We start from the raw sequence: 53,266 nt of genomic DNA, 5'->3' as shown, positions 1-53,266 counted from the left end.
CAGATCCCTTTTCCTGCGGAAAAGGGATCTGACCCCGGAAGCCGCCGGCTGTTGCTTTTGCTTCTGCTCCTTTCTTTTGATCTTCCGTGGCTGGCGCACACGGAAACTGTCAGAGGCCGGGCGGGATGGGCTGCGCAGGGGCGTGAGCCGCATGGATGCGGCGACCGAGCTTACATGGACGTACTTGCAGCGGCCCCTGCGCAGTTCATCCCGCCCGGCCAAGCACGGCTGTTGCTTTCACGCCCCCCAGCCAGCCACGAGGGGCTCCGCCGTTGGCCGTATCCGCGCCGAAGGCGCGATAATGACCGGATGGAAACTGTCCGCATCGCTACCCGCAAGAGCCCGCTCGCCCTCTGGCAGAGCGAACACGTCGCCGACCGCCTGCGCCAGGCCCACCCCGGCCTGCACGTGGAACTGGTGCCGATGAGCACCCGCGGTGACGAGGTGCTGGACCGCTCGCTGGCCGCCATCGGTGGCAAGGGCCTGTTCCTGAAGGAACTGGAGCTGGCCATGCTGCGGGGCGAGGCCGACTGCGCCGTGCACTCGCTGAAGGATGTGCCGATGGAACTGGACGCGCCCTTCGCGCTGCCGGCGATGCTGACCCGGCACGACCCGGCCGATGGTTTCGTCTCCAACCTGTACGCCTCGCTGGACGCGCTGCCGATCGGCGCGCGGGTCGGCACCTCGTCGCTGCGCCGCCAGGCCCAGCTGCGCGCGCTGCGCCCGGACCTGGAACTGCTGGACCTGCGCGGCAACGTCAATACTCGCCTGGCCAAGCTCGACAACGGTGGCTACGACGCCATCGTGCTGGCGGTGGCCGGCCTCGAGCGCCTGGGCCTGGGCGAGCGCATCGTCGCGCGCCTGCAACCGCCGCAGTGGCTGCCAGCGCCGGCGCAGGGCGCGGTGGCGGTAGAGTGCGACGGAGGCAACACGCGCCTGATGGCGCTGTTCGCCACGCTTGATGACGCCGCCACGCGCGCTTGCGTGGAAGCCGAGCGGGCCATGAACCGCGCGCTGCATGGCAGCTGCCACGTGCCGGTGGCGGCGATCGCGCAGTGGCAGGGCGACGACCTGCACCTGCAGGGCTTGGTCGGCAGCGCCAGTGATGGCCGCGCCGTGCGCGCCGAAGCGGTGGGCCCGGCCCGCGATCCGGAAGCGCTGGGCCAGCAGGTGGCGAAGCTGCTGCTGGACGATGGTGCTGGCGAACTGCTGAACGTCTGAGCCCCGATGTCTGTAGAGCCGAGCCATGCTCGGCTGCTCTTCGCCGGGAAAATCCCGGGCTTCGCGCTCAAGTCGAGCATGGCTAGACTCTACAAAAACGAAACGGGCGCCCTGGGCGCCCGTTCTGCTTATTTGAACTTGTAGACCACGTTCATCGTGGTCAGCGTATCGGTCTTGCGCTTGTCGACAGCGACGTCGCTGTTGTAACGCGCCTGCCAGCCGGCCTTCAGCGCCAGGTGCTCGTTCATGCTCACCGAGACACCGAAGTCATTCTGGCCGAAGGTGTTGTACGAACCGGACTCGACCAGCAGCGTGTTCACCAGGTCGGTGTTGTCGGTCAGCGAGTACTTCAGGTCGAACAGGCCACGGCCGATCATGCCGGTACGGGTGCGGTCATCCTCGGTGCTGTGGGTACGGCGCACGCCGGGGCCGATCTGCGCGTCGAACGAAAAGCGCTCGGTGTTCCACAGGCGGGTGCCGTAACCCAGACCGAACGAGCTCTGGCGGTCGTAGGTGGCGAAGTCGTCGCGCTCGGTACGCACCGTGGCCGTCAGCTGGCGGTGCTCGCCCAGCTGCAGCGCGCTGCCCGCACTGCCGGTGTAGCGGTTGGCGGTGGTGTTGCTGCGGCGGGTGGTGGTGCCGTCGTCATTGGTCTCGGTCACCTTGGAGCTGGAGCGCAGGCCGAACAGGTCCATGCTGTGCACCCAGTCGCCGTCGGTGTAGCGCAGGCGCAGGCGGCCGTTGAAGCTCTCGGTGCTGCTGTTGCCGCGTGCCGAGGCAAAGCCGAGCTCGCCGCCGCTGCCACTCCACGGCGAGGACATCGCCGCCAGTTCGGAGGCATCCTGCGCGTATGCGAGCGGCGCACACAGCAGCAGGGGGATCAGCAGGGACACGCGCAGGGACATCGAGGCTTCTCCGGAACGGTTAACAGCCGGTGATGATACTGGAAGCGTGATGGCGGTCCGAATCGATCCAAAGCGTGCTTCAGCGAACGTTGCCGCGATCGCCTATTCAGGGCAGATCGACACGCAATGCGGGGTCGTTGAAGCGCGAATAGCGCAGGCGCAGCTGGAAGCTGCGGCCATTGCTGCTGCCGCTGCGCACGATCTGGCGTGGCAGGCCCTGGGCATCCACCCAGTACTCCAGGCGTTCGCCGGGCTGGCTGCTGCGCAGCCGGTAGTGACGGGTCTCGACCCCGTCCAGCGCCTGGCTGCCGAGGTCTTCGGCCTTCAGGTCGGCGGGCAGGGCGTCGGCGGGCAGCGGGTTGCGCCACTGCTCGAGCAGGCCGGGCGGGGCCGGCACCTGGCGGATCGCACCGTCGGCCTGCAGGAACAGGGTGTCGCCGATGATGGTCTGCGGCCCGGCCGGGGTCTCCACCCGGAAACGGTCGGGTGCAACGAAGTCCATGGCGCTGCGTACCCGCTGCGGCGCGCCCAGCACCTCCAGTTCGGCGTGGAAGCTGCGCAGGGCGGCGAAACGCTGGCTGGCGCCCAGCACCGCCTGTGCCGGATCGGCGGCGGGTACCGGGGCCCCGGTGCCCGCCGGCGCCGGCGCGCGATCGCAGGCGGCCAGCAGCAGGCAGGCCAGCAGGGACAGGGCAGGCAACCGGCGCATCGGGCATTCCATGGGGTGGGGGCGATCACGATAGCCCAAACGTTCCACACAAGACCCGCGACTCGGACATAATCGGGGGTATGGACCGATACGAACGCATCACCGCCCTGCATCGTCTGCTCAAGTCCGCGCGCTATCCGGTGACGGTGGCGACCCTGCAGGACAAGCTCGGTTGTTCCCGTGCCACCGTCTATCGCGACCTGGCCTTCCTGCGCGATGCGCTGATGGCACCGATCGAGGGCGACGGCGAGGCCGGCTTCCGCTACCAGGCCGACGAGAGCGACCGCTTCGAGCTGCCCGGCCTGTGGCTCAGCTCGGAGGAGCTGCATGCCCTGCTGGCCTCGCAGCACCTGCTGGCGCGTACCGGCGGCGGCGTGCTGTCGTCGGTGCTGGCGCCGCTGCAGCAGCGCATCGAGAGCCTGCTGGCGGCGCAGGCCGGTGTTTCCAGTTGGCCGGTCGACCGCGTGCGGGTGATTCCGCACCGTGGCCGCAAGTTCGACGAAGGCAGCTTCCGCAGCGTGGCCTCGGCGGTGCTGGAGCGCCGCCAGCTGGCGTTCGAATACCGCGCCCGCTCCACCGACGAGCCGACCAAGCGCACCGTCTCGCCGCAGCGCCTGACCCATTATCGCGACAACTGGTACCTGGATGCCTGGGACCATGACCGCGAGGCGCTGCGCAGTTTCGCGGTGGACCGCATCCACAAGGCACGGGTAATCGACAATGCCGCCCGCGATGTCGCCGACAGCGAGCTGGACGAGCAGCTCGGCGCCAGCTATGGCATTTTTTCGGGTGCCCCGAAGGGCTGGGCGACCATCCTGTTCAGCGCCAAGGCTGCGCGCTGGGTGGCCGACGAGCACTGGCATTCCAAGCAGCAGGGTCGTTTCCTGGCCGATGGCCGCTACGAACTGAAGGTGCCGTACAGCGTCTCGCGAGAGTTGCTGATGGACGTGCTGCACTATGGTTCGGATGCCGAGATCATCGAGCCGATCATGCTGCGCGAGCAGGCCAAGGCGCTGCTTGAGCTGGCCCTGAGCAACTACGAAAAATCCTGACACTCCCCCCGAGAACCCCGTCCCCCATGAAGAAGACCCTGTTGCTGTCCCTGCTCGCCGCTGCGCTGGCCCTGACCGCCTGCGGCAAGTCCGGCGAGCCCTCGCAGAAGCTGGTGGTGGCCGCCACGGCCGTGCCGCATGCCGAGATCCTCGAGGTGGTCAAGCCGATCCTCAAGCAGGAAGGCGTGGACCTGGACGTGCGTGTATTCAACGACTACGTGCAGCCCAACGACCAGCTGGTGCAGAAGCAGGTGGACGCCAACTACTTCCAGACCGAGCCGTACCTGGATGCCTACAACCGCGACCGCAAGACCGACCTGGTGAAGGTGATCGGCGTGCACATCGAGCCGTTCGGTGCGTACTCGCGCAAGGTCAAGTCGCTGGCCGAGCTGCGCGACGGTGCCGACGTGGTGATCCCGAACGATCCGAGCAACAACAGCCGCGCGCTGATCCTGCTGCACAAGGCCGGCGTGATCGAACTGAAGGACCCGGCCAACGCGCTGTCGACCCAGCGTGACATCACCGCCAACCCGAAGAACCTGAAGTTCCGCGAGCTGGACTCGGCGATGCTGCCGCGCGTGCTGGACCAGGTCGATCTGGCCCTGATCAACACCAACTATGCGCTGGACGCCGGCCTCAACCCGACCAAGGATGCGCTGGCGATCGAGAGCCAGGATTCGCCGTACGTGAACTTCCTGGTCGCGCGCCCGGACAACAAGGACGACGCCCGTGTGCAGAAGCTGGCCAAGGCCCTGACCAGCCCGCAGGTGAAGGCCTTCATCGAGACCAAGTACAAGGGCGCGGTGCTGCCGGCGTTCTGATTGCGGCTGATCTGTTGATTTGAATGGTGGGTGTCGACCTTGGTCGACACTGCCTTCCCTGTAGAGCCGAGCCCATGCTCGGCTTTGCTTTTTTGCGGCGCCCCAACAACGGCAGCCGAGCATGGCTCGGCTCCACAGGGTCAACCCAGATGTCGCAGCAGGACGGGGGGGCGGTTTCAATCGACGTGGAAGGCGAGGGTAGCCGCCACGGCCTGCTGCCATCCCGCATACAGCTTCTCGCGCCGGGACACCTCCATCTGTGGCTCGAAGCGCCGGTCCAGGCCCCACTGTGCAGCGATCTGTTCGCGGCTGGACCAGAACCCGACGGCCAGGCCGGCCAGATAGGCCGCACCGAGCGCGGTGGTTTCGGTCAACCGCGGCCGCAGCAGCGGCACACCGAGGATGTCTGCCTGGAAGCCGGCCAGGAAGTCGTTGCCGATCGCACCGCCATCGGCGCGCAGCTCAGTCAGTGCGATAGCGGCATCGGACTGCATTGCATCGAGCACGTCGCGGGTCTGGTAGGCCATCGCTTCCAGCGCGGCGCGCACGAAGTGCGCCTTGCGCGTGCCACGGGTCAAGCCAAACATCGCACCGCGCACATCACTGCGCCAATAGGGCGCACCCAGGCCGACAAACGCCGGCACCAGATAGGCGCCGCCGCTGTCGGGCACCTGCGCGGCCAGTGCCTGGCTGTCGCTGGCGCGTTCGATCATGCGCAGTCCGTCGCGCAGCCACTGCACCACCGAGCCGGCGATGAAGATCGACCCTTCCAGCGCATACTCCACGCGCCCCTCCAGGCCCCAGGCAATGGTGGTCAGCAGGCCGTTGCGCGACCGCACCGCCTGCGCGCCGGTATGCATCAACATGAAGCAACCGGTGCCATAGGTGTTCTTGACCATGCCCGGCTGGAAACAGGCCTGGCCGAACAGTGCGGCCTGCTGGTCACCGGCGATGCCGGCGATCGGGATCGGGTGGTCGAAGAAGAACTGCGGCCGGGTGTGTGCGTACACCGCACTGGAGTCGCGCACCTGCGGCAGCATCGCACGCGGGATGTCGAGCAGGGCCAGCAGATCGTCATCCCAGTCCAGCGTGTGGATGTTGAACAACAGCGTGCGCGCCGCGTTGCTGTAGTCGGTCACATGCGCCTGGCCGCCGCTGAGGTTCCACACCAGCCAGCTGTCGATGGTGCCAAACAGCAGCTCGCCACGTTCGGCGCGCTGCTGCGCACCTTCCACGTGGTCAAGGATCCAGCGCACCTTGGTCGCAGAGAAATAGGCATCGATCAGCAGGCCGGTCCGCTCGCGGATCAGCGCTTCATGGCCTTCGGACTTCAGGCGTTCACAGATGGCGTGGCTCTGCCGCGATTGCCAGACGATGGCGTTGTGTATCGGCTGGCCGGTGGCACGGTCCCAGACCACGGTGGTTTCGCGCTGGTTGGTGATGCCCAGTGCGGCGATATGACGCGGGTCGATCTGCCCGCGGCTGAGCAGTTCGGTCAGCGTGGCATAGACGCTGGTGAGGATCTCGCGCGGGTCATGCTCGACCCAGCCGGGTTGCGGGAAGATCTGTGCAAACTCGCGCTGCGCGCTGCCGATGATGTCGCCGGCACGGTCGAACAGGATCGCGCGCGAACTGGTGGTGCCCTGGTCGATGGCCAGCACGTAGCGGGGCGTCATGCAGCGTCTCCGGTAGAACGGTCAGGGTAACTTACCTTTCTCTCTGTAGAGCCGAGCCATGCTCGGCTGCATTTGCACAACGCAGCCGAGCATGGCTCGGCTCTACAGAGTGGAGTGTTCGATCCACGCCTGCAGCCGTGTCACCTGCGCAGCGTCCAGCCGCAACCCCAGCTTGCTCCTTCGCCACAGCACGTCCTCGGCAGTGCGCGCCCACTCATGCTCGCGCAGAAAGGCCACTTCCCGGGCATGCAGACCGCCGCCAAACCCCTCGCCAAGATCGCGCAGGCCCCGTACCCCCTGCAGCAGTTCCGCACTGCGACTGCCATAGGCCCCGGCCCAGCGTCGCGCGATACCTGCGGGCAACCAGGGTGCCGATACCTGCAGATGCGCGCCCGCCTGCGCGGCGTCGCCCCAGTCGCTGCCTGGCAGCGGGTCTCCGTTTGCTGTCCACGCCGCTCCCATCTGCGGCAGGGCGGGCCGCAGCAGCTCCAGCGCTTCCTCGGCCAGCACCCGGTAGGTGGTCAGCTTGCCGCCCAGCACATGCAGTGCCGGTGCCGGGTCCACCTGCAGCTGCAGGCGGTAATCGCGGCTGAGTCTTGCCGCGCGCGGATCGGGATCAGCCAGCAGCGGACGGACGCCGGCGAACTGCCAGACCACATCTTCCGGCGCGATGGGTTCATGCAGGTAGCGATTGGCCGCTTCGCACAGGTACGCCACCTCTGAAGGCAGCACGCTGCAGCGCGCCGGGTCGCCGCGATAGTCGGTGTCGGTGGTGCCAACCAGCAGGTGGTCGTGGGCGAAGGGCAACAGGAACACCACGCGTCCATCGGGTTGCTGCAGCAGGCACGCGCTGTCATCGGGCCAGGGCCGGCGCAGGACGATGTGGCTGCCTTGTACCAGCCGCAGCGCGGGGCCGCCACTGCGTGCCTCCATCCGTTCCAGCAGGCCGCCGGCCCACGGCCCTGCCGCATTGGCGACGGCGCGCGCGGTCACCTGCTGCTGGCCATCGGCGGATTCCAGCACGGCCTGCCACCGGCCCTGCAAGGGCTGCAGGTCGATGCAGCGGCTGCGCACACGCACCTGTGCGCCCCGCTGCGCGGCATCCAGGGCGTTGAGCAGCACCAGTCGCGCGTCATCGACCTGCGCGTCGGCGTAGCTGAAGGCCTGCCGCAGATCCGGCGAGAGCCAGGGGCCGAGCGGATCGCGCTGAAGGTCCAGGGCGCGCGAGGCGGGAAATGCCGGGCTGCGACGGCCCAGGTGGTCATACAGCCACAGTCCCGCGCGTAGCATCCAGCGTGGGCGCAGATGGGGTTCCCACGGCAGCACAAAGCGCAATGGATGGACCAGATGGGGCGCCTGCCGGCGTACCACCTCGCGTTCGCCCAGCGCCTTGCGCACCAGCCCGAGCTCGCCCTGTTCCAGGTAGCGCAGGCCGCCGTGGATCAGCTTGCTGCTGGCGCTGGAAGTATGCGCGGCCAGGTCGTGCTGCTCGCACAGCAGCACGCGCAGGCCGCGGCCGCTGGCGTCACGGGCGATGCCGGCACCGTTGATGCCGCCACCGATCACCAGCAGGTCGACGTCGTCCATCGTGTCTCCGCGTCCTGTGTCTGTAGCCGAGCCCATGCTCGGCTGCTTTCCGGGTCAGCCGGGCAAGCTCGACTCTACAAAAAAGCAGTCGAGCATGGGCTCGACTCTACAGAACGCCGGTGACGGAAACGACGACGGGCCCCGAAGGGCCCGTCGCGTTGCATCAGTGAAGCAGGTGCAGCCCGGATCAGAAGCGGGCGCCGATGCCGAAGCCGACGGTCCACGGATCCATCTTGGCTTCGCCGATCTTCTCGCCGCCAACCTTGATGTCCGGGCGGGCGCGCATGTAGCGGGCGTCAGCACGGGCGAACCAGGTGGAGTTGATGTTCATGTCGACGCCGACGGTGCCGATCACGCCCTTGGCATCCTTGAAGCGGATGTCGGTGTCAGCGCCGTTGCCCAGCTTCTCGTTGCTGAAGCTCGACTGGTAGTAGCCGACGCCCACGAACGGACGGAACACGTTGTCAGCCTGGCCGAAGTGGTACTGGCCGCTCAGCGCGACCGGCTGCTGCTCGACCGAGCCCAGGCGCGCGTTGTTCGGGCCCTTGAACTTGTTGTCGAACTTGTCAGCGGCGCCCCACAGTTCAACGGCCCAGTTGTCGTTGATGTAGTAGCTGAAGCTGACGGTCGGCGCCGGGCCACCATCGGTCTTCTTCACGCCGGAGATCGGGTCGTTCTTCGGTTCCAGCAGCGAGATGCCGCCAACAACGGCAAAATGCTTGCCCGACGCGGTGTCGGTGCTGCTGCTGTCCTGGGCGAAAGCGGCCGGCGCGAAGGCGGCGGAGGTCAGCAGGGCGAGACTCAGGATACGGATGGAGCGCATGGGGGTATCTCCTAATGTTTCTTGTTTTGGGCCCCCGGTTGCGGGGCGAGCACACCGTAGTCGCCCCAACATGAATCGAATCCGACGCACGTTAAAAAATAGTTTTCCTTGTTCAGCGACGGGTACGGAACGCCTTTATTCATGGGGTTTCTGGCGCTCGGTGACATTCATGCAGTTGGAGAAGATGTGAGCACAGCAACGTTGTGCATCGGCCTGCAAGCGCAGGTGAACGTGGAGTGCAGGGTGCTGCTGCTGGGCTCGATGCCGGGCGTGGCGTCCCTGCAGGAGCAGCGCTATTACGCCCATCCGCGCAACCGCTTCTGGCCGCTGATGGCCGACATCTGTGGTTTCGAGGCGGATCTGGCCTACGCCGCGCGGCTGCAGGCATTGAATGCCGCGGGCATCGGTCTGTGGGATGTGATCGGTCGCTGCGAGCGTCGAGGCAGCCTGGATGCGGACATCGTGCGTGGCACGGAAGTGGCCAATGCACTGCCGGAACTGATCGCCACGTTGCCTGAGCTGACGCTGATCGGCTGCAATGGCGGTGCATCATGGCAGGCGTTCCAGCGCTGGGTGCTGCCGCAGCTGGAGGCCCCGCCACAGGTGGTTGCGTTGCCCTCGACCAGCCCGGCCAATGCGGCGTGGTCGTTGCCGCGCCTGCGCCAGGCCTGGCAGCCGGTTGCAGACGCACTGGCGACATGAAGCGGACATCGTCCGGACAATACGCTACCGACTGGTCGCGGCCGGGACCCGTGGGCAACAGCCTGTCCCGGCTGCGTGCGTACTGAAAACACCTGTAACGGTTGGCGCTGGACCCCGCTGGCCGCACAATAGACGTTTCCCTACACCAGATTGCCGGAGTTATCCCCATGGCCGAAATCAAGGAAGCACTTGTCCCCGATATCGGTGACTACAGCGATATCCCGGTAATCGAGGTGCTTGTCGCCGTCGGCGACACGGTCAAGAAGGACCAGGGCCTGGTGACGCTGGAAAGCGACAAGGCGACCATGGAAGTGCCGTCCTCGGTGGCAGGCGTGGTCAAGGAACTGAAGGTCAAGGTGGGCGACAGCCTGTCCGAAGGCAAGGTCGTGGCGCTGATCGAAGTGGCCGAAGGCGAAGCCGCCGCGCCGGCACCGGCCAAGTCCGCCGCCCCGGCTGCCGCCACCCAGAGCGCGCCGGCCCCGGCCGCTGCTGCGGCGGCCGCTCCGGCCACTCCGGCCACCAGCGGTGGCGCAGTGGAAGCGCTGGTGCCGGACATCGGCGACTACGCCGGCATCCCGGTCATCGAAGTGCTGGTCGCCGTCGGCGACACGGTCAAGAAGGACCAGGGCCTGGTCACGTTGGAAAGCGACAAGGCCACGATGGAGGTGCCGTCGTCTGTGGCCGGTGTGGTCAAGGAGATCAAGGTCAAGGTGGGCGACAACCTGTCGCAGGGCGACGTGGTTGCCATCATCGAGGCCGAAGGCGCTGCGGCGCCGGCCCCGAGCAAGGCCGCCGCTGCTGCTGCCCCGGCCGCCGCCGAAACCGCCACCAAGGTCGAGCCGGTCGCTGTGCCGGCACAGCCGGACAAGCTGGCGGCGCGCGAGATCGCCTCGGCCGGCACCCCGTCCAGCCCGCCGGTGCAGTTCAACGCCGATGGCGTGCTGCCGGCCAAGGTGCCGTACGCCACCCCGGCGGTGCGCGTGTTCGCCCGCGAGCTGGGCGTGGACCTGCTGCAGATCAACGGCACCGAGAAGGGCGGCCGCATCACCAAGGGTGACGTGCAGAAGTTCGTCAAGGCCGCGCTCAGCGGTGGTGTGCCGGCTGCCGGTGGTGCTGCCGTCGCTGCCGGCGGTGGCCTGAACCTGCTGCCGTGGCCGAAGGTCGACTTCAGCAAGTTCGGCGAGACCGAAGTCCAGCCGCTGTCGCGCATCAAGAAGATCTCCGGCGCGAACCTGGCCCGCAACTGGGCGATGATCCCGCACGTCACCCAGTTCGAACAGGCCGACATCACCGACCTGGAAGCCCTGCGCGTGGCGCTGAACAAGGAGAACGAGAAGGCCGGCATCAAGCTGACCATGCTCGCCTTCCTGATCAAGGCCAGCGCCGCGGCGCTGAAGAAGTTCCCGGAATTCAACGCCTCGCTCGATGCCAGCGGCGAAAACCTGACCCTGAAGAAGTACTTCCACATCGGCTTTGCCGCCGATACGCCGAACGGCCTGGTCGTGCCGGTCATCCGCGACGTGGACAAGAAGGGCGTGGTGCAGATCGCGCAGGAAACCGGCGAGCTGGCCAAGAAGGCGCGCGACGGCAAGCTGGGCCCGGCCGACATGAGCGGCGGCTGCTTCTCGATCAGCTCGCTGGGCGGCATTGGCGGCACCGCGTTCACTCCGATCGTCAATGCACCGGAAGTGGCCATCCTGGGCGTGTCCAAGTCCTCCATCCAGCCGGTCTGGAATGGCAAGGAGTTCGCGCCGAAGCTGATGCTGCCGCTGTCGCTGAGCTACGACCACCGCGTCATCGACGGCGCCCTGGCCGCACGCTTCACCACGTACCTGTCGCAGGTGCTGGCCGACATGCGCCGCGTGCTGCTGTAAGGCATCGCTTCGCCCCCACCGTGCGGCCGCTGCCCCTGGCGCGGCCGCGTGAACAGATGCAGTGACAGCCCGCCGGCCCTGCCGGCCGGGCACAAGGAAAACCACCATGGCCACGATTGAAGTCAAGGTTCCCGACATCGGCGATTACAGCGATGTTCCGGTGATCGAAGTGTTGGTCGCCGTCGGCGACACGGTGAAGAAGGACCAGGGCCTGGTGACCCTGGAGTCGGACAAGGCCACCCTGGAAGTGCCGTCCTCGGCGGCCGGCGTGGTCAAGGAGATCAAGGTCAAGCTGGGCGACACCTTGTCCGAAGGCGCCGTGGTCGTGGTGCTGGACGCTGAAGGCGCCGCCGATGCCCCGGCCAAGGCCGCTGCGCCGGCTCCGGCTGCGGCCGCTCCGGCCAGCAAGCCGCCGGTGACCCCCTCGCACCGCGCCCCGGCCGAGCCGGTGGCACCGAAGCCGGCGCTGTCCAGTGGCAAGCCGGCCGACATCGAATGCGAAATGGTCGTGCTGGGCTCCGGCCCGGGCGGCTACACCGCCGCCTTCCGCGCCGCCGACGTTGGCCTGGATACGGTGCTGGTCGAGCGCTACGCCAGCCTCGGCGGCGTCTGCCTCAACGTCGGTTGCATTCCGTCCAAGGCGCTGCTGCACGCCGCCGCGGTGATCGACGAAGTGGCCCACGCCGGCGATTTCGGCGTCGAGTTCGGCAAGCCGACCATCACCCTGGACAAGCTGCGCCAGTACAAGGAAAAGGTCGTCAACCAGCTGACCAAGGGCCTGGCCGGCATGGCCAAGCAGCGCAAGGTCCGCAACGTGCAGGGCGTCGGCAGGTTCATCTCGGCCAACGAACTGGAGATCACCGCCGCAGACGGCAGCACCCAGCTGCTGCGCTTCCAGAAGTGCATCATCGCCGCGGGTTCGCAGGCGGTGAAGCTGCCGAACTTCCCGTGGGACGACAAGCGCGTGATGGATTCCACCGACGCGCTGGAGCTGGCCGAAGTGCCGGGCTCGCTGCTGGTCGTCGGCGGCGGCATCATCGGCCTGGAAATGGCCACTGTGTACAGCGCACTGGGCAGCAAGGTCACCGTGGTCGAGTTCATGGACCAGCTGATGCCGGGCGCCGACAAGGACCTGGTCAAGCCGCTGGCCGACCGCCTGAAGAAGCAGGGCATCGACGTGCACCTGAAGACCAAGGCCTCGGGCGTCACTGCCGATGCCAAGGGCATCACCGTGACCTTCGAGGCGGCCGAGGAAGGCCAGGCGCCGGCGCTGGCGCAGGGCACCTTCGACCGCGTGCTGGTGGCCGTGGGCCGCTCGCCGAACGGCAAGAAGATCGATGCCGAGAAGGCCGGCGTGCAGGTCACCGACCGTGGCTTCATCCCGGTCGATCGCCAGATGCGCACCAACGTGCCGCACATCTTTGCCATCGGCGACATCGTTGGCAACCCGATGCTGGCCCACAAGGCCACGCACGAGGGCAAGCTGGCGGCTGAAGTGGCCGCTGGCCACAAGAAGGAGTGGGTGGCGCGGGTGATTCCGTCGGTGGCCTACACCAACCCGGAAATCGCCTGGGTCGGCGTCACCGAGACCGAAGCCAAGGCCAAGGGCCTGAAGGTCGGCGTGGCCAAGTTCCCGTGGGCCGCCAGCGGCCGCGCGATCGGCATCGGTCGCACCGAGGGCTTCACCAAGCTGATCTTCGACGAAGAGACCCACCGCATCATCGGCGGCGCGATCGTCGGCGTGCATGCCGGTGACCTGCTGGCCGAGATCGGCCTGGCCATCGAGATGGGCGCGGAAGCCGAGGACATCGGCCACACCATTCATGCGCACCCGACACTGAGCGAGTCGGTGGCGATGGCCTCGGAAATCTACGACGGCACGATCACCGATCTGTACATGCCGAAGAAGAAGTAAGGCGCCCGCGCCGTTCCGAACGAAAAGCCCTGGCAGTTGCCGGGGCTTTTTGTTTCTTCGTTCGACGCCGTTGCGAGCGTTCGGGCCGCTGCGCGGGTGGCAGGCATTTGGACAAATGTCCCCCGTCGCCCGCCTGCGGCGGTCGCCTCCTCCTTTACTTTGTCCAAATGCCTGCCACCCGCGCAGCGGCTCGGCTTGCGGAAAGTCGAGAGTCGGTGCTCAGGCCGCCTGGATGCATGACACGCGGAGGGAGCGGGGGCTGTGTGCGAAGTAAAGGAGGAGGCGTCGGCCTCAGGCCGGCGCCGGGGGACATTCGCACGCAGCCCCCGCTCCCTCCAGCGCTCGACCCAGCTTGCATCTGCGGCAACTGCCACCGCTCGCAGCGACTCGGCTTGCTGAAAGTAGAACCACTGCCACGGCAAAGGCCGCGTGGATGCCTGATACGCGGGGGGAGACGGGCTTGTGTGCGAAGTAAAGGAGGAGGCGTCGGCCGCAGGCCGGCGCCGGAGGACATTCGCACGCAAGCCCCTCTCCCCCCGCGCTCGACCAACCCGCTTCTGCTTGACCGTGCAAACAAAAAAGCGCGGCCCCGATGTTCCGGAGGCCGCGCCAGGAGAGAGAATGCCGTGGAAGGGGCGGGTGTCAGAACACGAAGCTGACGCCGGCCACCGGGCCCTTGAATTCCTGCTTCAGGCCGATGGTGCCGTCGCTGCCCTTCTTGTCCGCATCGAGCTTGAACCAGTCGTAGCCGGCGAACACACCGAAGTTCCTGGTGAAGCGGTAATCGACGATGGCGTTGGCGCGGCTCAGATCGCCCTTGTAGTCATCGAAGCTGCCCCAGCGCGTGTTGAGGTACTGGCCCTGCAGGGTGATCATCCACTTCTCGGACGGGGTGAAGCTCAATCGCGCACCGACCACCGGCGCCACGCCGTCGGTCTTCTCGTTGAGGAACTGGCCTTCGTACACGGTGCCCAGATCGGCGTAGGCCTTGGTGCTGACCTTGGCGTACTCGGCACCCAGCTGCAGGCCCAGGTCGAACGTATCGGTGTCCACCACCGAGTAGTCATAGACCAGGCTGGCCACCTGGTACTTCAGTTCGCCCTTGACGAAGCTGCCGGACGGCACGTTGACGTCACCGAAGGAGATGTCCTGGCCGAGGGTCTCGCGGCGATCCTTGTCGTACTTGAAATAGTTGAACAGCAGGCGCTGGCGGTTGCTGATGCGGAACATGCCGTCAATGCGCGGCTCCCACTCCTTGCCACCCAGCTTGAAGTCCTCGGAGAAGCCGATGTCCTGGCCGGCGACATTGGTCTTGCCGCGGAGCGTGTTGTCCGAGTCGATGTTCATCGCACCCAGGCGCAGGGCAAAGCGGTCGTCGCCTTCGGCGGCGTGGGCGGCGGTGGCGAACGAGGCGCCGGCGGCGAGCAGGGAGAGAGCGAGCAGGGTGGGTACGGGGCGCATCGAAGAGTCCTTGCAGTGGTTCATCAGAATGAAGACCACTGTGCCGGACAGGCCCGTCCACCATCCGTGAACGTATGGTCCACGGCATGTGCACGGTTCAGTGCTGTCGCGACGATGCAAAAAGATGGCCCCGGAGACGGGCTTCGGGGCCATCGTGGGACCTGCGGGGTGGAGCCGACGAGGATGCTGCAGGCAGGTCGAAAGATCGGACCTGCGCATCCGGCGAAAGTTCCTCGCCTGCGACCAAAGTTCAATACTGCGGTGCAGCATCATGCGGACGTCATTGTCCCCCGGGTGGTACGCAAAAATGTAACCGTTACCGCAACTTGCGGCTTCCCGGGATGAACAGGCAGCGGTTGTCTCGCAAATTGTCCCATTGCTATAATTTGGCGGCTCGATGAGGCCCCCCTGCTGTAGCCGCCTCAGCCTTCCACTTGCAACCACGCGGGACGTCCTGTGCTGAACTCCGTTGACGCGGGTCGGCGACTGATGCTGCGCGCCGCGGTCTATCCGCTGGCCGCGGTCGCTGTCCTGGCCCTGGCCTTCCTGCTGGTCGGTCCGAAATACGCCCTCGGCGCGCTGGCGTCCGGTGTGGCCATTTCGGCCGGTGGCTGGGTGGCGGCAAGGATGGCGCTGGGGGGCGGTGCGGTGGCCGCAGGATCGGCGATGGCTCGCCTGATCATTGCGATCGTGGCCAAGTGGGTCGTGGTTTTCGGCGTCCTGCTGGTGGGGTTCCTGGTCTTCAAGCTGCCTGCATTGGCGCTGTTGGCCGGTATCGCCGTCGGCTTGATGTTCCAGGTCCTGGCGATGGCCAGGCGTTGACAGAATTCAATTAACTGAAGGTTCCGGACACATGGCGGGCGAGGCTCTAACCCCTACCAGCTACATCCAGCATCACCTGCACAACCTGACCGCGCCGGTCGGCAAGGGTGAGGGTATGTTCTGGCATATCCACGTCGATACCTTCCTCACTGCGGTCCTGATGGGCCTGGTGATCGTTGTCGCGTTCTGGCTGGGCACCCGCAAGGCCACCGCCGGCGTGCCGGGCAAGTGGCAGGCCTTCGTCGAGATCTGCCTGGAGTTCGTCGACCGCCAGGCCAAGGACACCTACCACGGCAAGAGCAAGCTGGTCACGCCGATCGCCATCACCATCTTCTTCTGGATTCTGCTGATGAATCTGCTGAAGATGATCCCGGCCGATTTCATCGCCAAGCCGCTGGAATGGGCGGGCGTGCACTACTGGAAGCCGGTCCCGACCGCTGACGTCAACGCCACCCTGGGCATGGCCATCAGCGTGTTCTTCCTGATGCTGTTCTTCGCGCTCAAGTCCAAGGGCCTGGGCGGCTTCATCAAGGAATTCCTGACGGCGCCGTTCGGCAAGTGGATGATGCCGTTCAACCTGATCCTCAACATCGTCGAGTGGCTGAGCAAGCCGATCTCGCTGGCGATGCGACTGTTCGGCAACATGTTCGGCGGCGAAATCGTGTTCCTGCTGATCTGGGTGCTGGGTGGTGCCGGTTTCTTCGGTGCCATTGCCGGTGGTGTGTTCGGCCTCGGCTGGATGCTGTTCCACCTGCTGGTGATCCCGCTGCAGGCCTTCATCTTCATGATGCTGTCGATCGTGTACCTGAGCCTGTCGGAAGACGCTCACTGAGTTTCAAGCTTCAACGCGTTTCAACCTTCATCCGTTTCATCACCCTTAGCAACTTAAGTTCCTGGAGATAACCATGTACTTCGCCGTCCTGACCAACTTCGCGCAGATTCAGAGCTCCACCGCCCTTGCCGTCGGCATCATGATCGGCCTGGCCGCGCTGGGCGCCGGTCTGGGTCTGGCCATCATGGCTGGTAAGTTCCTGGAGTCGGCCGCCCGCCAGCCGGAACTGATCCCGGTCCTGCAGGTCCGCATGTTCATCACCGCCGGCCTGATCGACGCCGCGTTCATCATCTCGGTCGCCGTTGGCCTGCTGCTGGCCTTCGCCAACCCGCTGTCGGCTGCCTTCGCTGGCGCCGTCACCAAGGCTCTGGCCGGCTGATACAGCGGTTTGAGACGACCGGGTGCTGATGCACCCGGTTTCGGATGAAGGCCGGATGTGCCGCTTCGGCGGCGCGTCCACCCCGAAACCAGCGATCGAGCTAACCATGAATATCAATTTCACCCTTCTTGCGCAGGCGCTGGCCTTCGCTGGTCTGATCTGGATCATCGCGACCAAGATCTGGCCGCCGCTGATGAACGCGATCGAAGAGCGCCAGCAGAAGATTGCTGAAGGCCTCGCTGCTGCCGACCGCAGCCAGAAAGATCTGGCCCAGGCGCAGGAGAAGGTCAACGAAGCGCTGAAGGAAGCCCGCACCAAGGCCAACGAGATCATCGATCAGGCCCATGCGCGTGCCAACCAGATCGTTGATGCTGCCCGCAACGAAGCGATCACCGAAGCCACCCGTCAGAAGGAACTGGCCCAGGCTGAAATCGACGCCGCCGCCAACCGTGCCCGTGAAGATCTGCGCAAGCAGGTGTCCGCGCTGGCCGTGACCGGTGCCGAAAAGCTGCTCAAGCGCGAAATCGACGCCAACGCCCACAAGGCGCTGCTCGACGAGCTGGCCTCGGAGATCTAAGGATGAGCCAGGCCCTCACGCTTGCCCGCCCGTACGCCCGCGCCGCGTTCGCGACCGCGCGCGACGAAGGCGCGTTCGCGCCGTGGTCGGACGCCCTGGCGTTCTCCGCCCACGTCGCCGCCGATCCGCGCGTGGCGGCCCTGCTCGCCAACCCGGAGCTGGGTCGTGACGACGCCGTCGCCCTGCTGGCGCCGGTGTCCCACGGCGAGACCTACTCGCGCTTCCTGGCCATCCTGGCCGAATCGCATCGCCTGCCGCTGCTGCCGGAAATCTCCGGCATGTTCGACGCCCTGCGCGCCGAAGCCGAGCACGTGGTCAAGGCCACCGTCACCTCGGCTGCCGAACTGTCGGCCGGTGAACTGGACGCGATCAAGGTAGCGCTGCGCAAGCGCTTCAACCGCGAGGTCGACGTGACCACCGCGGTCGATGCCTCGCTGATCGGCGGCGCCGTGATCGACGCCGGCGACGTGGTCATCGATGGTTCGCTGAAGGGCAAGCTGGCCCGTCTGCAGACCGCGCTCGCTAACTGAATTCATTTAACGTCCGGCCCCGCTGCCGGCACTAGGACTTGACGATGGCAACCACGCTCAACCCCTCCGAAATCAGCGAACTGATCAAGAACCGCATCGAGAAGGTCAAGCTGGCCGCGGAATCGCGCAACGAAGGCACCGTGACCAGCGTGTCCGACGGCATCGTGCGCATCTTCGGTCTGGCCGACGTGATGCAGGGCGAAATGATCGAACTGCCGAACAACACCTTCGCACTGGCCCTGAACCTGGAGCGCGACTCGGTCGGCGCCGTGGTCCTGGGTGACTACGAGCACCTGCGCGAAGGCGATGTCGCCAAGACCACCGGCCGCATCCTGGAAGTGCCGGTCGGTCCGGAACTGCTGGGTCGCGTCGTGAACGCGCTGGGCGAGCCGATCGACGGCAAGGGCCCGCTGGGCACCGACCTGACCGCTCCGGTGGAGCGCGTTGCTCCGGGCGTGATCTGGCGCAAGTCGGTCGACCAGCCGGTGCAGACCGGTTACAAGTCGGTCGACTCGATGATCCCGATCGGCCGTGGTCAGCGCGAGCTGATCATCGGTGACCGCCAGACCGGCAAGACCGCCATGGCGATCGATGCGGTGATCAACCAGAAGGGCACCGGCATCAAGTGCGTGTACGTTGCGATCGGCCAGAAGGCTTCGACCATCGCCAACATCGTGCGCAAGCTGGAAGAGAACGGCGCGCTGGCCCACACCATCGTGGTGGCCGCGACCGCTTCCGAATCGGCTGCCATGCAGTACATCAGCGCCTACTCGGGCTGCACCATGGGTGAGTACTTCATGGACCGCGGCGAAGACGCGCTGATCGTGTACGACGATCTGTCCAAGCAGGCTGTCGCCTACCGCCAGATCTCGCTGCTGCTGAAGCGCCCGCCGGGCCGCGAAGCCTACCCGGGTGACGTGTTCTACCTGCACTCGCGCCTGCTGGAACGCGCTGCCCGCGTGTCCGAGGAATATGTCGAGAAGTTCACCGAAGGCAAGGTCACCGGCAAGACCGGTTCGCTCACCGCGCTGCCGATCATCGAAACCCAGGCCGGCGACGTGTCCGCGTTCGTTCCGACCAACGTGATCTCGATCACCGACGGCCAGATCTTCCTGGAAACCGACCTGTTCAACGCCGGCATCCGCCCGGCCGTGAACGCCGGTATCTCGGTGTCGCGCGTCGGTGGCTCGGCCCAGACCAAGATCATCAAGAAGCTGTCGGGCGGCATCCGTATCTCGCTGGCCCAGTACCGTGAACTGGCTGCCTTCGCGCAGTTCGCCTCGGACCTGGACGAAGCGACCCGCAAGCAGCTGGAGCGTGGCCAGCGCGTCACCGAGCTGATGAAGCAGAAGCAGTACGCGCCGATGTCGATCGCCAACCAGGCGCTGTCGATCTACGCCGTCAACGAGGGTTACCTCGACGACGTGCCGGTCAACAAGCTGCTGGCGTTCGAAGAAGGCCTGCACGCCCACTTCGCCAACACCCAGGGCGAGCTGATCAGCAAGGTCAACGCCACCGGCGGTTGGGACAACGACATCGAAGGTGCCTTCAAGAAGGGCATCGCCGAGTTCAAGACCACCGGCAGCTGGTAATCGCGGTCCTGTAGAGCGGAGTCACCGGCTCCGCTGGACCAGATGACAAACGGTTGAACAACGCGGGGCATCAGCCCCGCGCCACGGGAAACAAGAGATGGCAAGCGGACGCGAAATCAAAACCAAGATCAAGAGCGTGCAGAACACCCGCAAGGTGACGCGCGCCCTGGAAATGGTCTCGGCCTCCAAGATCCGCAAGGCGCAGGATCGGATGAAGACCTCGCGTCCGTACGCGCAGGCGATGAAGCAGGTGATCGGTCACCTGGCCCAGGCCAGCACCGACTACCAGCATCCGTTCCTGGTCGAGCGTGAGCAGGTAAAGCGGGTCGGTTTCATCGTGATCTCCTCCGATCGCGGTCTGGCCGGCGGCCTGAACAACAACCTGTTCCGCAAGATGCTGGGCGAAGCCAAGGCATGGCAGGACAAGGGTGCCGAAGTGGACCTGGTGACCATCGGCCAGAAGGCATCGACCTTCTTCCGCCGCGTGAAGGTCAACATGGTCGGCAGCGTGACCCACATCGGCGACGTGCCGAAGCTGGAATCGCTGATCGGTGTGATCAAGGTCATGCTCGACGCCTTCACCGAAGGCAAGATCGACCGCGTGTACCTGGTCTACAACCGCTTCGTGAACACCATGGTGCAGAGGGCCAGCTTCGATCAGCTGCTGCCGCTGCCGCCGGCCGAGAAGCAGGTCGCTCACCACGACTGGGACTACCTGTACGAACCCGATGCCGCGACCGTGCTGGAGCACGTGATGACGCGTTACATCGAGTCGCTGGTGTACCAGGCACTGCTGGAAAACGTCGCCTCCGAGCATGCCGCACGCATGGTTGCGATGAAGGCGGCGAGCGACAACGCCAACAAGCTGATCGGCACCCTGCAGCTCGTCTACAACAAGGCGCGCCAGGCAGCGATCACCCAGGAAATCTCCGAAATCGTCGGCGGCGCGGCAGCAGTCTGACCGCGTTCGTTCAAAGCACACATTAGAGGATGCAGCAATGAGTCAGGGCAAGATCGTTCAGATCATCGGCGCGGTCGTCGACGTCGAATTCCCGCGTGAATCGGTGCCGAAGGTGTACGACGCACTGAAGGTCGAAAACACCGAGATCACCCTCGAAGTCCAGCAGCAGCTGGGCGACGGCGTGGTGCGTACCATCGCCCTCGGTTCCACCGACGGCCTGAAGCGCAACCTGGTTGCCGTCAACACCGGCCGCGGCATTTCGGTGCCGGTCGGCGCCGGCACCCTGGGCCGCATCATGGACGTGCTGGGCCGTCCGATCGACGAAGCCGGCCCGGTCGCTGCCAGCGACAACTGGGAAATCCACCGCGCTGCGCCGTCGTATGAAGACCAGTCCCCGGCCACCGAGCTGCTGGAAACCGGCATCAAGGTCATCGACCTGATGTGCCCGTTCGCCAAGGGCGGCAAGGTCGGCCTGTTCGGCGGCGCCGGCGTCGGCAAGACCGTCAACATGATGGAGCTGATCAACAACATCGCCAAGGCGCACAGCGGCCTGTCCGTGTTCGCCGGCGTGGGTGAGCGTACCCGTGAGGGCAACGACTTCTACCACGAAATGAAGGACTCCAACGTCCTGGACAAGGTGGCGATGGTGTACGGCCAGATGAACGAGCCGCCGGGCAACCGCCTGCGCGTCGCGCTGACCGGCCTGACCATGGCCGAGTACTTCCGCGACGAGAAGGACGAAAACGGCAAGGGCAAGGACGTCCTGTTGTTCGTCGACAACATCTACCGCTACACCCTGGCCGGTACCGAAGTGTCGGCACTGCTGGGCCGTATGCCGTCCGCAGTGGGTTACCAGCCGACCCTGGCCGAGGAAATGGGCGTCCTGCAGGAGCGCATCACCTCGACCAAGAACGGCTCGATCACCTCGATCCAGGCCGTCTACGTTCCCGCGGACGACCTGACCGACCCGTCGCCGGCGACCACCTTCGCCCACCTGGACTCGACCGTCACCCTGTCGCGTTCGATCGCCTCGCTGGGTATCTACCCGGCCGTCGATCCGCTGGACTCCACCAGCCGCCAGATGGACCCGCTGGTCATCGGCCACGAGCACTACGACACCGCCCAGCGCGTCCAGCAGACCCTGCAGAAGTACAAGGAACTGAAGGACATCATCGCGATCCTGGGCATGGACGAACTGTCCGAAGAGGACAAGCAGGCCGTGTCGCGCGCCCGTAAGATCGAGCGCTTCTTCAGCCAGCCGTTCCACGTGGCCGAAGTGTTCACCGGTTCGCCGGGCAAGTACGTGCCGCTGAAGGACACCATCCGTGGCTTCAAGGCCATCGTCGATGGCGAGTACGACCACCTGCCGGAGCAGGCGTTCTACATGGTCGGCGGCATCGAAGAAGCGGTCGAGAAGGCCAAGAAGATGGCCGAGAAGGCCTGATCCGGGACGGGCAGGAGCGATCCTGGCCGACCTGACGCCGGCGCCGGGCAACCGCCCGCGCCGGTGGACCCCCACGGTGGCATTGCGCCGCCGCCAACAGCGAAGAGATTTGCATGAGCACGATCCGTTGCGACATCGTCAGCGCCGAGCAGGAAATCTTCCGTGGCGAAGCGACCCTGGTCGTGGCCACCGGTGAGCTGGGCGAACTGGGCATCGCGCCCAAGCACGCGCCGCTGATCACCCGCCTGAAGCCGGGCAAGGTGGTGGTGACCACGCCGAACGGCGAGCAGCTGGATTTCGCCATTTCCGGCGGCATCCTGGAAGTGCAGCCGCAGGTGGTGACCGTGCTGGCCGACACCGCGATCCGCGCGCAGGACATCGACGAAGCCTCGGTCCGCAAGGCCAAGGAAGAAGCCGAGCGCATCCTGGCCAACCGCGGCGAAGCGATGGAAGTGGCCGAAGCCCAGCAGAAGCTGGCTGAAGCCGTCGTCCAGCTGCAGGCACTGGAACGCCTGCGCAAGAATCTCAAGCACTGAGGTTCGCGCTGCACCCACGAGAACGCCGGCCCTGTGCCGGCGTTTTTGTTTCTGCTGGCAGCGCCGGGGCGTGTGTCGGTGGTATCAGCGATACACCACATGGCGCATCAACAGGAACGACACGCATGCCAGCCCGCCTTCCACCAGCGGCTTGGCCAGCCACGTGTACTGCAGGCCCAGCGCCTGGTCGACCAGGCTGACCAGCAGCGTGCTCGCTGCCGTCAGCAGCAGCCACAGCCCGAAGAAGCGTGCGAAGCGCTTCCATCCCAGCTTGCCGGCACCGGCCTCGGCAAAGGTGTAGCGGCCGTTGAGCCAGAAGCCCAGCAGCATGCCGGCCAGGCGACCGGCGATGTTGGCCGGCGCAACCGGCATGCCCAGCGCGGTGGCGACCACGAACACCAGCCAATCGACCAGCAGCTGCACGAGCCCGATCACAAGGTAGGTGCTTCCCTGGCGGAGCAGGCTCATCAGCATGGTGAAGGAGGAGGGATGCCCATGTTAACGGCCCACGCTCTAGAATCACCGGCAACGAACTACGGACTGCTGCTCCCATGACCCAAGCCCTGCACGTCATCATCCTCGCCGCCGGCGCCGGCAAGCGCATGAAGTCGGTGCTGCCGAAGGTGCTGCAGCCGATCGCCGGCCAACCGATGCTGGCGCACGTGATCGATGCGGCCCGCGAGCTGCAGCCGGCGGCCATCCACGTGGTTTACGGCCATGGTGGCGAGGCGGTGCGTCAGTACTTCGCCGGCCAGCCCGACCTGCAGTGGGCCGAACAGGCCCAGCAGCTCGGTACCGGCCACGCAGTGGCGCAGGCAATGCCGCAGGTTCCCGACGCTGCGCAGGTGCTGGTGTTGTACGGCGATGTGCCGCTGATCCGCGCGCATACCCTGCGCGACCTGCTGGCGCAGCCGGGGCGGCTGGCAGTGCTGGTGGCCGATGTCGATGACCCGAGCGGTTACGGCCGGGTGCTGCGCGATGCAGAGGGAAGGGTGGGCGCCATCGTCGAGCAGAAGGACGCCACCGACGACCAGCTGCGCGTGCGCACGATCAACACCGGCATCATCGCCGCAGAGTCGACCGCGCTGCGCCGCTGGTTGTCGCAGCTGTCCAACAGCAATGCGCAGGGCGAGTACTACCTTACCGATGTGTTCGCGTTTGCCGCGCATGAGTACACCCCGGCCGAGATGGCCCTGGTCGCCGATGCACAGGAGGCTGAGGGCGCGAATGATCCGTGGCAGCTGTCGCAGCTGGAACGCGCCTGGCAGCGCCGTGCGGTGCGTGCGCTGTGCGCTCAGGGCGCGCGCGTGCGCGACCCGGCACGCCTGGATATCCGTGGCACCGTCACCGTGGGCAGCGACGTGCTGATCGATGTCGACGTTGTTCTTGAAGGCAACGTCGTGCTCGGAGACGGCGTTACCGTAGGCCCGTTCAACCGGCTGAAGGACGTCAACCTGGGGCCCGGCACCGAAGTGCGCGCGCATTGCGACCTGGAAGGCGTGGTGACCGAAGGTGCCGCGCAGATCGGCCCGTTCGCACGCTTGCGGCCGGGTACCGTGCTGGCCGATGGCGTACACGTCGGCAACTTCGTCGAAACCAAGAAGGTCACCCTCGGCGTCGGCAGCAAGGCGAACCATCTCACCTACCTGGGTGACGCGGTGATCGGCAGCAGGGTGAACATCGGTGCCGGCACCATCACGTGCAACTACGATGGCGTGAACAAGTCGACCACCACCATCGGCGACAACGCCTTCATCGGCTCCAACAGCTCGCTGGTGGCGCCGATCACCATCGGCGAGGGCGCGACCATCGCTGCCGGGTCGGTCATCACCCGCACCGCGCCGGACGGCAAGCTGACGCTGGCACGTGCACGACAGGAAACCATCGATGGCTGGAAGCGCCCGGTCAAGAAGTCCTGAGCCACGGGTGCCGCGCACCGATGAGCTGGGTGTGCTGCCGGCGATCGAACAGCGTGCAGGTGAACTGCTGAGGGGCCACGAGGCCTATCCGGTGTTTGCCGGCCACGGCCTGGACCTGCCGACGCTGCAGGACGGTCGTGAGCGTGGACAGCTCTGGGTGGTGGATGGCGCCGGCGGCGGCATTGCCGGCTACCTGCTGGCCGGCGACCTGGCAGGCGAGTTCCATGTCCTGCAGATGGATGTGGATCCAGCGCACGCGCGTCGTGGCCATGGCCGTGCATTGCTGCGGCATGCCTTGGCGCAGGCCAGGGCCACCGGCTTTGCTGCAGCGGTGCTGACCACCTTGAGCGATGTGCCGTGGAATGCAGCCTTCTATGCCAGCGAAGGATTCGTTGAAGTGCCGGAGGCGGAGTGGAATGATGGCCTGCGCGCCGTCATGGCCGAAGAGGCTGCGCTCGGGTTTCCGATGCACCTGCGGGTGGCGATGCGGCGGGTCTGGTAGGTGCCGACCCTGGTCGGCACATCCACGCATGGCGTGGATCTACCCGATCGGCACGCTCACCCCACCGGCAACAGGATCGACACGCACAGCCCGCCATCACCGCGGTTCTGCAGCGACACCCGCCCACCGTGCGCCTCCACGATCTCTCGGGTCAGTGCCAGTCCCAACCCGGTACCGTTGCGCTTGGTCGAATAGAACGGCATCAGTGCGTTCTGCAGCACCTGCTCGTTCATGCCCTTGCCACGGTCCAGCACATCCAGGCGCAGCCATTGCGGCAACCGCGTCAGCTGCACCTGCACGTCATCATTGGGCGGATCGGCTTCGGCACAGGCTTCATGCGCGTTCTTCAGCAGGTTCAACAGCGCCTGCCCGAACTGCGCGATGTCGATCCGGCTGCTCAGTTCCTCCTCCGGTTCACGTTCCATGCTGAACGGAATCTGCTGGCGCAGGCTGGACAGGAAGGGCGCCCAGTGCACGGTCTGCAGTTGCGGTTGCGGCAGCTTGGCGAAGCGCGCATAGCCACGGATGAATCCTTCCAGGTGGCGCGCGCGGTCTTCGATGGTGGTGAAGATCTCCGGCAGCCGATCGAAGCGCTCGCGCTGCACCAGCACGCCACCGGAGTGGGCCAACGAGGCGATCGGTGCCAGTGAGTTGTTGAGCTCGTGGCTGATCACCCGGATCACCTTCTTCCACGTCTGCACTTCCTGGCGGCGCAGTTCGGCGGTGAGCAGGCGTACCAGCAGCAGGTCGTGCGGGCGGCCGTTGAGCTGGAAAGATCGGCGTGAAAGGTGATAGACCTGTTCGTCGTCCTCATCGCCGTCTTCGCCTTCCGCATGCACCGCGAACAGGCTGTCGCCGCCACGGGCGATGGCATCGCGCAGCTCGACCGGCACCTGTTCCAGCACCTCTTCCAGGCGCTGGCCTTCCAGCTTCCAGCCGCCATGCAGCAGCTTGCGCGCGGCCAGGTTGGAGAACACCACGCGGGCGATGCCATCGCCGCCGGAAGCAATCAGCAACATCGCCACCGGGGTGTTCTGCACCATGGTGTCCAGCAGCAGTTCGCGCTGCACCAGGCCCTGCCGCTGCTCGCGCAGCACGTCGCCCAGTTCGCGGTGCGCCTGCACCAGGTCACCCAGTTCGTCGTTGCCCGGCCAGTACACACCGAAGTTGTACTCGCCGTCGCGGTAGCTGCTGGTGGTGCCGGCCAAGGCGCGCATCAATGAGCGTACCGGCGCGGTGGCACGGCGCAGGGTCCACCACATCAGCGACAGCAGGATCAGCGCCGACACCGTGGTCACCACCCAGCCGTGGTCCATCCAGTAGGCCAGCAGCCACGGCAACGCGGCGGCCAGCGCCAGCACCGGCAGCAGGCGCAGGAACAGGCGGAAGGTGAACGAGCGGCGTTTCATTCGCGTGGGATGCCGTGCCGGTCCATGCGCCGGTACAGTGCCTGGCGGCTCAGGCCGAGTTCGGCGGCGGCCTGGGCGATGACGCCGTGGTTGCGCGCCAGCACATCCTCGATGCGCGCACGGTCAGGATCAGTGCCGGCACTGGCTGCCGGTCGCGGCGCAGGTGCGGCGCGCGGCAGGTTCAGGTCGGCCACTTCGATGCGGTTGCCGGTCGCCAGCAGCTCGGCCCGCTGGATCACGTTGCGCAGTTCGCGCACGTTGCCGGGCCAGGGGTGCCGTTGCAAGGCCGCGGTGGCGGCGCTGGAAAGTGGCTTGCCGGCGGTCAGGAAGCGCTCGGCCAGGGGCACGATGTCGCCCGGGCGCTCGGCCAATGGTGGCAGGACCAGTTCCACCGTATTGAGGCGGTAGTACAGGTCTTCGCGGAAGGTGCCGTCGCGGATCATCGCCGGCAGGTCGGCATTGGTCGCGCTGACCACGCGGACTTTGACCTGGCGCTCGCGGTTGGAGCCCAGGCGCTCGAAGCGGCCGGTTTCCAGCACGCGCAGCAGCTTCATCTGGCCGCCCAGCGACAGGTTGCCGATCTCGTCCAGGAACAGCGTTCCGCCGTCGGCGGCTTCGAACTTGCCCTCGCGTGCCTTGTTGGCGCCGGTATATGCGCCGGCTTCGGCACCGAACAGTTCGGCCTCGATCAGTTCCGAGGGCAGGGCGCCGCAGTTGACCGTGATGAACGGGCCCTTGGCCACCAGTGAATTGGCCTGGATGATCTGCGCGATCTTCTCCTTGCCAGCCCCGTTGGGGCCGGTGATCAGCACCGGCAGTTCGGAGCGCGCGACCTGGCAGGCCAGCGCGATGATGCGCTCGCTGGCCGGATCGGCGAAGACCGCACCACACAGCTCGTACTTTTCTTCCAGCGCATTGCGCTGGCGCAGCTCACGACTGCGACGACGGTCCAGCTCGCGCCGCGCCTCGGACAGCTCGAGCAGGTTGTTGACCGTGGTCAGCAGCTTGCGGTCGTCCCAGGGCTTGGCCAGGTAGTCGGCGGCGCCGGCCTTGACCAGGTCCACCGCACTGCTCAGGTGGGTCCAGGCGGTGAGCAGGATCACCGGCAGGTCCGGGTGGCGCGCGCGGATCTGTGCGAACAGGTCTTCGCCTTCTTCGCCGGATGTGGTGTCCTCGCTGAAATTCATGTCCTGGATCACCAGGTCGACCGGCTGCGACTCGAGCAGGGCCAGCCCTTCGGCCGGGCTCTGCGCCTGCAGGGTGTCGATGTCATGCAGGGAGAACAGCACGTCCAGCGCGGTGCCCACGCTGGCGTTGTCGTCGATGATCAGGATCGAAGGCATCAAGCAGTTCTGCAGAAAGGGATGGGCGGCGCCGATGGAGCCGTGTTCGTATCCATACGCCGGGAGAGCCCGGCGCCACCCATCAAGCATAGCCAAAGCCGTGGCGACGAGGGCGGGCTGGTTTCAGCGCCGCGCTGGTGGAGGCGGTGGTGCCGGCGGTGCCGGAGCGACCAGCGCCAGCCGCCATGAGGCGGCGTCCACCGGGACGGTGAGCTCGCGTTTGTCGCGGCGCAGCAACAGGTACGCAGTCGGGGCACTGGAATGCCGCAGCGCATCGGCAAGATGCTCGATCCGCCGCACAGCCGTATCGTCCAGGCGCAGGATGCGGTCGCCGCTGCGCACGCCGAAGCGGGCTTCCGGACGCGCGGCGTCCACCCGTACCTGGCCCTCGGTCGAGCGCAGCGCCAGGCGGGCATCATCCTGGCGCCATTCCAGCGTCTGCGAGCTGCCACCGCCGGCCAGCGCCGGCAGTGGCAGCAGTGCCATCAACAGCACCCGGCAGGCACGCATCTCACGCGCCCCGCGTGGCAACTGCGGGCGGGACCGCCGCCGCGCGCCGGGCCGGTCCGAACACCGCGACCTGGCCCAGCACCCACAGCAGCAGCGCACCCAGCGGCAGGTAGTACAGCGGCATGCGTGGCAGCTCGTACAGGTTCATCAGTGCCAGATTGATCGCGTAGGCTGCCAGCATGCCCAGCACGATCCCCAGCGAGGCCAGCAGGAAGTTCTCGGTCTGGAAGTAGCGCAGGATCTGCCCGCGGGTGGCACCGAGTGCGCGGCGGATGCCGATCTGCTTGCTGCGCTGCTGCACCCAGAAGCTGGCCAGGCCGATGATGCCCAATGCGGTGACCACCAGCAGCGAGATGCTGACGGTGATCAGCAGGCCAACCATCGCGCGGTCGTTCTTGAAGAAGTCCTTGCGCTGGTCTTCATAGGTCAGCTTGTCGCGCATCAGCCGGTTGGGATCGTTGCGTTCCAGCGCGGCGGCACCGGCATCGAGGACCTCCTGGCGGCGCTCTGGCGAAGTGCGCAGCACATAGGTGCCACCTTCATCGAAGGTGCGCCGCATGGGCAGCAGCATCGAGTTGGTCCAGTTGTCATTCCAGCCATTGGGCGTGCTGAGCGTGTCGACGATGCCGACCACATGCAGCGGCTGCTTGCCCATGTAGTAGGTCTTGCCCAGCGCACTGCCGCTGGGTTCCATCTTGGCGGCGGTGGCCTGGGTGAAGATCACCGGAATCGCCTTTTCCTTGGCGCCGCCCTTGCTGGCGTCTTCGAAGTTCTGGTATTCGTCGGGCAGGAAATCGCGGCCTGCGATCAGGTTGATGCCCATCGTGGCCAGCCCGTTCTCGGACAGGGTGTACATCGAGGCGTTGGTGGTCGGCCGTTCCTGGTCGACCTCGCGCGAGATGCTGCTGCTGGAGGAGCCGTTGCGGAAGGGAACCTGGTTGATGATGGTGACGTTGCTGACGCCAGGAATTGCGCGCAGCGATGCCAGGTCCTCGCGGGTGCGGGCCATGGCATCGGTCTGCTTGCCGATGCCGCTGACGCGCAGCATCACCAGTTCGTTCTCGGCGATGCCGCTGGGCATGCTGATCTTCTCCACGCGCTGGCTGACCAGGAACAGCGCGTTGCAGACGATGGCGCAGGTCAGTGCGACTTCCAGCACGATCAGGGCAGCGGCAGTCTTGTGCCGGCGCAGCGTGCTGATGATGGGGCGGATGTCCATGGGAGTCCTCGTTCGGGTGCTTACTGCGACTTGAGCTGGATGGCCGGAGTGACCTGCATGGCGCGCCAGGCAGGCAGGAAACCGGCGGCAAGGCTGGCGAACAGGGTCAAGCCCAGCGCAAGCAGCAGCATGTTGCCGTCCAGGTGGGCCAGCTTTGCGTACTCCACCGGTTGCTGGCGCACCGCGAACAGGCCGAGCAGGGCCAGGCCGATGCCCAGCACGCCACCGACCACGCCGACCGCACCTGCTTCCACCAGGCATTGCAGGAAGATCTGGCCGCGGCTGGCACCGAGCGCGCGGCGTACGCCGATCTCACCGCTGCGACGCAGGAACTTGGCCAGCAGCAGGCCCACCGTGTTGACCAGGCAGACACCCAGGAAGCCCAACGCCAGCCACAGCTGCAGGCGCACGTCGCTGGGCACCGCGCCGTTGAAGTCCAGCCATTCCATCACGGTGCGCAGGCGCACGTTCGGCGGATGCTTGAAGCGGCCGGCCTCGCGCTGCTGGGTCGAGTAGTTCTCCAGGTAACGACGGTAGTCGCCAGCCTTGGCCGGGTCCATCTCCACCCAGTACTGCAGCCACGCGCACGGTGCGTTGAGCGAGTAGCTGTTGCCGTCCGGATTCTCGCCGAAGCAGTTCATGTTGCCGTTGTTGCCCAGCTTCAGGTCGAAGGAGGTGGAGATCGGCAGCAGCAGGTCTTCGTTCTTGCCGTAGCTGCCAGTGGTCAGGTCGTAGAAGTGCGGCTCCGGGCTCCATTCCTTCATCACGCCGACGATGCGGTAGCTCTGGCCTTCCATGCGCAGGTCGCGGCCCACGCTGTTGGCGCCCTGGTACAGCTTGTCATTGAGCGCCTTGGAGATGACCACCACGCGCGCACGGCCTTCATCGTCCTCGCGCGTCCAAGGGCGGCCGTACTGCATGGGCACCTCGAACATCGGAAAGAAGTCGGCCGAGGTCCAGCGGGTGTCGATGCTGAAGGGCTTGAGGGTGCTGTTGTCCGGTTCGATGGTGCCGCCGCCGCCGCTCATCAGCGCCTGGCGCTCGCCCTTGGCTTCGCGCAGCAGGGCTTCACCGTCGAAGCGGGTCAGCTGGGTTTCCGGTTCCTCGCCGGCGACGTAGGCGCCGGTCGCGGCGTCGAGCTGGACGTAGAACAGGCGGTCGCTCTTGCCGGGAATCGGGTCACCGGACAGCACGTGGAACACGGTCAGGGTGGTCATCGAGGCGCCGATGCCGAGGGCGATGGCAACCACCATCAGCGCGGTCAGGACCTTGTTGCGGCGGAAGCTGCGCACCGCCAGTCGGGCGTAGTAGGCGAACATGGTGGGGCCCTCACTCGTTGACGGCGACGATGTGGCGCGGCGGCGTGGCCAGCACCGGCTCGCGCACCAGGTCGGTCACCTGGCCATCGACGATGTGCACGTTGCGCTGCGCGCGCGCGGCCAGTTCCGGATCGTGGGTGACCATCACGATGGTGGTGCCGGCAGCGTTGATCTCCTCCAGCAGCTCCATCACGCCGCGGGCCATCTGCGTGTCCAGGTTGCCGGTCGGTTCGTCGGCCAGCAGCAGGCGCGGGCTGCCTGCCAGGGCACGTGCGATCGCCGCGCGCTGCTGCTGGCCGCCGGACAGCTCGTTCGGGTAGTGCTTCATGCGCGAGCCGAGGCCGACCTGGGTCAGCGCCTTCTCGATGCGTTCGCGGCGCTCGTTGGCGCTCATCTTGCGATAGCGCAGCGGCACGTCGACGTTGTCGAACAGGTTCAGGTCGGGGATCAGGTTGAAGCCCTGGAAGATGAAGCCGATCTTCTGGTTGCGCAGGCGGCTGCGGGCGTCGTCGCCCAGTGTGCTCACGTCCTGGCCGTCCAGCATGTAGGTGCCACTGGTGAAGGTTTCCAGCAGGCCGGCGATGTTGAGGAAGGTGGTCTTGCCGGAGCCTGACGGGCCGGTGACGGCGACGAACTCACCTTCCTTGACCTGCAGTTCCAGCGAGCGCAGTGCGTGGGTTTCCACCTGTTCGGTGCGGAAGACCTTGGCGACCGAACGCATTTCGAGCATGTACATGGGGTGTCCTCTCTCCAGGATTCAGGTATCAGTTGACGGAGACGCGTTCGGCGTCCTTGAACAGGTCGCTGCCGGAGACCACGATGCGGTCGCCCGGCTGCACACCCGACTTGATTTCCACTTCGCCCAGGCTGCTGACGCCCAGTTCCACCGGGCGGCGCACGGCGGTGCGGCCATCCATCACGTAGGCCATGCCGTTGCCCTGTTCGACGAACGGGCCGCGCTCGACCTTCAGCACGTTCTTGCGGGTATCGAGCAGCACGCGCACCGACATCCGCTGGCTCTGGCGCAGGCCTTCCGGCTGCGCGCTGGCGAAGCGCACGCGGGCGTTGACCTCGCCGTTGACCACTTCCGGCGACACCGCGCTGATCTCGCCCGGGAACGGCTGGCCGTTGCCACCGGTCAGCTGGGCGGGCATGCCGATCGCCAGGTCGCGGGCGAAGCTCTCCGGCACCTTGATCTCGACCTCGAACTTGGACAGGTCGACTACGCCCAGCACCGGCGCGTTGGCGGCCAGGTTGGTGGACTGCACGGCCTGCACCTGGCCGACCTGGCCATCGAAGGGCGCGCGCAGGGTCAGCGCATCGACCTGGCGCTGCACTTCGGCCACCACCGCTTTCTGGCGGTCGGCCAGCAGGCGCTTGTTGCGGGCATCCAGGTCGGCGCCCTGGCTCTGCAGGCGCGCATCGGTGGTGGCATTGGCCAGGGCGATGTCGGCTTTCTTCAGCGAATCCTTGGCCTTGGCCAGGTCGATCTGCGGTACCGCACCGCCGTCGTAACCGCGCTGGTAGCGCTGCAGGTCGCGGTCGGCGGCCTGCCGCTCGATGGTGGCCTGGTCGGTTTCCTTGCGCGACTTGGCGCGGGCCAGGGTGGCGTCCAGCGCGGCGCGGCTGGCCTCGGCTTCCAGGCCGGCCAGCGTTGCCTGTTCCTGGGCCAGCTTGCTGCGCAGTTCCGGGCTGTCGATGATCGCCAGCTCCTGGCCCTTCTTGACCACGTCACCGGCGACGACCTTCAGGTCCACGGTACCGGCCGAGATCGCGTACAGGATCGGGCTGTTGGCGGCGATCACGCGGCCGTCGGCAGCGATGTCACGGACCAGGTCGCCCCGCTTCACCTCGGCGATGCGCACGCGGCTGCTGTCGAAGGAGCGACTGGCGTTGGACCAGGCGTGCACGGCCCAGCCGATGCCGGCGAGTAGCACGATGGCGCCCAGTGCCGGCCAGCGGTAGCGGTGCCAGCTTGCGCGGGTGGTGCCGGCCGGGGCGGAGGAAACGATCTGGTCCTGTGCGGAAGTGTCGCGGATCATCGGGTGCGTGCCTGACGGTGGTAGCCAGTACCAAGCACGTAGCGTGCCAAGTTTATTTCCTTTCAGGTCAATGGGTTGGGGGTTTCGGGGAAGTGTCCGGGTGTCCGCGGACACCTTTCCGGACACTTTCATTAAGCGGACAGGAGGGGGAAGCCGGACACGCAGGCTAGAATGCGGCAATCGTCTTCAAGGAAACGCGTGACATGTGTGGAATCGTGGGTGCGATCGCCGATCGCGACGTAGTACCGGTACTGATCGAGGGTCTGAAGCGCCTTGAATACCGTGGCTACGATTCCTCGGGCATCGCCGTGATCGACCAGAGCGAGCGTCCGGAAGTCCGCCGGGTGCGTCGTACCGGCCGCGTGTCGGAAATGGCCATGGCGGCCGAGGCTGAGGGCTTCAATGCGGTGCTGGGCATCGGCCACACCCGCTGGGCCACCCACGGCGGTGTCACCGAGGCCAATGCACATCCGCACATCAGCCACGGTGTGGCCCTGGTGCACAACGGCATCATCGAGAACCACGAAGAGCAGCGCGAGAAGCTGCGCGCGCTGGGCTACACGTTTGAATCGCAGACCGATACCGAAGTCATCGCGCACCTGATCCATCATCATCTGAAGGATGGCGACGATCTGCTGGTGGCACTGCAGCACACGGTGAAGGAACTGACCGGTGCCTATGCGCTGGCCGTGGTCAGCCGTGCCGAGCCGGAGCGCTTCGTCTGCGCGCGCATGGGCTGCCCGCTGCTGGTCGGCCTGGGCGAGGGCGAGAACTTCGTTGCCTCCGACGTCTCGGCGGTGATCTCGGCCACGCGCAAGGTGATCTTCCTGGAAGAGGGCGACACCGCCGAGATCCGGCGTGATGGCGTGCGCATCTTCGACGAGCACGACCAGCCGGTCGAGCGCGATGTGCACCTGTCCGACGTGTCGCTGGCATCTCTGGAGCTGGGCCCGTACCGCCACTTCATGCAGAAGGAAATCCACGAGCAGCCGCGCGCGCTGGGCGACACCATCGAGGCGGCGATCGATGCCGGTGGTTTCCCGGCCGGGCTGTTCGGCAAGAACGCCGAAGCGGTGCTGTCGGGCATCGAAGGCGTGCAGATCATTGCCTGCGGCACCAGCTACTACGCCGGCCTGACCGCGCGCTACTGGATCGAAGCCATCGCCGGCCTGCCATGCAGCGTGGAAATCGCCAGCGAGTACCGCTATCGCGCGGCCTACGCGAACCCCAAGCATCTGATCGTGACCATCTCGCAGTCCGGCGAAACGCTGGATACGATGGAAGCGCTGAAGTACGCCAAAACGCTGGGCCACCAGCACACGCTGTCGATCTGCAACGTGCCGGAAAGTGCGATTCCGCGCGCCAGCGAACTGGTCTGCTACACCCGCGCCGGTGCCGAGATCGGCGTGGCCTCGACCAAGGCCTTCACCACCCAGCTGGCCGCACTGTTCCAGCTGACCGTGGTGCTGGGCAAGCTGCATGGCCGCATCGACGCGGCGCAGGAAGCGGACTACCTGGAACAGCTGCGCTTCCTGCCGGGCAGCGTGCAGCACGCCCTGAACATGGAGCCACAGATCGCCGCCTGGGCCGAGCGTTTCGCGCGCAAGAGCAGCGCATTGTTCCTGGGCCGCGGCCTGCATTACCCGATCGCGCTGGAGGGCGCGCTCAAGCTCAAGGAAATCTCCTACATCCACGCCGAGGCCTACCCGGCCGGTGAGCTGAAGCATGGTCCGCTGGCGCTGGTGGACGAGGACATGCCGGTGGTGGTGATCGCGCCGAACGACAGCCTGCTGGAGAAGGTGAAGTCGAACATGCAGGAAGTGCGTGCGCGTGGTGGCGAGCTGTTCGTGTTCGCCGACCAGGACAGCAACTTCAATGAGTCCGAAGGCGTACATGTGATCCGCACGCCGCGTCATGCGGGCGTGCTCAGCCCGATCGTGCACACCATCCCGGTGCAGCTGCTGGCCTACCACACCGCGCTGGCACGCGGCACCGACGTGGACAAGCCGCGCAACCTGGCCAAGAGCGTGACGGTGGAGTAAGGCGGTCCGAGCTAATGGCGGCCGGTAGTCAGACGAAGTGATTAGTCCAACTTATACCCGTCCATGGATGCCTTGGAATAGTTAGTCAAACTGAGATCGCAAGGGCGAATCGATTCGCAACTACCTTCTCAAGAAGCTGGGGCCATCGAGGAGCGATGCGGCCAAGAATCTATAGATGTCGATCGAAGGAGGGGGCGTCAGCCCTCCTCCTATCTTTCATGTCCCTCGTGGACCAATGTGCGGCGCATGCGCTGAGCACGCGACGTTAATCCGATATCAGTACCCTGCGAGCCACTTGCTCAGCTTAATGGCGGTGTTACGTCTGGCATCAAGCACCATCCAAAGCTCATTCTCATATCCTGTGAGCTTCCCCCATACGATTCGATGGTATAAGCCCAGATACTCCCAGCTTGCCCAGTTGTCCTCGTGCGTTCTTTCCGAGGCTGGAAATAGGGCGATGTTCGCCAAGCCCTTTTCGCCGTCTGCAACTCCCAGCTCCCAGGGTACCCAGCGACTTTCTTTGCTGTTCTCAGAGGCAAGTAGGACAAAGCGCTGGTTCTGACTTATTCGCTGTTTGAGTAGTGCTGCAGTCGCTGCAGTCGTGTAAGGCGGCATCAGAGGGTCTACTTCATCGATGTAGACCCTAGCACCATGGTTGTAGAGTATTTCCATGGCTCCTTCAAGCAGCTCCTTATCTTTGCTGGAATGCGACAGGAACGTGCTCGTGCCCCTGGATGATGCAACCGAATCCAAAAGTCGCTGACGATCACTATGTGATTTCGCGGCCGAGATGTCTCGAAGCTCAGCCTTGGTTACGTTCCGTGCCATCTACACCTTCCTTGTTGGGTATTCAGCGAGCGAGCGCTATCCGGTCAATGATCTTGAACAGCATGGAGACTAGATCGCGACGTCCTTCTTGACTATCAAGTAGTGCCGGAGAAGAGAGCGCTACTAGCTCTTCATCTGTAGGTCTCTGAGCATCCTGACCAGATGAGGCGAGCTCTGATCCAAGCAGTTGACTGCTGATTTTCTGAGCGGCGCCACCTGTGGCTCCCACGGGAAGTAGGAATACGCCTGCATGCATAGCGACTTCAGATTCACGTTCTACTCCCTGAGCAACTTCCAGCGCGCCGTCAACCATCTTGGCGCCGCCTATGAAAATGGCGATGCCTGATTGTCTTGCGAGTTCTATCCGCAGCGCGTCCCACTCTTCTTGGTTGGGCTGGGTGCCCGTCAATGGCTGAGGAAAAGGTCTCGCGATCAGCCGTCTTTCAAGGTCCCACCCGCCACTCAAGCGCAGTGCCGCCAAGAATCCCGACAATGACGCTGACCCGACCAATAGACCGGCTCCGCTTACCAGATGCCTCCCGGATTCACCGATTCGCCGGCCGATGTCCTCGGCCAGCGCGTGGATGGCAGCGGACTCAGAGCCCCCTCTCTCAAGGGGCCAACTGCCACTCACCCAGATTCTGCGCGCAGAAACTCGTCTCTCAATTTGACGCAGTAGTGCGGGAATCTCAGCGTAGTCACTGACCTCCACCGCAAGCAGCCCATATCGCTTCAGATCCTTCGTCCATAGCCTGTGCTGAGCATTGCGTGCAGCAAACTCGCCTTCGCTAGTGAAGTCGGTCCTTTGGGGCGCACGCACGATGGCGAAGTGTTCTGGAGGCGCATCGGTGAAGCTTTCCCGGATCAGGGATAGGACATGGCGAATGTTTGGATCGGTGAAGCTGATGCCAATGAACAGCATGGACATGCTGGTCAGATGAGCTTGGAAGAGTGGCAGATACTGGCCACGCTTGGAGCGGAACAGCTCATAGTCGTCGGTAGATATGACGACATCGTCGAGCCGATTCACGGATCCATGCATTTTGTAGAGCAGCGCGGCGCCAGGCGTTGCCCTTAGTGCCAGATCCTTTGGGCCTGAGATGGCGTCGAGCGGTCGGCTGATGGATGCAAACGCACGCTCGACTAATCGATCGTAGTTGGTCGTCCAGATATGTCGGACCGGCAGGCGTGAGATGATCTGGACCGTCTCGGGAATCGGTTTGTCAGGCCCTATCTCGTTCTTGATGACCGTACGTACCCGAGTGGAGCCACCATTCTCCAAGATGCTCCATTGAGCGAGCGCCGCCAAGTCGTGGACATTCTTTGTGTCCACCTCCAGTTCCAAGGCGATGTCACGGAGTAACTCTGACCAAGATGGATAGCCGGCCGCCATCGAGACGCCGGCACCAACGAAGATCGCTCCCACGCCATCGTTCAATGCATCGGGATACTCACTGAGGAAACGGCTCAACGCCACTCTGTTCATTGTCATCGCTCATCCATTGCGAGGAAGTGTCCTTAAAGCTCAAGGCTTATAGTTGCTCCGGATTTCAATGGCCTCCTCAATCCATTGCTCAATGTTGGCCTGGATGTGTGCATAGACCGCCTTGCTGTCAGCGCCGACCGGCGTGACCAACTTGACATGGTCTGAAAGGGGCACCGTACCACTCTTGAGATGGACCTTATCGAAGGGGTTCAATCCGGCAGTAGAGGGACGTGAATCGTCATCGAGGAGCTTGTCGATGCGAATGCCAACGACGCCCTTGCCGGAGTTCCAGCCCTTGACGATTTCCGTTATAACCCAAGGCCGGTTTGCGGTCTCGGCGCCAACGAGTACGACTACGCAGGTCTTTCCAATCAGGCTCCTATCGATCCATTTTTCGATCTCATCGCTTCCGTTTTTCTTTACATCTTCCCATTCGTTGGCAGTGTAGAGCTTCTGGCCTTCCAACGAGCCCATGTTTCGGACCTGCTGCGTGCGCCAGAAATCATTGTTGAAGTGAAAGCTGAAGAAAACATTCCTTGCCATTGCGTAGCTCCTATGCGGTTCCAACCATATGTTGGTTCTGGTGAGATCAATGTAACTGCGGTTCATATGGAACGCCTGCAGACTCAGAGGCTAACGTCTTCCGCAATACGCAAGAAGTAGCCATCACTGCCTGCCTTACGAAGTTGGCCGTCGTCTGTGTAGCGGCCAACTCTCGATACTATGCTGTGCGCGGAGCGTGTTGAACTGGCCGCATGCTGAGAGCCTCAGGTTGAAACCCCTCTTGGTCCCCGTTGCACGAATTGAAGATGGTTATACGTCGGTCGTAAGTGAGTCGGGTTAATAAGATATGGATAGTATGTTGTCGTTGGTCCACTGCAAAGTGGAGAATTCATAACTAAAAGTCCAAATGAAGTGCTGCAGAGCTTGGCCAGTACCTTGGTGGCACATTAACGCCCGAATTTGGCCGTGTTTTCTCAAGCAATTGGGAGAGCAAAGCAACCTTGTACTGCTTCTGCCCGACCCGCTAAGGCCCGGCGAGCGGCGGTGCGGCTGGTGCTGCGCGGCCAACATCGGTGCCGTGGGGCTTGACTCTCCCAATATCGGTAGCGCCGGGCCATGCTTGGCAGAATAGCCTCAGGCGGCCTGCACCTGTACATCCACATATTCGGACAACCCGCGGCAGGCCAGCAGCAGCCCCTCGCGCACGTCGTTGCCTACCTGCTGCGCTTCGTCGCCATCCACACGCACTCTTTCGCTGGCGTGCAGTAGTTCCAGCAGCACGGTCAGTCCGGCATTGGCGCGGTTGATGCGTGCCAGGGCCATGCACTGCCCCGGGCTGCGACCTTTGCGCTGCAGCGGATGGCCGTCTGCGGCGTCCACCTGCCGGATGCGCTGCAGGCTGCCCAGCAGCGTGATGCCACCATCGCTCTGCTGGGCGGCAAGGGTGGTTTCTAGCGGCTGGGCAATCTCATCGGGCAGCGCGTTGGCGGCTTCGCCGAGCATGGCGAACAGATATGGGTAACGTGTGGTGCTCATGGCGGCTTCCTTATGCATGCGGCAAAGAGGCCACCCTGCTTAACAGCGAGGGTGGCGGACAGTGCGTGGTTGCAATACCGGTGAAGCATCTGACGAAAAAGCCGGCGGGCACGAGGCCCCCACGCACCGCCCGCCATAGGTGCGCGAGCAGAATGCCTGCCGGCGCCACCCACAGGGAATGAGCGACGCCGGCAGACAAGCGTAACCGCCAGACACTTCAAACGGGATTGCAAGCCCGTGCCATCCGTTTTCGGTGGCGGTATATGTTTCTCATGGATGGCCTTGCCCGCCAATGAGAAAAGTTGGAAAGCTCGAAAGTGTTGCAATACGTCGATTTGTTCCAAGCGCAGGGTGCGGCGTGCCGGTTGCGACAGCCGCTGCGTCCATCCTCAACTGGAACAACTACGCCGACCTGGTCAACCAGGTCTCCGGCAAGGCAATGCACACCAGTGGTTGGCCACGGTGTACGTCTTTGGCGATGAGTTCATCGCCGAATGCCTGACCATCGAAAGCACCTCAGGCAATGTCGGCCAGACCCTGGCGCTGTACGCCGGCCTGCCACGCAGGGGGCTTCCGCAACGTGCGCCTGCTTGGCAACTAGGACACGCTGTACACACATGAAGTCAGCGTGCTGCATTTCAAGGATTGCTATGTCGAAGGCACGCTGGATTTCATCTTCGGCGTGGCCACGGCGCTGTTCGATGACTGCACGATCGTGTCCAAGGGCAAGCTGGGCTGGATAGCTGCGGCCTCCACGCTGGAAGCACAGCGATTCGGCTACGTGTTTCGCCGCGTGCTGCAGCATGGCGAAGGCGCGGGTACCGCCCACCTGGGCCGGTCTTGGTGGCTGTTCGCGCGCACGCTGTTCCTGCAGTCCAACGTGGGCCTGCCCATCGTGCAGTCCGGTTGGCACAATTGGGACAAGCTCGATGCCGAACGTACCACTTACTACGGTGAGTTCGGCAGCGTCGGTGCCGGTGCCTTATCGGAAGAACGAGTGGCGTGTTCGCATCGCCTATCGGTGGCAGGGCCGCGCAGACCTCACCGAGACGATTCTTGGCAGCTGGCGGCCGTTCTCCTGACATTGCACGGCCGGGCGATTGTGCATGCGTCGGCCGCGAGGGGAGGAACTTGAGCGGCTTGAAAGGACGGCATTCAGCCTCGGTTTCAGCCGTGGTGCCATTCTCTGGATCGTCAGTTGGTTCCCACGACGAACTGTCCTATCGATGCCGGTAGTGACCGAGGGTCGCAGTCGTAGAATCGATCTGGCCGAGGTTCGGGTTGAGCGATTGAACCCGCCTCGTTCGCGTTGCAGCACATCGTCTGCCGAGTCATTCCAAGCGGCAGCCGGGTGCGCCAGACGTGCGCTGAAAGGTCTGTTCCCGGGGAGGGGGCGTATCGGAAGAGCACACTTTTTTGACTTCAGTGACCTGCACCAGGAAACAAGAATGAACGTCCGCGAACTCCTGCAATCCAAGAAAGAAGCTGTCATCACCATCGATGCCGAAGACACGATCGGTGCCGCCGCCCACAAGATGAGCGCGAACAGGATCGCTGCGCTGGTGGTGATGAAGGACGATGCCCCGGTCGGCATCATTTCCGAGAAGGACATCGTGCGCACCCTGGCCGACGACGGCCCGCAGGCCGGCCGCCGGGTGATTTCCAGCCTGCCGTCCACCGGTCTGGAGGGCATTGCGCCGGACGCCACGCTGAAACAGGCCATGTCGTTGATGACGTACTCGCGGCGCCGTCACCTGATGGTCACTGAAGGCACCCGCCTGGTCGGCATCCTCAGCCTGGGCGATATCGTGAAGAACCTGCTGGGCGAGCTGGAACTGGAAAAGGCAGTGCTGCAGGACATCTACATGGCCGCCCACTGAGGGCCGCAGCGCTGGAAGCAGAGAAGCCGGGCATAGCCCGGCTTCTTCGTTCACGGCGCCGGTGATATCAGAAAGTGACCTTCACCGAATCGGCGCTGTAGTTCGCCGGCCCGTGATAGACCACTTCGATGTTGTTGCCATCGGGGTCGAGCACGAAGGCGCCGTAGTAGCCCGGGTGGTAGGGGCGTTCGCCTGGCGCGCCATTGTCGGTACCGCCGGCGGCGATCGCGGCAGTGTGGAAGGCGTCAACAGTTGCGCTGTCGCGGGCCTGGAAGGCGAGATGGTGGCGGCCGGTCAACTGGCCGGCGGCGGCACGGCTGCTGGCGCTGGAAATGAACAGCTCGTCGGCCCAGAAGAAGTCTGGCCCTTCGCCGCCCAGTGGGACGCCGATCGTATCGAACACTGCCTGGTAGAAGCGGCGGCTGGCGGCCAGGTCACGCACCACCAGCTGGATGTGGTCGATCAGGCGGCCACGGTGCAGTTCCATCGTTTCCATACGAACCTCAAAAAGGGGACGGAGTCGGTAGCGCCGGGCCGTGCCCGGCGAGCGCGCAGCGCGGCCTGCTCAAGGCCGCCGGGCATGGCCCGGCGCTACCGGAATTGTGCCCCTTTCCGGGTCAGACGTTGGCGATGATCTCGACCCAGTAGCCGTCCGGGTCCTTGATGAAGGCCAGGTTCTTCATGCGGCCGTCGGTCAGGCGCTTCTGGAAGGTTACCCCGAGGTCCTCGAAGCGCTGGCAGGCCGCCTCGATGTCCGGCACCGACACGCAGATGTGGCCGAAGCCGCGCGGGTCGCTGTTGCCGTCGTGGTAGACCGCGCCGTCCTGGCTCTCGGTGCCGTGGTTGTGGGTCAGTTCCAGCACGCCCGGCAGGCCGGCCATCCACAGGCGGCGCTGGCTGTCATCTTCCGGAACCGCCACGCCAGCTGGGACGTAGGCCAGGAAGTACAGGCTGAACTGGGCTTCGGGAAAGTCGCGCTTGTCGATCAGCTGGTAGCCGAGCACGCGGGTGTAGAAGTCCAGCGAGGCGGTGATGTCCTTCACCCGCAGCATGGTGTGGTTGAACACGAAGCCGGTGGTTTCGGCCGGGGCCTGGGCGGCGACGCCGGGGACATCGCGCAGGGCGGGAATGGTCATGGGGGGAGGTCCTTCAGACAGGGCCGTTGCCGGCCGGATGGGGGCATTCTACCGGCCAGCACCTGACGGCACCGCGACGTACAATGGCCGGATCGCACCGTTCCGTCCTGACAACGATTGCCCGCCATGTCACAGCGTGAATGGGTGGCCGCCGCCATCCGCAAGATTGAAGCCGATTTCAACCGCTCCGCCGATACCCACCTGATCCCGCTGGCGCTGCCCGGGTTCGAGGGCATCGATGTGTACCTGAAGGATGAGTCGAGCCATCCCACCGGTAGCCTCAAGCACCGGCTGGCGCGCTCGCTGTTCCTGTATGCGCTGGCCAATGGCTGGCTGCGCGAAGGGCGACCGGTGATCGAGGCGTCCAGCGGCTCGACGGCGGTGTCCGAAGCCTATTTCGCGCGCCTGCTCGGCCTGCCGTTCATTGCAGTGATCCCGGCCACCACCTCGCCTGAAAAGATCGCCGCGATCGAGTTCCAAGGCGGCCGCTGCCATCTTGTCGAACGTGCCTGCGACCTCAACTGTGATTCGGAGAAGCTGGCCCGTGAAACCGGTGGCCACTTCATGGACCAGTTCACCTACGCTGAGCGCGCGACCGACTGGCGTGCCAACAACAACATCGCCGAGTCCATCTTCAAGCAGATGGCCGAAGAGCCCAGCCCGGTTCCGGAATGGATCGTGTGCAGCCCCGGCACCGGCGGTACCGCCGCCACCCTGGGCCGCTATGTCAGCTACCGCCGCCACGACACCCGCATCCTGTGCGCGGACCCGGAAGTGTCGGTGTTCTTCGACGGCTACCGGGCCGCCGTGGCCGGTGAACAGGACTGGCGCGACCTGACCTGCACTGGTGGTTCGCGCGTGGAAGGCATCGGCCGGCCACGGGTGGAGCCGAGCTTCATCCCGACCAGCGTCGATGCGATGGTCAAGGTACCCGACGCACTGAGCCTGGCCGCGATGCGCCATGTCAGCCGCCAGCTCGGCCGCCGTGTCGGTGGCTCGACCGGCACCAACTTCATCGGCGTGCTGCAGGCGGCGCAATGGATGCGCGAGGCGGGCCACCGGGGCAGCATCGTCAGCATCCTGTGCGACAGCGGCGAACGCTATGCGCAGAGCTATTACGACCCGGCGTGGTACCTGCGCCAGGGTATCGATGTCGACGGCGCCGATGCGCAGCTGGCCGCTGCGGTGGCCGGGCAGGGCTTGCCCGAGCTGCCGTGGTGCAGCCTGGAAGCGCTGTAGCACGGACGACGCTCGCGCGGGGCCATGCCGGCGAAAGCGACGGTGTCTCAGTACCCCGCCGCGGTGAACGCGTCGAGCACCGCGTCGCGAAGCGCATCAGGCAACGCCTCGATGTCCATCGCACGATCATCCAGGTGCAGGGTGGGATCCAGGATGCTGGCGCGGCCCTGGGCCAATGCCTGCAACCACAGCAGCACGCAGATCACGAACTCGCGCTCATGGCCCAGCTGCAGCTGGCTGGCGCCGCGCTCGACCACTTCGAACGGGTACCACTCCTGGCTTTCATTGAACGTGCCGCCCTGCTGCAGCACCGCCTGCAACTGCTGCAGGTGGCGCGGGGCGTCGTCGCCGGCATCGCACAGCGCGGCGATCCAGGCCAGTTCGGCCGCGCTGGCAGACAGTGCCAGCGACCGCGCCGGTGAGGCGGATGCAACTGCAGCCAGACCATCCATGTAGGGCCTCGTTCGGTACGTGCCGCTGCGGACTCCCCCGCACCCAGAGCTTCGGGGGGCGTGCGTAAGGCCGATGTGAATGCCGTGCCCCCTTGTCAGCGATGCCTGGCAGCGCCATATCTACCGGGCTGCCCGCCTGCCGGGCCCGTACCCTGGAGACCTGCCGTGACCGTTGCCAACCCCCTGCTCGATTTTTCCGGCCTGCCGCGCTTCGAGGCGATCCGCCCCGAGCACGTGGCGCCGGCGCTGGATGTGCTGCTGGCCGAGGCCGAAGCCGCCGTCAGCGCAGCCGAGCAGGTGCAGCCGGTCACCTGGCAGACCTTCGTGACCCCGCTGGACGATGCCACCGAGCGCCTGTGGCGCGCCTGGGGCCTGGTCGGCCACCTGCAGGGCGTGGTCAACACCCCGGAGCTGCGCGAGGCCTACAACAGCAACCTGCCGCGAGTGACCCGCTTCGCCAGTGCGCTGGGGCAGAACCTGGCGCTGTATCGGCAGTACCAGGCGCTGGCCGCCAGCCCGGAGGCGGCGCATTTCGATGAAGCCCAGCGCAAGGTGCTGGACAACACCCTGCGCGACTTCCGCCTCGGCGGCGCCGAGCTGGCGCCCGAGGCCCAGCAGCGTTTTGCTGCGATCAAGGAAGAACTGTCGGCGCTGTCGGCGAAGTTCTCGCAGAACGTGCTCGACGCTACCGATGCCTGGTCGCTGATCATCGAAGACGAAGCGCGGCTGAAGGGCCTGCCGGAAGACGTGAAGGCCACCGCGCATGCCGCAGCACAGAAGGACGGCAAGGCCGGCTGGAAACTGACCCTGCAGATGCCGTGCTACCTGCCGGTGCAGACCTGGGGCGAGGACCGCGACCTTCGCGAGATCCTGTACCGCGCCAGCGCCCAGCGTGCGTCCGAATTCGGCGATGACGCACTGGACAACAGCGGCAACATCGACCGCATCCTTGCCCTGCGCGCCGAACTGGCTGCGTTGCTCGGCTTCGATTCGTACGGCCATTACTCGGTGGCGACCAAGATGGCGCAGGACCCGGCCGAAGTGCTCGGTTTCCTGCGTGACCTGGCCGCGCGTGCCAAGCCGTTCGCGGCCAGGGACCGCGCCGAGCTGGAGCAGTTCGCGCGCGAACAGCTCGGCATCGACAGCCTGCAGGCCTGGGACCTGGCCTTCGCCGCCGACCGCCTGAAGCAGGCGCGTTACAGCTATTCCGAGCAGGAGGTGAAGCAGTATTTCACCGAGCCGAAGGTACTGGGTGGCCTGTTCTCGGTGATCGAGCAGCTGTACGGCCTGCGCGTGCAGGAGGACAGCGCGCCGGTGTGGCACGAGGATGCGCGCTTCTTCCGGTTGGTCGATGCGCAGGGCGCGCTGGTTGGCCAGTTCTACCTGGACCTGTACGCCCGCGAGGGCAAGCGCGGCGGGGCGTGGATGGATGATTGCCGCAACCGTCGCGTGCGCACCGACGGCAGCGTGCAGACGCCGCTGGTCTACCTGGTGTGCAACTTCGGCCGCGGTGCCAACGGCAAGCCGGCCACCTTCAGCCACAACGAAGTGACCACGCTGTTCCATGAGATGGGCCACGGCCTGCACCAGCTGCTGACCCGCATCGGCGAACTGGGCGTGGCTGGCATCAACGGCGTGGAATGGGATGCGGTGGAGCTGCCCAGCCAGTTCATGGAGAACTTCTGCTGGGAATGGGACCACCTGCAGGCGATGACCGCGCACGTGGACAGTGGCGAGCCGCTGCCGCGCGCGCTGTACGAGCGCATGCTGGCCGCGCGCAACTTCCACAGCGGCATGGCCACCGTCCGCCAGCTGGAGTTCGGCCTGTTCGACATGCTGCTGCACAGCCAGTTCGAACCAGCGCAGGACAGCGTGCTGGCGCTGCTCGACCGCGTGCGCGCGGAAGTGGCGGTGAACCACCCGCCGGCCTGGAACCGCTTCCCGCACCAGTTCAGCCACATCTTTGCGGGCGGTTACGCCGCGGGTTACTACAGCTACAAGTGGGCCGAGGTACTCAGCGCCGACGCCTATGCCGCCTTCGAGGAAGCGCCGCAGGCACTGGCTGAAACCGGCGCACGCTTCCGTGATGAGATCCTGTCGCGCGGTGGCAGCCGCCCGGCGGCGGACAACTTCAAGGCGTTCCGCGGCCGTGCTCCGCAGATCGATGCGCTGCTGCGCCACTCGGGCATGGCGTAAACGCAAAAAAACGCGGTGCATCCCGGTAGCGCCGGGCCATGCCCGGCGAGCGCGCAGCGCGGCGCGGCAAGAAGAGCCGCCGGGCATGGCCCGGCGCTACCGCACAGCGGTCATTCGGCGTAGATCATCTTCCGGGTCATGCCGCCGTCGACGATGAAATCCTGGCCGGTGCTGAAACCGGACAGTGATGACAGCAGGTACACGGCCAACGCACCGATGTCCTCCGGCTGGCCGACGCGGCCGACCGGGTGTTGCGCATGGTCGGTGGCCGAATACTCCGGTGCGTGTCGCCGTGAGGGTGCCTGCCACTCGCAGGTGCCGATCCAGCCGGGACTGATGCTGTTCACCCGCACCGCCGGGCCGCTGCTGATCGCCAGCGCATGGGTGAACGCCACCAGTCCGCCCTTGGCTGCGGCATAGGCTTCGCTGTGTGCTTCGGATTGCCAGGCGCGGGTCGAAGCGATGTTGATGATCGCACCGGCGGCGCTGGCGGTCAGCGCCGGCAACGCATGCTTGCTGCACAGGAACGCGCCGTGCAGCGAAGACAGCCGGCGCTGCCACTCGTCCCAGTCCATGTCCTGCAGCAGCGTGCCGTGCGGGCTGGCAATCCCCGCGTTGTTGACCAGGCCGTCGATGCGGCCGAAACGCTGCAGGGCCACGGCGATGAAGGCGCGCACGCTGGCTTCGTTGGTGATGTCCAGGCGCTGGAACGCGGCATCCTCACCACGCTGCCATTCCGCCAGGCACGCCTCGCCGGCCTCCACGTCGAGGTCGCCGATCAGCACGCGGCCACCGGCGCCGAGCACGGCCTGCGCGATGCCACGGCCGATGCCGTTGGCGCCGCCGGTGACCAGCACCACCTTGCCCGACAGCGGCGCGGCCGGCCAAGCGGCAATCGGCGGCACCGTGCTCACGACAGGTCTTCGCCACGCAGGCGGCGATGCCAGCCGTCCACGCCGATGCGGTCCAGGGTCTGGATGTTGCGCTCGACGATCACGTCCGGATCCGGATAGACGTCCACCGCGCGCGCCACGCTGTCTTCGCGCAGCAGGTGCAGGGTGGGGAAGGGCGCGCGATTGGTGTAGTTGCTGGCGTCGTCCGCGGCCACGCCGTCGAACTGGTAGTCGGGGTGGAAGCTGGCCACCTGCAGGATGCCCTGCAGGTCCAGCGCCTCGATCGCCGCGTCGGCGTTGTCGAGGAAGTCGTTGTAGTCGAGGAAATCGGTCAGCACCTGCGGATGCACGATCAGCGTGGTATCGATCTGCTCGGCCGGCGTATCGCGCAACAGGACCAGTTCCTCGGCCAGCTGCTCAACCAGGGCTTCCGTCGTGGTCGCATCGCTGAGCACGATGCGGACCTGGTCCTTCACGTAGACCGCCTTGGCGAACGGGCACAGGTTCAGGCCGATGACGATGCGTTCCAGCCACAGGCGGGTGGCGGCGATCGGGTCCTCGGTGGGCAGTTGGGCGTCGGTCATGGCGGGCACGTCGGCTGGCGGGGCGGACATTGTAGGCGCGTCGCTTGCAACGCGCCGTCTTACCGCAGGTGCCGGCGCCGGGCCATGCCCGGCGGCCAGATCAATCGCGGAAATTGTTGAACTGCAGCGGCAGCTCGAACTTGCCGGCCTTGAGCACGGCGATGGCGTCCTGCAGGTCATCACGCTTCTTGCCCTGCACGCGCAGCTTGTCGCCATTGATCTGGCTTTCAACCTTCAGCTTGGCCTCCTTCAGCGCAGCGGCGATCTTCTTGGCGATCTTCTGCTCGATGCCCTGCTTGACCGTGATCTTCTGCCGGGCCTGGGCCAGGTTGGTCTCGATGTCGCCGAATTCGAGGCTGAGCACATCGATGCCGCGCGCGGCCAGGCGTGCACGCAGGATGTCGTTCATCTGCTTGAGCTGGAACTCGGTCGGCGCGAACTGGTTGATCACATCGCCATCGCGTTCGAACTTGGCATCCACGCCCTTGAAATCGAAGCGGGTGGCCAGTTCGCGGTTGGCCTGGTCGATGGCGTTGGTCAGTTCGTGGGTGTCGACTTCAGACACGACGTCGAAGGAAGGCATGGGCGGTGCTCCGCAGGATTCAGTGGCAGCCATTCTATCGCGAGGGCCCCATGCCCGCCCTTTGTAGAGTCGAGCCCACGCTCGGCGGCTTTGTGAAGGGCAGCCGAGCGTGGGCTCGGCTCTACAGAAAGCGACGACCGGGCGATAATGGGCCATGAACGTGCAACGCTCCCCTTCGCGTGCGGTGGCCTGGATGGTCGCTGCAGTCGCCTGTTTCTCGCTGATGGACGCTGGCATGAAGCAGCTGTCGGCCAGCTACCCCACCCTGGAAGTAACCTTCCTGCGCGGCGCGGCCTCGTTGCCGTTCGTGCTGGTCTGGGTGCTGGCCAGCGCCGGGCCGCGTTCACTGGTGCCGCGCCGCTGGGGGCTGCACCTGCTGCGTGGTGCGCTGGGCATGGCGATGATCGGCTGCTTCGTGTTCGCCCTGCGCGACCTGCCGCTGTCCACTGCCTACACCATCTATTTCGTTGCCCCGCTGCTGATCGCCGCATTGTCGGTGCCGCTGCTGGGCGAGCGGGTCGGGCCACGGCGCTGGGTCGCCATCGGGATTGGCCTGGTCGGTGTGCTGGTGGTGCTGCGGCCGGGCGTCGATGGCTTCATCTCGGTGCCGGGGCTGATGGTGCTGGCCGCGGCCACCGCCTATGCCGTAGCCGCGATCACGGTCAGCCTGTTGACCCGCACAGATACCTCGCAGTCGATGGTGGTCTGGTTCCTGGTGATCATGGCCATCGGTGCCGGGCTGCTGGCCCTTCCCGGCTGGGTGCCACTGCAGCTGGCACATGCGCCGCTGATCGGTGGCATGGGCCTGGCCGGGGCGCTGGGCCAGATCGCCCTGACCAGGGCCTTCCAGCTGGGCGAGGCCTCGATGATCGCGCCGTTGGAGTACAGCGGGCTGGTCTGGGTGATCGGTTGGGACCTGGCCTTCTGGGGCCAGCTGCCCGATGGCTATACCTGGGTGGGCGCGGCGATCATCGTGGCTTCGGGGCTTTACCTGCTGCACCGCGAGCGGGTGAACCGGCAGGAGCCGCCGAAGCCGCTGGATCATCCCTGAACCGGTTTGGCCGGGAAGCGGGGTCAGAGCCCCTGCGGGGATCCGACCCCGGAACCCGCGCCGGAGCAGGTACGTTAGAACCAAAAGGAATAACATTCTGGCCCATGGCGCGGGCGCGCGACCGCCTGCGCTGGTAGGCTGCACGCCCCCTTCCGTCACCCAGCCGGTGAGCCACGCCCGTGATCGAGTTCCAGCGCCTGCACAAATCCTATGCCGTTGCCGGCCGCGAGATCAGCGCGCTGCAACCGTTGGACCTGACCATCGAGGCCGGTGAGGTTTTCGGCATCATCGGCCATTCCGGCGCCGGCAAGTCGACCCTGATCCGCATGATCAACCGCCTGGAAGAACCCAGCGGTGGCCGGCTGCTGATCGGTGGTGAGGATGTCACCGCGCTGGACGCGGACGGCCTGCGCGCGCTGCGCCGGCGCATCGGCATGATCTTCCAGCATTTCAATCTGCTGTCGTCGCGCACGGTGGCGGGCAATGTCGCCTTCCCGCTGGAACTGGCCGGCACGCCGAAGGCGGAAATCGACGCGCGCGTGGCCGAGCTGCTGCAGACCGTGGGCCTGGAAGCGCATGCGCAGAAGTATCCGGCGCAGCTGTCCGGTGGCCAGAAGCAGCGCGTCGGTATCGCCCGCGCGCTGGCGACCCGTCCACAGATCCTGCTGTGCGACGAGGCCACCAGTGCGCTCGACCCGCAGACCACTGCTTCGGTGCTGTCGCTGCTGTCGAAGATCAATCGCGAGCTCGGCCTGACCATCGTGCTGATCACCCACGAGATGGACGTGATCCGCCGTGTCTGCGACCGCGTTGCGGTGCTCGATGCCGGCCAGATGGTCGAAACCGGTCCGGTCACCCGGGTGTTCCTGCACCCGCAGCATCCGACCACGCGCCGGTTCGTCAGCGAGTCGGAGCATGTGGACGAGGGCGCGCTGCACCGTGATTTCGATGCCGTTGGCGGCCGTATCGTGCGCCTGACCTTCCTCGGTGGCGACACCTACGAACCCCTGCTCGGCAGCGTCGCGCGGCAGACCGGGGTCGACTACAACATCCTGTCCGGGCGTATCGACCGGATCAAGGACACCCCGTATGGCCAGCTGGTGGTCGCCCTGGTGGGCGGCGACCAGTCCGCCGCGCAGGCTGCCTTCGTGGCCGCCGGCGTGCACGTCGAGGAGCTGCGTCGATGATCATTGCTGCTGCTGGCGGCTTCTTCCGTCACCTGGATGCGGGCAAGTGGGCCGACATCGGCCAGGCCACCTTCGACACCCTGCTGATGCTGCTCGGTTCGCTGCCGCTGACCCTGGCCATCGGCCTGCCGCTGGGCGTGCTGCTGTACCTGTTCGGCGCACCACAGATGAAGCGGAGGCCGTTCGCCTATGGCGCGCTGGCACTGGTGGTGAACCTGCTGCGCTCGGTGCCCTTCATCATCCTGATGATCGTGCTGATTCCGGTCACGTTGTTCCTGATGGGAACCTCGCTGGGCGTGCGCGGCGCGATCGTACCGCTGGTGATCGGCGCAGCGCCGTTCTATGCGCGCCTGGTCGAGACCGCGCTGCGCGAAGTGGATCGAGGCGTCATCGAGGCGACCCAGGCGATGGGCGCCACCACCTGGCAGCTGGTGACCCGCGTGCTGCTGCCGGAAGCGCGCCCCGGCCTGATCGCCGGTGCCACCGTCACCACCGTGGCCCTGATCGGCTTCACTGCGATGGGCGGTGCGATCGGTTCCGGTGGCCTCGGCGACCTGGCGTTCCGCGATGGCTACCAGCGTTCGCACACCGACGTGGCCCTGGTCACCGTGGTCCTGCTGCTGGTCCTGGTGCAGCTGCTGCAGATGCTCGGCGACCGCCTGGTCGCGCATTACAGCCGCAAGTAACCCGGTGCCGGGCGTCGCCCGGCGTCGTTCGGGTAGCGCCGGGCCATGCCCGGCGGCGGCATGACGCAATCGATCCATTGAAAACCTGAATCACCGAACCGGGACTGGCAGCACATCCAGTTGCTTGGTATATTCCGTGTGACGTAATACGTTTTGCGGAATGATCCGGTCCTTCCGTTGCAAGCACACCCGCGCCTTGTTTGAAGGCCACTGCGTGCGCGCCTGGCTGCCGATTCGACGGGCAGCGGAACGCAAGCTGCAGATGCTTGACTCGGCACAGACGCTGGCGTTCCTGCGCAGTCCGCCCGGCAACCGGTTGGAGGCACTGGCTGGCGACCGCAAAGGGCAGCACAGCCTGCGAATCAACGATCAGTGGCGGCTGTGTTTCATCTGGACCGACAGCGGTCCGCAATCCGTGGAAATCGTTGACTACCACTGAGGCATTCGCCATGAAGCCAACCAACAATCGCATGCGGGCCATCCATCCCGGCGAGATCCTGCGAGAGGAGTTCCTTTCCCCGCTGGCTCTGAGCGTGAATGCACTGGCGAGGGAACTGGATGTTCCGGCCACCCGCCTGCATGCCATCGTCCATGGCGAACGTGCGATCACCGCCGACACTGCTGCCCGGCTGGCGCGCCATTTCGGAGGTGATGCCGCATCGTGGCTGGCGCTGCAGGCGACTTACGACTTGAAGACGCTGCCCACGCTTGGCGAGATCGAGCGCCGCGTGCAGCCGCGGGCGGCGTAAGGCACGTCACGTCCGCCGGGCATGGCCCGGTATCGTTCAGGTAGCGCTGGGCCATGCCCGGCGACGCTTTCTCAGCGCACGTTCGGGACTTCGTAGCCCAGCTTGCCGACCTGGTCGACGTGCTGCGGCACGCGCTTGAGCTTGTCGGTGTTCACGCCGTACTCGTCGCGCAGGCGCTCGGCCAGCTCCTTGTACAGGGCTTTGTCCATGTCCGGCGTGCGCGAGAAGATCCACGCCATCTCGCGGCCCGGGTAGCCGATCAGTGCCCACGAATAGTCCGGGGCGACGTCCAGCACCCGGGAGTGGGTCGGCACCACGCGGTAGAACCAGGTGCGCCAGCCGTGGTTGCCGCTGTCCGGGTCGACGCTGGCGCGTGCGCGGATCTCCTGCAGGGGTTCGCCGAAGCCGTCGCGGTAGCGGTAGGTGATGCCGACCTTGTGCTCGTCGCGCAACTCGTACTCGTTGACGCTGGCGACGTGCCCGCGTTCGATGAAGTTCGGCACGCGGCCGATCACGTACCAGGTGCCCATGAAGCGCTTGAGGTCGATCGGGGCATCCGGATCGGCGCGCGGGGCGCTGGCACGGGGTGATGGCGGCTCACCGACCGCCATGGCGGGGCCCGCCAGGGACAGGGCCAGCAACACGGCGCAGAGCGGGCGGATCGAAGTCATGCGGGAGCGGGCTCAGGAGGGCTTTGCCTGAGCATGGTCGACTGAGCGTGCGCGATCCGTCAATGGTGTCGCAATCTGTGAGAAGGGGCTTGCCCAAGCTGTGTTGCATTGTCTACCGGAGAAGGCCCATGAACACACGTTCCGTCCGTCACCCTGCAACTGAACGCATCATCGAACGCGCCGACCCGCGCCTGCTGCGTGGCGTGCGGCAACTGGTGCTGGCCGGACTGGCGCTGGTACTGGTCTGGCCAGCGGCACGTGGCAGCAGCGCGTGGTTGGGCTGGCTGCCGATGTGGCTGATCGGCATGCCGCTCGCGGCCTGGTGGGCGCTGTTGCGCTTCCCGCTGCCGCGCCTGTCGCGGCTGCCGAAGGTGCGGCGTACCGGTGGACAGGCGCGTCGCCGGCGCGGCCCGGCGGCCACGGCCTGACCTTCGACACGGGGGAGGCCGCGGCATTCCGTGCTAGCGTTCCACGGCTTATGACTGCCTGGAGCTGCAATGTCACGACTCGCTTCCGCCTGCCTGTTGGCCGGCATGATGACCGCTGCCTCGGTGGGGACCGCCGTGGCCGCTGAAGATACCGACCGCTACGCCTGGCTGGAGGACGTCACCGGCGACAAGCCGCTGTCCTGGGTCAAGGAACAGAATGCCAAGTCCGAGGCGCGCCTGGCGCAGACCCCGGCCTTCAAGCAGATGGAGACCCGCATCCGCGAGGTGCTCGACTCCGATGCCAAGATTCCGGGCGTGCAGAAGATCGGCGACTACTACTACAACTTCTGGAAAGACCAGCAGCACGAGCGCGGCCTGTGGCGGCGCACCACCCTGGCCGAGTACCGCAAGGCGTCGCCGCAGTGGGAGACCGTGCTCGACCTGGATGCGCTGAACAAGGCCGAGGGTGAGAACTGGGTCTGGCACGGCGCCGATTGCCTGCGCCCGGATTACAGCCGTTGCCTGATCGCGCTGTCGCGCGGCGGCGCCGACGCCGACGTCACCCGCGAGTTCGACCTGGCCAACAAGACCTGGATCAAGGACGGCTTCTTCCGTCCGGAGTCGAAGGGGGGCCTCAACTGGGTCGACCGCGACACCGTGTTCGTCTACACCGACTTCGGTGCCGGCACGATGACCACGTCCGGCTATCCGCGCGTGGCCAAGCTGTGGAAGCGCGGCACGCCGATGGCCTCGGCCACCGTGGTGTACGAAGGCAAGCCGGAAGACATGTACATCGCGGCGATGCACGATGACACCCCGGGCTTCGAGCGCAACCTGGTCAGCCGCACGCTGGCGTTCTACAACAACGAGCTTTACCTGCGTGGCGACGACGGCACGCTGACCAAGATCGACGCCCCGAACTCGGCCGAGAAGGGCCTGCACAAGCAGTGGCTG

At 65.6% G+C, this 53,266-nt stretch carries 54 protein-coding genes and 1 pseudogene; 30 read left to right on the top strand and 25 right to left on the bottom strand.

Features of this window, described 5'->3' with window-relative positions; all coding sequences use genetic code 11:
* Positions 1–309: 309 nt before the first annotated feature.
* A complete protein-coding gene (gene hemC, locus AB839_RS14480; protein WP_061479896.1) occupies positions 310–1,221 on the top strand; it encodes a hydroxymethylbilane synthase in 912 nt (303 codons plus the stop codon).
* A gap of 128 nt (positions 1,222–1,349) precedes the next feature.
* Here hemC and AB839_RS14475 read toward each other — a convergent pair whose 3' ends face one another.
* Together AB839_RS14475 and AB839_RS14470 are read right to left on the bottom strand one after the other, a co-directional pair.
* Positions 1,350–2,126, bottom strand: coding sequence for a DUF481 domain-containing protein (locus AB839_RS14475; protein WP_049413237.1), 777 nt, complete (start codon positions 2,124–2,126; stop codon positions 1,350–1,352).
* A 106-nt stretch (positions 2,127–2,232) separates the two neighbouring features.
* Positions 2,233–2,835, bottom strand: coding sequence for a hypothetical protein (locus AB839_RS14470; protein ID WP_061479895.1), 603 nt, complete (start codon positions 2,833–2,835; stop codon positions 2,233–2,235).
* An 80-nt stretch (positions 2,836–2,915) separates the two neighbouring features.
* On the opposite strand from AB839_RS14470, the gene AB839_RS14465 reads away from it, so the two are divergent.
* Both AB839_RS14465 and AB839_RS14460 read left to right on the top strand, forming a co-directional pair.
* Positions 2,916–3,887, top strand: a complete 972-nt coding sequence (locus AB839_RS14465) for a YafY family protein (protein WP_061479894.1) — start codon at positions 2,916–2,918, stop codon at positions 3,885–3,887.
* A gap of 26 nt (positions 3,888–3,913) precedes the next feature.
* Positions 3,914–4,708, top strand: a complete 795-nt coding sequence (locus AB839_RS14460; protein WP_061479893.1) for a MetQ/NlpA family ABC transporter substrate-binding protein — start codon at positions 3,914–3,916, stop codon at positions 4,706–4,708.
* A 176-nt stretch (positions 4,709–4,884) separates the two neighbouring features.
* Here the strand turns inward: AB839_RS14460 and glpK are convergent, their stop codons facing one another.
* From glpK to AB839_RS14445, 3 genes are all read right to left on the bottom strand, one after another.
* Positions 4,885–6,384 carry a glycerol kinase GlpK gene (glpK, locus tag AB839_RS14455; protein ID WP_061479892.1) on the bottom strand — a complete coding sequence of 500 codons (1,500 nt, stop codon included), beginning with the start codon at positions 6,382–6,384 and terminating at the stop codon, positions 4,885–4,887.
* Positions 6,385–6,486: 102 nt separating this feature from the next.
* Entirely contained in the window at positions 6,487–7,971 is a 1,485-nt protein-coding gene (gene glpD, locus AB839_RS14450; protein ID WP_061479891.1) for a glycerol-3-phosphate dehydrogenase, read from the bottom strand.
* A gap of 187 nt (positions 7,972–8,158) precedes the next feature.
* Complete coding sequence (locus AB839_RS14445) at positions 8,159–8,794, bottom strand: OmpW family outer membrane protein (protein WP_005419535.1); 636 nt, start codon at positions 8,792–8,794, stop codon at positions 8,159–8,161.
* A gap of 186 nt (positions 8,795–8,980) precedes the next feature.
* Between AB839_RS14445 and AB839_RS14440 the strand changes: the two genes are divergently transcribed.
* From AB839_RS14440 to lpdA, 3 genes are all read left to right on the top strand, one after another.
* Positions 8,981–9,496 carry a DNA-deoxyinosine glycosylase gene (locus AB839_RS14440; RefSeq protein WP_061479890.1) on the top strand — a complete coding sequence of 172 codons (516 nt, stop codon included), beginning with the start codon at positions 8,981–8,983 and terminating at the stop codon, positions 9,494–9,496.
* 167 nt (positions 9,497–9,663) lie between these two features.
* A complete protein-coding gene (gene aceF / locus AB839_RS14435) occupies positions 9,664–11,370 on the top strand; it encodes a dihydrolipoyllysine-residue acetyltransferase (protein ID WP_061479889.1) in 1,707 nt (568 codons plus the stop codon).
* Between the two features lie 106 nt (positions 11,371–11,476).
* Positions 11,477–13,285, top strand: coding sequence for a dihydrolipoyl dehydrogenase (gene lpdA / locus AB839_RS14430; protein ID WP_049411122.1), 1,809 nt, complete (start codon positions 11,477–11,479; stop codon positions 13,283–13,285).
* Positions 13,286–13,927: 642 nt separating this feature from the next.
* Here the strand turns inward: lpdA and AB839_RS14425 are convergent.
* Entirely contained in the window at positions 13,928–14,746 is an 819-nt protein-coding gene (locus AB839_RS14425; protein ID WP_061479888.1) for a hypothetical protein, read from the bottom strand.
* A 456-nt stretch (positions 14,747–15,202) separates the two neighbouring features.
* On the opposite strand from AB839_RS14425, the gene AB839_RS14420 reads away from it, so the two are divergent.
* From AB839_RS14420 to AB839_RS14380, 9 genes are all read left to right on the top strand, one after another.
* Positions 15,203–15,568: a hypothetical protein gene (locus AB839_RS14420; protein ID WP_014648497.1), complete on the top strand. Its 366-nt coding sequence runs from the start codon at positions 15,203–15,205 to the stop codon at positions 15,566–15,568.
* Between the two features lie 31 nt (positions 15,569–15,599).
* Positions 15,600–16,400 carry a F0F1 ATP synthase subunit A gene (gene atpB, locus AB839_RS14415; protein WP_005411134.1) on the top strand — a complete coding sequence of 267 codons (801 nt, stop codon included), beginning with the start codon at positions 15,600–15,602 and terminating at the stop codon, positions 16,398–16,400.
* 73 nt (positions 16,401–16,473) lie between these two features.
* Positions 16,474–16,779, top strand: a complete 306-nt coding sequence (gene atpE / locus AB839_RS14410) for a F0F1 ATP synthase subunit C (RefSeq protein ID WP_005411133.1) — start codon at positions 16,474–16,476, stop codon at positions 16,777–16,779.
* A gap of 106 nt (positions 16,780–16,885) precedes the next feature.
* Positions 16,886–17,356 (top strand): F0F1 ATP synthase subunit B, encoded by a 471-nt coding sequence (locus tag AB839_RS14405; protein WP_005419512.1) that lies wholly within the window; start codon positions 16,886–16,888, stop codon positions 17,354–17,356.
* Between the two features lie 2 nt (positions 17,357–17,358).
* Positions 17,359–17,886, top strand: coding sequence for a F0F1 ATP synthase subunit delta (locus tag AB839_RS14400; protein ID WP_005411131.1), 528 nt, complete (start codon positions 17,359–17,361; stop codon positions 17,884–17,886).
* 44 nt (positions 17,887–17,930) lie between these two features.
* Positions 17,931–19,478 (top strand): F0F1 ATP synthase subunit alpha, encoded by a 1,548-nt coding sequence (gene atpA, locus AB839_RS14395; RefSeq protein ID WP_005419511.1) that lies wholly within the window; start codon positions 17,931–17,933, stop codon positions 19,476–19,478.
* A gap of 97 nt (positions 19,479–19,575) precedes the next feature.
* Positions 19,576–20,439 carry a F0F1 ATP synthase subunit gamma gene (gene atpG, locus AB839_RS14390; RefSeq protein ID WP_061479887.1) on the top strand — a complete coding sequence of 288 codons (864 nt, stop codon included), beginning with the start codon at positions 19,576–19,578 and terminating at the stop codon, positions 20,437–20,439.
* A 37-nt stretch (positions 20,440–20,476) separates the two neighbouring features.
* Positions 20,477–21,883, top strand: a complete 1,407-nt coding sequence (gene atpD / locus AB839_RS14385) for a F0F1 ATP synthase subunit beta (RefSeq protein WP_005419510.1) — start codon at positions 20,477–20,479, stop codon at positions 21,881–21,883.
* Between the two features lie 113 nt (positions 21,884–21,996).
* Positions 21,997–22,419, top strand: a complete 423-nt coding sequence (locus tag AB839_RS14380) for a F0F1 ATP synthase subunit epsilon (RefSeq protein ID WP_005419509.1) — start codon at positions 21,997–21,999, stop codon at positions 22,417–22,419.
* Positions 22,420–22,503: 84 nt separating this feature from the next.
* On the opposite strand, the gene AB839_RS14375 is transcribed toward AB839_RS14380, so the two are convergent.
* Positions 22,504–22,887 (bottom strand): GtrA family protein, encoded by a 384-nt coding sequence (locus tag AB839_RS14375; protein WP_061479886.1) that lies wholly within the window; start codon positions 22,885–22,887, stop codon positions 22,504–22,506.
* Positions 22,888–22,970: 83 nt separating this feature from the next.
* On the opposite strand from AB839_RS14375, the gene glmU reads away from it, so the two are divergent.
* Positions 22,971–24,338: a bifunctional UDP-N-acetylglucosamine diphosphorylase/glucosamine-1-phosphate N-acetyltransferase GlmU gene (glmU, locus tag AB839_RS14370; protein WP_061479885.1), complete on the top strand. Its 1,368-nt coding sequence runs from the start codon at positions 22,971–22,973 to the stop codon at positions 24,336–24,338.
* The gene (locus AB839_RS14365; protein ID WP_061479884.1) at positions 24,307–24,840 is read left to right on the top strand and encodes a GNAT family N-acetyltransferase; all 534 of its coding nucleotides are present in this window, start codon (positions 24,307–24,309) and stop codon (positions 24,838–24,840) included. The genes glmU and AB839_RS14365 overlap by 32 nt, the downstream gene beginning before the upstream one ends.
* A gap of 56 nt (positions 24,841–24,896) precedes the next feature.
* Here the strand turns inward: AB839_RS14365 and AB839_RS14360 are convergent, their stop codons facing one another.
* The 7 genes from AB839_RS14360 to AB839_RS14330 all read right to left on the bottom strand — a co-directional run bounded on the left by AB839_RS14360 (position 24,897) and on the right by AB839_RS14330 (position 32,682).
* Positions 24,897–26,249 (bottom strand): HAMP domain-containing sensor histidine kinase, encoded by a 1,353-nt coding sequence (locus tag AB839_RS14360; protein WP_061479883.1) that lies wholly within the window; start codon positions 26,247–26,249, stop codon positions 24,897–24,899.
* Positions 26,246–27,592, bottom strand: a complete 1,347-nt coding sequence (locus AB839_RS14355) for a sigma-54 dependent transcriptional regulator (RefSeq protein ID WP_061479882.1) — start codon at positions 27,590–27,592, stop codon at positions 26,246–26,248. The genes AB839_RS14360 and AB839_RS14355 overlap by 4 nt, the downstream gene beginning before the upstream one ends.
* Positions 27,593–27,715: 123 nt before the next feature.
* Positions 27,716–28,102, bottom strand: a complete 387-nt coding sequence (locus AB839_RS14350) for a PDZ domain-containing protein (protein WP_061479881.1) — start codon at positions 28,100–28,102, stop codon at positions 27,716–27,718.
* A gap of 1 nt (position 28,103) precedes the next feature.
* Positions 28,104–29,321 carry an FtsX-like permease family protein gene (locus AB839_RS14345; protein WP_061479880.1) on the bottom strand — a complete coding sequence of 406 codons (1,218 nt, stop codon included), beginning with the start codon at positions 29,319–29,321 and terminating at the stop codon, positions 28,104–28,106.
* 20 nt (positions 29,322–29,341) lie between these two features.
* Positions 29,342–30,640, bottom strand: a complete 1,299-nt coding sequence (locus AB839_RS14340; RefSeq protein WP_049435876.1) for an ABC transporter permease — start codon at positions 30,638–30,640, stop codon at positions 29,342–29,344.
* 10 nt (positions 30,641–30,650) lie between these two features.
* Positions 30,651–31,376, bottom strand: coding sequence for an ABC transporter ATP-binding protein (locus tag AB839_RS14335; RefSeq protein ID WP_014038558.1), 726 nt, complete (start codon positions 31,374–31,376; stop codon positions 30,651–30,653).
* Between the two features lie 28 nt (positions 31,377–31,404).
* Positions 31,405–32,682, bottom strand: a complete 1,278-nt coding sequence (locus AB839_RS14330; RefSeq protein ID WP_061479879.1) for an efflux RND transporter periplasmic adaptor subunit — start codon at positions 32,680–32,682, stop codon at positions 31,405–31,407.
* Positions 32,683–32,885: 203 nt separating this feature from the next.
* Between AB839_RS14330 and glmS the strand changes: the two genes are divergently transcribed.
* Entirely contained in the window at positions 32,886–34,724 is a 1,839-nt protein-coding gene (glmS, locus tag AB839_RS14325; protein ID WP_061479878.1) for a glutamine--fructose-6-phosphate transaminase (isomerizing), read from the top strand.
* A 276-nt stretch (positions 34,725–35,000) separates the two neighbouring features.
* Here glmS and AB839_RS14320 read toward each other — a convergent pair whose 3' ends face one another.
* The 4 genes from AB839_RS14320 to AB839_RS14305 all read right to left on the bottom strand — a co-directional run bounded on the left by AB839_RS14320 (position 35,001) and on the right by AB839_RS14305 (position 38,577).
* Entirely contained in the window at positions 35,001–35,552 is a 552-nt protein-coding gene (locus AB839_RS14320; protein ID WP_061479877.1) for a toll/interleukin-1 receptor domain-containing protein, read from the bottom strand.
* Between the two features lie 22 nt (positions 35,553–35,574).
* A complete protein-coding gene (locus tag AB839_RS14315) occupies positions 35,575–37,038 on the bottom strand; it encodes an SIR2 family protein (RefSeq protein WP_061479898.1) in 1,464 nt (487 codons plus the stop codon).
* Between the two features lie 39 nt (positions 37,039–37,077).
* A complete protein-coding gene (locus AB839_RS14310) occupies positions 37,078–37,581 on the bottom strand; it encodes a TIR domain-containing protein (protein ID WP_061479897.1) in 504 nt (167 codons plus the stop codon).
* 594 nt (positions 37,582–38,175) lie between these two features.
* On the bottom strand, positions 38,176–38,577 hold the full coding sequence (locus AB839_RS14305; protein ID WP_061479876.1) for a hypothetical protein: 402 nt from the start codon (positions 38,575–38,577) through the stop codon (positions 38,176–38,178).
* A 358-nt stretch (positions 38,578–38,935) separates the two neighbouring features.
* On the opposite strand from AB839_RS14305, the gene AB839_RS21580 reads away from it, so the two are divergent.
* The 3 genes from AB839_RS21580 (at position 38,936) to AB839_RS14295 (ending at position 40,457) form a co-directional block, all read left to right on the top strand.
* Positions 38,936–39,079, top strand: coding sequence for a hypothetical protein (locus AB839_RS21580; RefSeq protein WP_156476669.1), 144 nt, complete (start codon positions 38,936–38,938; stop codon positions 39,077–39,079).
* 105 nt (positions 39,080–39,184) lie between these two features.
* The gene (locus tag AB839_RS14300) at positions 39,185–39,712 is read left to right on the top strand and encodes a pectinesterase family protein (RefSeq protein ID WP_082783353.1); all 528 of its coding nucleotides are present in this window, start codon (positions 39,185–39,187) and stop codon (positions 39,710–39,712) included.
* A 313-nt stretch (positions 39,713–40,025) separates the two neighbouring features.
* A complete protein-coding gene (locus AB839_RS14295) occupies positions 40,026–40,457 on the top strand; it encodes a CBS domain-containing protein (RefSeq protein WP_033834978.1) in 432 nt (143 codons plus the stop codon).
* A gap of 67 nt (positions 40,458–40,524) precedes the next feature.
* Here AB839_RS14295 and AB839_RS14290 read toward each other — a convergent pair whose 3' ends face one another.
* Entirely contained in the window at positions 40,525–40,953 is a 429-nt protein-coding gene (locus AB839_RS14290; protein ID WP_061479874.1) for a VOC family protein, read from the bottom strand.
* 121 nt (positions 40,954–41,074) lie between these two features.
* The gene (gene gloA / locus AB839_RS14285) at positions 41,075–41,593 is read right to left on the bottom strand and encodes a lactoylglutathione lyase (protein WP_033834977.1); all 519 of its coding nucleotides are present in this window, start codon (positions 41,591–41,593) and stop codon (positions 41,075–41,077) included.
* Positions 41,594–41,719: 126 nt separating this feature from the next.
* Here gloA and AB839_RS14280 point away from each other — a divergent pair, with 126 nt between their 5' ends.
* Complete coding sequence (locus AB839_RS14280) at positions 41,720–42,832, top strand: PLP-dependent cysteine synthase family protein (RefSeq protein WP_061479873.1); 1,113 nt, start codon at positions 41,720–41,722, stop codon at positions 42,830–42,832.
* 47 nt (positions 42,833–42,879) lie between these two features.
* Here AB839_RS14280 and AB839_RS14275 read toward each other — a convergent pair whose 3' ends face one another.
* The gene (locus tag AB839_RS14275) at positions 42,880–43,284 is read right to left on the bottom strand and encodes a hypothetical protein (protein ID WP_061479872.1); all 405 of its coding nucleotides are present in this window, start codon (positions 43,282–43,284) and stop codon (positions 42,880–42,882) included.
* 165 nt (positions 43,285–43,449) lie between these two features.
* On the opposite strand from AB839_RS14275, the gene AB839_RS14270 reads away from it, so the two are divergent.
* Positions 43,450–45,480, top strand: a complete 2,031-nt coding sequence (locus tag AB839_RS14270; protein WP_061479871.1) for a M3 family metallopeptidase — start codon at positions 43,450–43,452, stop codon at positions 45,478–45,480.
* A gap of 110 nt (positions 45,481–45,590) precedes the next feature.
* On the opposite strand, the gene AB839_RS14265 is transcribed toward AB839_RS14270, so the two are convergent.
* The 3 genes from AB839_RS14265 to AB839_RS14255 all read right to left on the bottom strand — a co-directional run bounded on the left by AB839_RS14265 (position 45,591) and on the right by AB839_RS14255 (position 47,540).
* Entirely contained in the window at positions 45,591–46,394 is an 804-nt protein-coding gene (locus AB839_RS14265; RefSeq protein ID WP_049397114.1) for an SDR family oxidoreductase, read from the bottom strand.
* Complete coding sequence (locus tag AB839_RS14260) at positions 46,391–46,957, bottom strand: DUF1415 domain-containing protein (RefSeq protein ID WP_061479870.1); 567 nt, start codon at positions 46,955–46,957, stop codon at positions 46,391–46,393. Before AB839_RS14260 ends, AB839_RS14265 begins: the two co-directional genes overlap by 4 nt.
* A 100-nt stretch (positions 46,958–47,057) precedes the next feature.
* Positions 47,058–47,540 (bottom strand): YajQ family cyclic di-GMP-binding protein, encoded by a 483-nt coding sequence (locus tag AB839_RS14255; RefSeq protein WP_005419468.1) that lies wholly within the window; start codon positions 47,538–47,540, stop codon positions 47,058–47,060.
* 154 nt (positions 47,541–47,694) lie between these two features.
* On the opposite strand from AB839_RS14255, the gene AB839_RS14250 reads away from it, so the two are divergent.
* From AB839_RS14250 to AB839_RS14230, 5 genes are all read left to right on the top strand, one after another.
* Positions 47,695–48,591, top strand: coding sequence for a DMT family transporter (locus tag AB839_RS14250; protein ID WP_019660712.1), 897 nt, complete (start codon positions 47,695–47,697; stop codon positions 48,589–48,591).
* 179 nt (positions 48,592–48,770) lie between these two features.
* Complete coding sequence (locus AB839_RS14245) at positions 48,771–49,778, top strand: methionine ABC transporter ATP-binding protein (RefSeq protein WP_005419464.1); 1,008 nt, start codon at positions 48,771–48,773, stop codon at positions 49,776–49,778.
* A complete protein-coding gene (locus AB839_RS14240; RefSeq protein WP_061479869.1) occupies positions 49,775–50,464 on the top strand; it encodes a methionine ABC transporter permease in 690 nt (229 codons plus the stop codon). Before AB839_RS14245 ends, AB839_RS14240 begins: the two co-directional genes overlap by 4 nt.
* A 160-nt stretch (positions 50,465–50,624) precedes the next feature.
* Positions 50,625–50,903 (top strand): type II toxin-antitoxin system RelE/ParE family toxin, encoded by a 279-nt coding sequence (locus AB839_RS14235; protein ID WP_061479868.1) that lies wholly within the window; start codon positions 50,625–50,627, stop codon positions 50,901–50,903.
* 10 nt (positions 50,904–50,913) lie between these two features.
* Complete coding sequence (locus AB839_RS14230; protein ID WP_061479867.1) at positions 50,914–51,213, top strand: HigA family addiction module antitoxin; 300 nt, start codon at positions 50,914–50,916, stop codon at positions 51,211–51,213.
* 71 nt (positions 51,214–51,284) lie between these two features.
* Here AB839_RS14230 and AB839_RS14225 read toward each other — a convergent pair whose 3' ends face one another.
* Complete coding sequence (locus AB839_RS14225; protein WP_061479866.1) at positions 51,285–51,884, bottom strand: lipocalin family protein; 600 nt, start codon at positions 51,882–51,884, stop codon at positions 51,285–51,287.
* A 128-nt stretch (positions 51,885–52,012) separates the two neighbouring features.
* Here AB839_RS14225 and AB839_RS14220 point away from each other — a divergent pair, with 128 nt between their 5' ends.
* Positions 52,013–52,312 carry a hypothetical protein gene (locus tag AB839_RS14220; protein WP_061479865.1) on the top strand — a complete coding sequence of 100 codons (300 nt, stop codon included), beginning with the start codon at positions 52,013–52,015 and terminating at the stop codon, positions 52,310–52,312.
* 69 nt (positions 52,313–52,381) lie between these two features.
* Positions 52,382–53,266: pseudogene (locus AB839_RS14215) on the top strand (prolyl oligopeptidase family protein); the annotation flags it as partial.

This window comes from Stenotrophomonas sp. DDT-1, from assembly GCF_001580555.1.
Taxonomy (GTDB): domain Bacteria; phylum Pseudomonadota; class Gammaproteobacteria; order Xanthomonadales; family Xanthomonadaceae; genus Stenotrophomonas; species Stenotrophomonas sepilia.
The sequence above is the reverse complement of the archived record's forward strand: the minus strand, read 5'-3'. Positions and strand labels throughout refer to the sequence as shown.

Excerpts from the sequence above, each read along its gene's own strand:
- hemC (WP_061479896.1), top strand. The coding sequence starts at position 310 with ATGGAAACTGTCCGCATCGCTACCCGCAAGAGCCCGCTCGCCCTCTGG.
- AB839_RS14475 (WP_049413237.1), bottom strand. The coding sequence starts at position 2,126 with ATGTCCCTGCGCGTGTCCCTGCTGATCCCCCTGCTGCTGTGTGCGCCG.
- AB839_RS14470 (WP_061479895.1), bottom strand. The coding sequence starts at position 2,835 with ATGCGCCGGTTGCCTGCCCTGTCCCTGCTGGCCTGCCTGCTGCTGGCC.
- AB839_RS14465 (WP_061479894.1), top strand. The coding sequence starts at position 2,916 with ATGGACCGATACGAACGCATCACCGCCCTGCATCGTCTGCTCAAGTCC.
- AB839_RS14460 (WP_061479893.1), top strand. The coding sequence starts at position 3,914 with ATGAAGAAGACCCTGTTGCTGTCCCTGCTCGCCGCTGCGCTGGCCCTG.
- glpK (WP_061479892.1), bottom strand. The coding sequence starts at position 6,384 with ATGACGCCCCGCTACGTGCTGGCCATCGACCAGGGCACCACCAGTTCG.
- glpD (WP_061479891.1), bottom strand. The coding sequence starts at position 7,971 with ATGGACGACGTCGACCTGCTGGTGATCGGTGGCGGCATCAACGGTGCC.
- AB839_RS14445 (WP_005419535.1), bottom strand. The coding sequence starts at position 8,794 with ATGCGCTCCATCCGTATCCTGAGTCTCGCCCTGCTGACCTCCGCCGCC.
- aceF (WP_061479889.1), top strand. The coding sequence starts at position 9,664 with ATGGCCGAAATCAAGGAAGCACTTGTCCCCGATATCGGTGACTACAGC.
- lpdA (WP_049411122.1), top strand. The coding sequence starts at position 11,477 with ATGGCCACGATTGAAGTCAAGGTTCCCGACATCGGCGATTACAGCGAT.
- AB839_RS14425 (WP_061479888.1), bottom strand. The coding sequence starts at position 14,746 with ATGCGCCCCGTACCCACCCTGCTCGCTCTCTCCCTGCTCGCCGCCGGC.
- atpB (WP_005411134.1), top strand. The coding sequence starts at position 15,600 with ATGGCGGGCGAGGCTCTAACCCCTACCAGCTACATCCAGCATCACCTG.
- atpE (WP_005411133.1), top strand. The coding sequence starts at position 16,474 with ATGTACTTCGCCGTCCTGACCAACTTCGCGCAGATTCAGAGCTCCACC.
- AB839_RS14405 (WP_005419512.1), top strand. The coding sequence starts at position 16,886 with ATGAATATCAATTTCACCCTTCTTGCGCAGGCGCTGGCCTTCGCTGGT.
- AB839_RS14400 (WP_005411131.1), top strand. The coding sequence starts at position 17,359 with ATGAGCCAGGCCCTCACGCTTGCCCGCCCGTACGCCCGCGCCGCGTTC.
- atpA (WP_005419511.1), top strand. The coding sequence starts at position 17,931 with ATGGCAACCACGCTCAACCCCTCCGAAATCAGCGAACTGATCAAGAAC.
- atpG (WP_061479887.1), top strand. The coding sequence starts at position 19,576 with ATGGCAAGCGGACGCGAAATCAAAACCAAGATCAAGAGCGTGCAGAAC.
- atpD (WP_005419510.1), top strand. The coding sequence starts at position 20,477 with ATGAGTCAGGGCAAGATCGTTCAGATCATCGGCGCGGTCGTCGACGTC.
- AB839_RS14380 (WP_005419509.1), top strand. The coding sequence starts at position 21,997 with ATGAGCACGATCCGTTGCGACATCGTCAGCGCCGAGCAGGAAATCTTC.
- AB839_RS14375 (WP_061479886.1), bottom strand. The coding sequence starts at position 22,887 with ATGAGCCTGCTCCGCCAGGGAAGCACCTACCTTGTGATCGGGCTCGTG.
- glmU (WP_061479885.1), top strand. The coding sequence starts at position 22,971 with ATGACCCAAGCCCTGCACGTCATCATCCTCGCCGCCGGCGCCGGCAAG.
- AB839_RS14365 (WP_061479884.1), top strand. The coding sequence starts at position 24,307 with ATGGCTGGAAGCGCCCGGTCAAGAAGTCCTGAGCCACGGGTGCCGCGC.
- AB839_RS14360 (WP_061479883.1), bottom strand. The coding sequence starts at position 26,249 with ATGAAACGCCGCTCGTTCACCTTCCGCCTGTTCCTGCGCCTGCTGCCG.
- AB839_RS14355 (WP_061479882.1), bottom strand. The coding sequence starts at position 27,592 with ATGCCTTCGATCCTGATCATCGACGACAACGCCAGCGTGGGCACCGCG.
- AB839_RS14350 (WP_061479881.1), bottom strand. The coding sequence starts at position 28,102 with ATGCGTGCCTGCCGGGTGCTGTTGATGGCACTGCTGCCACTGCCGGCG.
- AB839_RS14345 (WP_061479880.1), bottom strand. The coding sequence starts at position 29,321 with ATGGACATCCGCCCCATCATCAGCACGCTGCGCCGGCACAAGACTGCC.
- AB839_RS14340 (WP_049435876.1), bottom strand. The coding sequence starts at position 30,640 with ATGTTCGCCTACTACGCCCGACTGGCGGTGCGCAGCTTCCGCCGCAAC.
- AB839_RS14335 (WP_014038558.1), bottom strand. The coding sequence starts at position 31,376 with ATGTACATGCTCGAAATGCGTTCGGTCGCCAAGGTCTTCCGCACCGAA.
- AB839_RS14330 (WP_061479879.1), bottom strand. The coding sequence starts at position 32,682 with ATGATCCGCGACACTTCCGCACAGGACCAGATCGTTTCCTCCGCCCCG.
- glmS (WP_061479878.1), top strand. The coding sequence starts at position 32,886 with ATGTGTGGAATCGTGGGTGCGATCGCCGATCGCGACGTAGTACCGGTA.
- AB839_RS14320 (WP_061479877.1), bottom strand. The coding sequence starts at position 35,552 with ATGGCACGGAACGTAACCAAGGCTGAGCTTCGAGACATCTCGGCCGCG.
- AB839_RS14315 (WP_061479898.1), bottom strand. The coding sequence starts at position 37,038 with ATGAACAGAGTGGCGTTGAGCCGTTTCCTCAGTGAGTATCCCGATGCA.
- AB839_RS14310 (WP_061479897.1), bottom strand. The coding sequence starts at position 37,581 with ATGGCAAGGAATGTTTTCTTCAGCTTTCACTTCAACAATGATTTCTGG.
- AB839_RS14305 (WP_061479876.1), bottom strand. The coding sequence starts at position 38,577 with ATGAGCACCACACGTTACCCATATCTGTTCGCCATGCTCGGCGAAGCC.
- AB839_RS14295 (WP_033834978.1), top strand. The coding sequence starts at position 40,026 with ATGAACGTCCGCGAACTCCTGCAATCCAAGAAAGAAGCTGTCATCACC.
- AB839_RS14290 (WP_061479874.1), bottom strand. The coding sequence starts at position 40,953 with ATGGAAACGATGGAACTGCACCGTGGCCGCCTGATCGACCACATCCAG.
- gloA (WP_033834977.1), bottom strand. The coding sequence starts at position 41,593 with ATGACCATTCCCGCCCTGCGCGATGTCCCCGGCGTCGCCGCCCAGGCC.
- AB839_RS14280 (WP_061479873.1), top strand. The coding sequence starts at position 41,720 with ATGTCACAGCGTGAATGGGTGGCCGCCGCCATCCGCAAGATTGAAGCC.
- AB839_RS14275 (WP_061479872.1), bottom strand. The coding sequence starts at position 43,284 with ATGGATGGTCTGGCTGCAGTTGCATCCGCCTCACCGGCGCGGTCGCTG.
- AB839_RS14260 (WP_061479870.1), bottom strand. The coding sequence starts at position 46,957 with ATGACCGACGCCCAACTGCCCACCGAGGACCCGATCGCCGCCACCCGC.
- AB839_RS14255 (WP_005419468.1), bottom strand. The coding sequence starts at position 47,540 with ATGCCTTCCTTCGACGTCGTGTCTGAAGTCGACACCCACGAACTGACC.
- AB839_RS14250 (WP_019660712.1), top strand. The coding sequence starts at position 47,695 with ATGAACGTGCAACGCTCCCCTTCGCGTGCGGTGGCCTGGATGGTCGCT.
- AB839_RS14240 (WP_061479869.1), top strand. The coding sequence starts at position 49,775 with ATGATCATTGCTGCTGCTGGCGGCTTCTTCCGTCACCTGGATGCGGGC.
- AB839_RS14235 (WP_061479868.1), top strand. The coding sequence starts at position 50,625 with ATGATCCGGTCCTTCCGTTGCAAGCACACCCGCGCCTTGTTTGAAGGC.
- AB839_RS14230 (WP_061479867.1), top strand. The coding sequence starts at position 50,914 with ATGAAGCCAACCAACAATCGCATGCGGGCCATCCATCCCGGCGAGATC.
- AB839_RS14225 (WP_061479866.1), bottom strand. The coding sequence starts at position 51,884 with ATGACTTCGATCCGCCCGCTCTGCGCCGTGTTGCTGGCCCTGTCCCTG.
- AB839_RS14220 (WP_061479865.1), top strand. The coding sequence starts at position 52,013 with ATGAACACACGTTCCGTCCGTCACCCTGCAACTGAACGCATCATCGAA.